This window comes from Lactobacillus hamsteri DSM 5661 = JCM 6256, assembly GCF_000615445.1.
GTDB classification, from domain to species: domain Bacteria; phylum Bacillota; class Bacilli; order Lactobacillales; family Lactobacillaceae; genus Lactobacillus; species Lactobacillus hamsteri.
The window spans coordinates 1-44,551 of the sequence record NZ_BALY01000014.1; the positions used below are offsets into that span (position 1 = coordinate 1).

Genomic DNA, 44,551 nt, shown 5'->3' on the forward strand with positions numbered 1-44,551 from the left:
ATGATCGATATTTCAAGCGAATTCATAAAGGCTTTGGTCAAGTACAAGACACTTTAGAATCCTATTTTGAATAAATAATTAAAAAAATCAATCTACGAGAAAGAGTTATTTACACAAAAGATTTGACAGTTTCAGTTAAGATTTTACGTACACAGATATATAGATATAGATTATACATACATGCACGTATGTATTGTATTCGTAAATTTGAAAGGGAGAAACGGCTTCATGAGTGCCAATTTGGGAGAAGAGATTTCACGTCGTCGGCGTGGTCAAAGATTAACACAGGAAGACTTAGCCGAGCTAAGTGATCTCTCAGTAAACTTCATTTCGCGTTTAGAGAGAACTAAAAATCAAAATATAAGTATTCAAAAGTTGGATTCAATTGCACAAGCTTTGAATACTACAACTCCGGATATAATTAATAATGCATACCGAATCAAAAAAGTTGATAATATTGTTACTCAAAACAATACACCTGTTTTTATTCAAAAAGTTAACAATGAACTTAGAAAGTTACCGCCAGTTCAAGCAGAACGAGTTTGCAAAGCATTTATTACTATTTTAAAAGAAATTAATTAAAAAAGAGTTATGGCAATACTGTCATAACTCTTTTTTAGCATAGCTTTCTAATCAGTAAACTTAGAGCCTTCAACTGTAATTGTTTCAATAATCACATCTTCTAAAGGCTTATCAAGCTTATCTTTCTTAACTTTAGCAATTTCATCTACAACACTCATACCATCAACCACTTGTCCAAATACAGTGTGACGACCGTCAAGCCATGGTGTCCCTCCCTGTTTATATGCTTTGATAATTTCTTTAGGATAGCCAGCTGGTTCCATTTGCTTAATATAGCGCTTAGGCATATTTTTATTTTGAACAATAAAAAATTGACTACCATTAGTGTTAGGACCTGAATTTGCCATTGAAAGTGCTCCACGAAGATTAAATAATTCACGTGAAAATTCATCTTCAAATGGGTGATTCCAAATACTTTCACCACCAGTTCCATCGCCCTTAGGATCGCCACCCTGAATCATAAAGTCACTAATTACACGATGAAATGTTGTATTGTCGTAATAATTTTTTTGAGCTAAACGAACAAAATTTTCTACTGTCATTGGTGCTTGATCTTCAAATAATTGAATTATAATATCACCATGATTTGTTTTAATTGTTGCCTTAGGTCCCTTTACTTCATCTAATTTCAATTGTGGATATGCTACCATAAGCTAATCTCCTTTTTTAATGTTTCCTATTTGCAATTTTTGATGAAACCTTTATTAAACGATTTCGATTATATCTTTGAACTACTATTAAAGCTAAATCTATTAAACTTACGATAAATGAAGTTAATAAAAAAATAATGAAGTCATCAAAAAATATTGAAAATACGAGCGGAACATAACTTAATATAAACATTATTTCATGATCAATCTCTGCTCGATACATATTAGTAATAATCTGAGTAAGTGAATAGTGCTTTATATCAAATTCATTTGGATTATATGATGGAATGTATTTCTTCCATTTTTTAACTTTTAATTTAGTATCTAATTTCTTTTCAAATTTAGTTTGTCGAAACCAAATATTTTTTTGATTAATTTTTAGTCTAGGTCCAACATAATTACCTATAAAATTTCTCATTTCTAAATGATACCAAGTAGTCAAAGAGATAATAAATAGTACATAGATTAAATGATTATCTTTTTTTAAACAAATTATTGCTAGGATTATAGTTACTATTCGAATTAACCATAATAACTTAGTAAATATATTTTTCATAATAAAAATAAAAAGCGGTCAAGTTCAAGTACTCAACCACTTTTATGTTTAGCTAAATATTAGCCTTCAAAAGCATCAGTTAATGGAGGTACAACTTGCTTCTTTCTTGAAACAACACCTGGTAACTTAACTTCTGAGTCTGATAACTTCTTACCAAATGCCTTTTCAAAAGTAGCCTTAGTTTCATCGCTACCAACAACTAAAGCTTCAGAATCTGAATCTAAAATGTTAGTAATAAGCAACATAAACATGTCGTAACCATTACTCTTTGATGATTCATCCATTGCCTTTAAGAAAGCATCCTTACGTTCCATAGCTTCTGGAAGATCTACAACATTAATTTGAGCAACACGTACATTATTACCGTTTAAGCTAAAACTCTTGGCATCTAAATCAATAAGATCTTCTTCTGATTTATCAGCAATGTTAGTACCAGCCTTAAGCATTGCAAGACCATATTCCTTGTAATCAACATCAGCAATCTTAGCTAATGCTTCAACTGCCTTATGATCATCATCAGTAGTAGTTGGTGACTTCAAAAGTAAAGTATCTGAGATAATTGCTGAAAGCATAATACCGGCAATATTTTGTGGAATTTCAACACCATTTTCATTGAATAATTTCCACATAATTGTACTAGTACAGCCAACAGGTTCTGCACGGTAGAATAATGGATCTGCTGTGTTAAAGTTCATAATTCTGTGGTGATCAACTACGTGAGTAACTTTAACCTTATCAATATCTGATACACTTTGTTGAGGTTCGTTGTGATCAACAAGCATTACTGCATTAACTTCATTTGCTGCAGTTTCAATAACACGTGGTGCTTCAAAACCAAACTTTTTCAATGCATATGCAGTTTCATCGTTTGGTTCGCCTAAAGCAACTGCTTCAGTATTGTAACCTAATTTATTTTGTAAGTATGAATATGCAATAGCTGTACCGATAGCATCAGTATCTGGATTTTGGTGACCGAAAATTAATTCTTTATCCATTTATCTTCCTCTTTTTCTTTAATTAATATCCTCTTCTAGTCTACTAGAATAATCTTCTTTATCCAAGAAAATATTCCAATGTTTTAAGAAGTTTTTTATTCTAGGAATCTCTAATTTTCCTTTTCTGTATACTAATGATATTGTGAAATTTTTGTCTTGTTTAAGATAGATTGGTTTTAGGTTGATTTTTTGTTTGTATTTTTTATAAAAAGATTTAGTAACACAGGTATCGTATTTAGAAACTTCTGCAATTTTTATTAATTGCTCTGCTGAAGCAAACTTTATAGCAATTTTAGGATTATTTTTTGTACCAAAACTTTCCTTCAAAAGTTCTGTTAAATAGTAGTTATCTGGATATGTTACCCACTCAGTTTTAACAAAACGAGAAACTGGGTATTCTCCTCCTGCCTTAACTGTATCCTTATGAGTTAGAATTACCATTCTATCTTTATAAACATCCATATTCTCATATTGACGTTGCAAGCTTGTACTTTGTCTTTTTGTATTATCAGGCAAGTACATAATAGCTAAATCTATCAGATTGTTATCGAGCTGATGCCACAATTCTTTTCTACTAAAAGTTTTCACGTCAATTGTTACATTAGGATATTTTTTATTAAACGCAAGTAAAAACTCACGCACAATATCCATTTCAATTGTTTTTAAACAACCAATTGAAATATTTCCTTTATCTTCTTGAGTAAATTCTTGAATACTATTTACAACTGAATTAGTAGTATTAAGTAAAACAACTGCTGCTGACTGCATTTGTTTACCTGCCTCAGTCAAATAAAGTTTCTTACCCATTTGTCCAAATAGTGGCGCACCAATGGCACGTTCAAGCTTTTTAATCTGCTGAGTTAAAGCTGGCTGAGTAATTCCCAGAATTTGTGCAGCCTGCGTATAATTCATCGTATCAATTAATTGTAAAAAATAACGTAATGATTTTGCTGAAAGTATTGTATCTGTTTTAGGCATAATGATTAACTTCTTTCTACTTAATATAAGTCAGTCCTCATGACATCATTATTGTGTACCTAAAAATAAAGAGTGTCAAAATATACGCATGTATATAATAACACTCTGATTTTTTACTTATTTAATTTAAAACAATTCAGAAACGTCTTCGTTACCATCACTGGTTGGACGACCTAATTCTAATGATTTAGGAGTTCCATCAACAGTTGGATCAATGACGAATGAACCATTAGAGTAACGATCTCCTAATGGAAATTCATTTGTCTTCAAATCCATATGACGATCACTACTTGTTGTCATATGTAAAATATGATTTTGACCATATGAAGTAAACGCAGCAATTCTATGTGGCTTAGTCTTAAGTTCACGAAGTACTAAAACTCCCCGTTTAGCTCTTGAGACCTTATTAACTAATTTCAATTCAAATTGTTTAAACGCACCACGTTGCGTAATAATCCCTACTTTAATTAGGTCAATAAATTCAGGATCTACAAGTACATAACCAACGACAAAATCGTCATCTTTTAAGTTAGCTGACTTAACTCCAACTGCTTTAGCGCCTGACTCAGGAATTTCAGAAATATCATAACGAATTGCATATGCACGATTAGTGAACAAAGTTATTTCTTTCTTAGAACTTGGACTCACTAAATCTACTTGCAATAATCTACTATCAGCTGTTTTCATTTTCATAGCTGTTATTGCACGAGATTTGTATGTTCTAGTTGGCTGCAAGTTTTCTAATTTCAAACGTTTAATATAGCCGTCATTAGTTGCTAAAATAAAGTCTACATCTTGATCTAACTTATCAAAAGCAAATACACGAATAATTTGTTCATCGCCTTGAAGACCAATTTCTTGTGATAAATGCTGTCCTGTTTCTTTCCACTTAGTTTCAGTCAATTCATGAACAGGTCTATAAATTACATTACCCTTATTGGTAAAGATATAAAGGTTAGCCAAAGTAGACATTGTTTTTTCATAAATAACTTTGTCACCATCTGGCAAACCATTATCGCCACTTTCAGTTGATTGATATGAACGTAAAGATGAGCGCTTCAAATAACCATCACGACTAACTAATACACGAACTTGTTCATCAGCAACTAATGCCTTTTCATCAATCTTGACTTTAGCACTTTGACTAGAAATTTCAGTACGACGTGGATTACCGAATTCTTTCTTAACTGCTCGTAATTCCTTGATAATTTGCTTTTCTAAAGTAGCTCGATCTGATAACAACTTTTTATAAACAGCTACCTTATCATTTAAATCTTTTTGTTCAGCAATCAACGCATCAACGTCAGTATTAGTTAAACGATATAATTGTAAAGAAACAATAGCTTCAGCTTGGCGGTCAGTAAATTTATATTCACTGATCAAATTCTTCTTTGCATCAGATTTATTCTTAGAAGCACGAATTGTCTTAATAACTTGATCCAAGATATCCATTGCATGAATTAAACCTTGAATAATTTCAAGTCTAGCTTCTGCCTTATCTAAATCATACTTGGTACGTTTCTTAACAACTTCTTCATCATGTTCAAGATATGATGAAAGAATTCTCTTTAATCCGACTTGAACTGGCGTCATATGGTCAATTGCTACCATGTTAAAGTTGTATGAGACTTGTAAATCTGTATTTTTAAACAGGTAATTTAAGATGTTTTGAGCATCAGCATCTTTCTTTAATTCAATTACAATAGAAAGACCATGTCTGTCAGTTTCGTCACGTACTTCTGCAATACCATCAATTTCACGATTTAAACGAATTTCATCAATCTTTTTAACAAGTAATGCTTTATTAACATCAAAAGGAATTTCTGTAGCAATGATTTCTTGACGATGTCCTCTAATTTCTTGAATAGAAGTCTTAGCACGAACTTGAATTCTACCTCTTCCAGTTTCATAGGCTTCTTTGATACCTTTAGTTCCCATGATGATTGCACCAGTTGGGAAATCTGGGCCTTTAACAAATTTCATTAAATCATCAAGCGTTGCATCAGGATGCTTCAATAAATAAATTGTAGCATCAATAACTTCACCTAAATTATGTGGTGGAATTTCAGTTGCATACCCTGCTGAAATTCCTGTGGAGCCATTTACTAATAAATTAGGAAACTTAGCTGGTAATACTGTTGGTTCATATTCGGTATCATCGAAATTCAATACCATATTAACAGTATCTTTATCAATATCTTGCAAAAGCATATTAGAAATCTTATTTAAGCGAGATTCCGTATAACGCATCGCAGCCGGACCATCACCGTCCATTGAACCATTATTTCCGTGCATTTCAACTAATGGTTCACGCATCTTCCAATCTTGTGACAAGTGCACTAAAGCACCATAAATAGAACTATCACCATGGGGGTGGAAGTTACCCATAATATTACCGACAGCCTTAGCTGCCTTTTTAAATGGTTTATCGTAAGTATTGCCATCTTGATACATAGCATACAAAATACGTCTTTGTACTGGCTTTAAACCATCTCTAATATCTGGCAAAGCACGTTCTTGAATAATATACTTGGAATAACGTCCAAATCGTTCTCCCATAACTTGTTCAAGCGGCATTTCACGAATTCGTTGATCTGTAGCCATTAAATTAAAAACCTTCTTTAATCATTATCAGCATCTAAGAGTGAACCATCTTCACCCATTCTGAATTTAACGTTTTCTTCAATCCACTTTCTTCTTGCAGCTACTTTATCACCCATCAGAGTTGTAACTCTTCTTTCAGCTAAAGCTGCATCATCAATTCTTACGCGAATTAACATTCTTGATTCTGGATTCATAGTTGTTTGCCATAACTGTTCCGCATTCATTTCACCTAAACCTTTGAATCGTTGAAGTGAATATCCACGGCCCATCTTCTTTTCATCTTCAGCAAGTTCTTCATCAGTCCATGCATATTGAATCTGTGACTTCTTACCACGGCCTTTTTGTAAACGATACAAAGGTGGTAATGCAATATAGATCTTGCCCTTTTCGATCATTGGACGCATGTATCTATAGAAGAAAGTTAAAAGCAAAATTTGAATGTGGGCACCATCATCATCCGCGTCCGTCATGATAATAACTTTATCGTAATTAGAATCATCAACGTTAAATTCTGCACCAACACCAGCACCGATTGTATAAATCATGGTATTGATTTCTTCATTCTTAAAGATGTCTTGAAGTTTAGCCTTTTGCGTATTCAATACTTTACCACGAAGAGGCAAAATTGCTTGGAAGCGTCTATCACGTCCTTGCTTAGCAGAACCACCGGCAGAATCACCTTCGACTAAGAATAATTCATTCTTCTTTGGATTACGTGACTGAGCTGGGGTCAACTTACCAGACAAGACTTCTTTCTTTCGACGTTTCTTACCATTTCTGCTTTCATCACGAGCCTTTTTAGCAGCTTCTCGTGCATCCCTTGCTCGTTGAGCCTTCTTAACAAGTTCTTGTGCTAACTCCCCGTTTTCCATCAAATAATATGACATCTTTTCATACACGAGTGAGTCAACTGCAGAACGAGCTTGAGGGGTACCTAACTTCCCTTTAGTCTGTCCCTCAAATTCAAGAAGCTCTTCCGGAATCTTAACAGATAAAACTGCACTTAGGCCTTCACGATAATCTGAACCATCAATATTCTTATCTTTCTTTGATAATAGTCCTTGCTTTTTAGCATAATCATTAAAGGCTCTTGTAAAACCACTACGAGCTCCTGCTTCATGAGTACCACCGTCAGCAGTTCTAACATTGTTAACAAATGAAACTAAATTTTCTGAATAGCCATCACTATATTGACCACTAAATTCAATTTCCATTCCATCTTGCTTACCCTCAAAGTAAAATACGTCACTAATAGTGCCTTTACCTTCGTTTAAGTAAGATACAAATGATTTAATTCCATCATCATATTTAAATGTATCATGGTGTTCTGGTTCACGTTCATCAGTTAAGTTAAATTCAACACCCTTTAATAAAAAGGCTGATTCACGAATACGTTCTTGAATAGTTTCATATTTATACTTAACCGTTGAAAAGATAGTTGGATCTGGCTTAAAAGTAATAGTTGTTCCTGTCTTATCTGTAGTACTTCCAACACACTTCAAAGTACCTACTGGATGACCACCATTTTCAAATTCTTCTTCATAAGCTTTGCCATCACGAACAACACGTACTTTCATGTAACTGGATAACGCATTTACTACTGAAGAACCTACCCCATGTAAACCACCGGAAGTTTTGTAATTTTGTTCAGTAAATTTACCACCAGCGTGAAGTACTGTTAAAATAACCTCAATAGTTGGCTTACCGGATTTATGCATCCCTGTTGGCATACCACGACCAAAGTCTCTAACAGTTATACTATTATCTTTATGAATAGTTACATCTATTTCTTTACCATATCCTGCCATAGCCTCATCAACTGAGTTATCGACAATTTCATAAACCAATTGATTTAAGCCGTGAATATCAGTTGATCCAATATACATACCTGGACGCTTACGAACAGCTTCTAGTCCATGTAAAATTTGAATCGAAGAATCATCATAAGTATTAGCTTTTGCCACTAAAATTCCTCCACTTACTCTTTATTTTGACAACTCCATATATTTATAAGTTAAATTTTGCTAAAATAGCCATAGATTAAATGGAGTGGTTTAAATATGTCTGCATTAAAAATTGCATCGTTAATTATTTTAGCATACTTGATCGGATCATTTCCGACAGGTGTCATTGTAGGAAAATTGTTTTTCCATAAAGATATTAGAAAATATGGATCAGGTAATATTGGAACAACAAATACATTTAGAGTATTAGGTCCTATAGCAGGAATAGTTGTTTTCCTAATTGATTTCTTTAAAGGAACTCTTGCTACTTTATTACCTGTAATTTTCCATCTAGGTCCTCACTACCTTTGCCTATTCTTCGGATTAGCCGCAATACTAGGTCATGCCTTTTCTATTTTCCTTAAATTCAAGGGCGGAAAAGCGGTAGCAACCTCAGCTGGTTTTCTATTGGGATACAATGTACATTTCTTTTTGATTTGTGCGATTATCTTTATTCCAACATTATTCATAACTAGCATGGTATCTTTATCAAGTTTGATTTCTATTGTTTTAATCTTCATTGCTTCTTTCTTTTTCCACGATATTGCTTTAAGTATAATTAGTGGATTACTCGTAATATTAATTTATTGGAGTCATAGAAGCAATATAAAACGTTTAGAACATCATCAAGAAAATATGGTGCCATTTGGAATTTTATACTGGTATAAAAAGTCGCATCAAAAGTAAACTAAAATAAATAAAGCCAACAATATATGCTGGTTTTATAGTTATATTATAATAATCCAAACAATAGTTCGCAAGAATATATTTTTTAAGATTTGATTTCTTTTTTATTGGAGATCAAATCTTTTTTATTATCAATTAAGAGTTGTTTTTAATTGATCAATAAAATCCATTATTTCTTTATCTACACGCTTCTTAGTTACTGCAATATATTCTTGTCTTAACTGCTTACCGTTCTTTAGTACAAACATTTTTTGCAATTGATCGTTACCTAATAAATCAGCTGTATTTTCATTCATGAGAAAATATCCCGAGCCTGACGTGGCCATTAATGCAGCTTCGTTAAAACTATCTACAGCGATAAACGGACTCTTTATACCTAAAATGTCTTTATGATAATGAAGCTCGCCCGCTTCTTCATCAGTTTTAGCAATCAGCATATTAGGAATTGCTTTTAACTCATCTAGTTCTATCGTTTGCTGCCCCAACATAAAATTGCCTGCTTGAAGAAGTACTACAATTCCTATTTCGGCTAGAGGAATTACTTGATAGCTCTCAAAATCATTATCTCGTTTATCAGTAAATGCTAAATCTATCTTTCCCTCATCCAAGGCATCTTCCATTTGATCTTGATACAAAGGAATTAAATTTACTTTTATATCAGGATGTTCATTTAAGAAAGCATCCCTTGCTTGATTAATTTCCTTTACGCCAAAGCTTTTAAAATAGCCGACATTAATTTCTTTCATTAACATTGCTCCTAATAAAAGAACTCTGCAAAAAAGCAGAGTCTCTTTTGTTTAAATCTATTAATTTTCTTCATCACCATGGTAGGTAATACTAAAGCCAGCATTAAATTCTTCGCCTGGCTTTATATGATTCATACCATACTTATCTTCTAACTTACCATTAGCATCATCTCTATCAGCAATACCCCACCAAGGTTCAATACATACATAATCAGCTGTCTTAGGATATTGTGACCAAATGCCTACAAATGGCGCATCTCTAGTCCATACATTGACATGGAATTTACTTTCTTCAGTACGAAGAGAAATCTTATTATCATGTCCACGCAATTCAAAAATCAATGCGTCGTTCTTAAACAAATCATTGCTCAATTCAATCAAGCTATCTGTCGAAGCAAGTGAACGTTCATTCCAATTCAAAAAGCCCGTAGCCTTGCTAAGCGGAATTTGAACTCTTGGCTTAGATGGATGGAAACTAAAGTAATAGTCATTTTTAGAAATACCGTTGCCTACTGGTACATTAAAGCCAGGGTGACCACCTACGCCGAAAATCATTTCATCATCAGATTTATTAACTACACTGAAATTTTCTTCCAACAAGTTATTCATCAAATTGTAGTTAACTCTAAACTCAAACTTGAAAGGATACATCTTATGACTTTCTTCATTATCCTTTAGCAAAAAAGTGATACTTTCATCAGTTTGACTTTCAACTTCAAATTCTTGATCACGAGCAAAACCGTGTTGACCCATATGATAAGTTTTACCCTTATAAGTGTATTCATCGTTCTTTAAACGGCCAACTATTGGAAAAAGAATTGGAGCATGCCGACCCCAAATTTCTGGATCAGCTTGCCACATATATTCATGGTTGGTATGAACGCCTTTTACGCTTTGAACTTCTGCACCTTTGCTAGAAATGGTAACTGTTAACATATTATTCTTAATTATATAGTCCATATCAATTATCCTTTTAACAAAATTTCAATAAATATCTTATTAAATAATATTATATCACTAAGAGTCACGCCAATATATACGCTTACAAAGTTAAAATAAAGGGATTCTTGCAAAATAAAAAGCATCTCAAAGAGATGCCTTTTATTATTAATATTCAGTTTTACAAGATAAACTTAGTTAAATCTTTATTAGTAATAATATCTTTTAATTTATCTTCAACGTAAGCTTCAGTAATGGTAATTTCACCCATTTCCATGTCTGGACCCTCATATAGAACATCCTCTAGAAGCTTTTCAAGAATAGTTGAGAGACGACGAGCACCGATATTATCTGTACCTTGGTTAACGTCGTAAGCAATTTGAGCAATCTTATCTACTGCTTCTTGAGTAAAGATAAGTTTGATGCCATCAGCATGCATTAAAGCAATGTATTGCTTTAAAAGTGAATTTTCTGGATCTTTTAAGATCTTTACAAAGTCATCCTTAGTAAGAGCATTAAGTTCTACCCTGATTGGGAAACGGCCTTGAAGTTCTGGAATTAAATCACTTGGCTTACTTTCAGCAAACGCACCCGCAGCAATGAATAAAATATGATCTGTTGAAACAGGGCCGTACTTAGTTTGAACTGTTGAACCTTCAACGATTGGTAAAATATCACGTTGAACACCTTCACGAGAAACTTCACCAGATGTTTTCTTATTACCAGCAGTAATCTTATCAATTTCATCGATAAAGATAATACCGTTGTTAGTAGTTCGTTCAATAGCCTTTTGGTATAAAGAATCGTAATCAACAAGCTTGCGTGATTCTTCTTGAATAAGCACTTCACGAGCTTCTCTTACTGGAAGGGTACGCTTAACCTTTTTCTTTGGTACAAGGTTATTAAGCATTGAACTCATGTCCATGCCCATTTGTCCCATCATGTCGCCCATTGGGTTTACCTTAGGTGCTTGTTCAACTTCAACAGTTACTTCACGATCTTCAAGAAGTCCTTGGTTAAGTTGTTCGGATACGCTTAAACGTTTATTACGAATTTCGTCAGTAACTTCTTCATTATCGTTATTGTTTTGCTGATTCATGTTGCCCATAAGCATGCCCATCATTTCTTGCATTTGGTTTTCACGATTATCACGCTTAATACCAGGAACAAGCAAACGAACAAGCTTCTTGTTGGCTTCTCTTTCAGCTTGCGGACGAACATCTTCAAATTCGTCCTTTTCTTCCATACGTACAGCTTCACCAACTAAGTCACGAACCATTGATTCAACATCGCGTCCAACGTAACCAACTTCTGTAAATTTAGTTGCTTCTACTTTAACAAATGGAGCATCAACAATATCTGCCAAACGACGAGCAATTTCAGTCTTACCAACACCTGTTGGTCCTGCCATCAAAAGATTTTTAGGAGTAATATCTTTTTGCATATCCTTTGATAATTGCATACGACGATAACGATTGTATAAAGCAATCGCTACTGACTTTTTAGCTTCATCTTGGCCAATAATATATTGATCCAATATTTCAACTATCTTTTTAGGGGTCTTAATAGCCATCTCTGCCTCCTAAAGCACATCTGTATTAATCTTATCGTCAGTAAAGACATCGATGCCTGAAGCGATTTTTACGGCTTCATGAGCAATATCTTCGGCTGACATATCACTAGCATGACGAGTCATTGCAATAGCGGCAGCTTGAGCAAAGTTGCCTCCTGAACCAATTGCAACAACATTTTCATCAGGTTCAAGAACTTCACCATTACCTGAAATCAAAAGTAAATCTTTTTCATCAAAAGCAATAAGCATTGCATTTAACTTTTGCAAAGTTGGATCTTTTCTCCAAGCTTGTGCCATTTCAACAGCTGCACGGCGCAAGTCACCAGAGTAGCTTTCAAGTTTGCCTTCAAGCATATCTTGCAAACTAACTGCATCAGCAACACCACCGGCAAAGCCGATTACAACACGGTCGTGATAGATGCGACGAATTTTCTTAGCTGTTGCTTTGGCAATTACTTTTTCACCTAAAGTAACTTGGCCATCACCTGCAATAGCTGTTTTTCCATTAAATTTTACTGAACAAATAGTTGTCATTATTTATCCTCATCCTTTTCTTTATTACGCGGAAAGAATTTTTGATATTCCGATTGTAAATGTTTCATTGTCACATGAGTATAAATCTGCGTCGTAGACAAATTGCTATGACCTAATAACTCTTGAACAGTTCTTAAGTCTGCTCCATTATTAAGCATTGCTGTCGCAAAAGTATGACGCAACTCATGGGGATGTACTTTACCACTAACCCCAGCTTTATTAAAAACCTTTTGCATAATATATTCAATTCCGCGATCTGTTAAAGCACGTCCTTGATTATTCAAAAAGATATTGCCAGGATCTTCTTTCATCCCTAACAATTTAGGTCTACTTTCATCAAGATATTTTTTCAATGCATTAGCAGTTTTATCATCAAAAACTACATAGCGATCTTTATTTCCTTTACCATGAACCAAAATAGTTTTTAATTCAAAATCAATCTGTTTAAAGGTTAATGCACTAACTTCACTAACACGCATCCCCGTTGTATAAAACAATTCGAATAATGCTAAGTTTCTAGTTGAAAGCACACTGCCATCTTGAAGCGAATCAATTACTCTTTGAATCTCTGGCTCATAGAAAAATTGCGGAAGACGACGATGTTTTTTGCGTAAGCTTATTGTTTGCGTAGGATCAATTTTAACAATTTTTCGTTTGGTTAAAAATCTAAAAAATGACCGTAAACTAGACATTTTACGCATTTGCGTACTACGAGCTAGATTTTGCGAAGCAAGTTGCTGAAGATATACTTCAACATCACGAGTTTCAATATTTTTCCAACTCTTAAAGCCACCATTTCCCTGCCAAAAGGATTTTGCCTCTAGTAAATCCGTTTGATACGAAGTGATCGTTTTTTCACTGTATCGTCTTTCATAACGTAAATAAGAAATAAATTGTTCTAATTCATCTTGAACTGTAGTCATTATTTTAATTCGTTATCTTTAAAGTTTTGAAGACTTTCTAAACTGCGCTCACTAACTTTCATGTGACGTTCACGCTTATTGCGAATCTTTTTTCCTTCTAATTGTGGTAAAAGTGCAAAGCTAGCATTCATTGGTTGGAAATGCTTAGCATTCGTTGTGGTAACGTAATTTGCCATTGAGCCTAAAGCCGTATCTTTAGGAAAGGCAACCGTTTCTTCACCCATTGCTTCTCTTGCAGCATTAATACCTGCAACTAAACCTGAGCCAGCACTTTCAACATATCCTTCAACACCTGTCATTTGACCAGCAAAGAATAAACCTTTTTGCTTTCTTGCTTCATAGCTTGCAGTCAAAAGTTCTGGAGAAGCCATGTAAGTATTACGGTGCATTTTACCATAACGAACAAATTTAGCATTTTCAAGACCAGGGATCATTGAAAATACTCTCTTTTGTTCACCATACTTCAAGTGAGTTTGGAAACCAACAATGTTGTACATTGAAGCTGCCGCATTATCTTGACGAAGTTGAATAACAGCATATGGCGTTTTACCAGTATGAGGATCTTCCAAACCTACTGGCTTAAGGGGACCAAATAACATAGTTTTTGCTCCACGGCTAGCCATTACTTCGATTGGCATGCATCCCTCAAAAACATCATTCTTTTCAAAGCCATGCATTTCAGCAGTTTCAGCACGAACTAATTCACGAGCAAATTTTTCATATTGTTCTTTATCCATTGGACAATTCAAATATGCTGCTTCACCACGATCATAGCGTGATTTCTTGTAAACAACATTCATATCGATTGAATCGGCCGCAACAATTGGAGCTGCTGCATCAAAGAAATGAAGACTATCTGTTCCAGAAAACTTTTGAATTTGTTCTGCTAAAGCTTCACTTGTCAATGGACCTGTCGCAATAATTGTAATTCCATCCTTAGGAATTTCAGTTATTTCTTCTTCATGAATAGTTACGTTATCTAAACTATGAATTTGATCAGTTACATACTTACTAAAACTATCACGATCTACAGCCAAAGCCCCACCTGCTGGAACTTGCGTCTTATCAGCAGCACGCATAATCAATGAATCCATTCGGCGCATTTCTTCCTTAAGAAGACCTACAGCATTGGTTAATTGATTAGAACGCATTGAATTAGTACATACAAGTTCTGCCAATTCATTAGTTTCATGAGCTGGCGTCATTTTTTTAGGACGCATTTCATATAAATCAACATGAATACCACGTTTAGCTAGTTGCCATGTTGCTTCACTACCTGCGAGTCCCCCGCCAATTACAGTTACATTTTCAGGCATTTATTTCATCCTTTACTAAAAAATATTATCATATATAAATATATCATCAAACCCGCAAAAAGGCTTGATGATACATTTATTTTTAAATTTAATTTTTACTTTTCAGATTCTTCTGGTTGAGGATCTTCACGATAATCACCATTAGGGCAAAGAACGGTTAAACCTTTCTTGCTCTTCTTTTGTACTAAGAAGTGACCATCATTAGGGCAATTTCTACCAATTGGTTGATCCCAAGAAACAAAATCACATTCTGGATAACGTGAACAACCATAGAATTTACGATTGCGCTTAGATTTCTTTTCAACCACATCGCCCTTGCCACATTTAGGACAAGTTACGCCAACTTTTTTAACAATTGGCTTAGTGTTGCGACAGTCTGGGAAACGTGAACAAGCATAGAACTTACCATACCGCCCCATTTTAATAACCATTGGCGCACCACAAATATCACAGTTAAAGCCAGCAGGTTCATCTTTAATTTGAACCTTTTCAATCTGACTATCAGCCTTATCTAATTCTTTCTTAAATGGTTCATAGTATTCATTAACTACTTTAACCCAATTCTTTTTACCGTCTTCAACACCATCAAGTTCACTTTCAAGACGAGCAGTATAGTCAACATCAGTAATATCTGGGAAGAACTCTTCGATTAAACCGTCAACGATTTCACCTAATTCAGTTGGAACAATTGATCTACCTTCAAGTTTTACATAATAGCGACGTTGAATAGTATCAATAGTTGGAGCATAAGTTGATGGACGACCTACGCCATTTTCTTCCAAAGCACGAACTAAGCTAGCTTCAGTATATCTTGCTGGTGGCAAAGTAAAGTGCTGCTTATTATCCGACTTAGTCATCTTAACATTGTCGCCTTCATTAAGATCAGGTAAATCAACATTCTTTTCCTGTTGATTGTCATAAACCTTAGTAAAACCAGCAAATTTAAGTTTTGAACCTGTCGTTCTAAAAATTACACCATTTTGAACAATATCTGCACGAACAGTATCATAAACAGCAGGTGTCATTTCACTAGCTAAAAATCTAGACCAAATCAATTTATATAAACGATATTGCTCTGTTGTAAGCACCTTTTTAAGTGATTCAGGAGTACGGTAAATGCTTGTTGGACGAATTGCTTCGTGGGCATCTTGAGCATCTTCTTGGTTCTTAAAATGACGTTGACTCTTCGCAGCAAATTTTGCTCCATACTTTTCATGCAAAAACTTAGAAGCTTCAGCTTGTGCAACAGGAGAAGTACGTTTAGAGTCAGTTCTCATGTAAGTAATTAAACCAACGGTTCCTTCTTTACCCAAACTAATTCCTTCGTAAAGCTGCTGAGCAATGCTCATTGTTCTTCTTGTACGATACCCCAAACGTTTGTTAGCTTCTTGTTGCATAGTAGAAGTAGTAAACGGTGCAGCCGGTTGACGACGACGTTCACGCGTAACTACTTTTTCAACCGTAAAGTTCTTTCTCTTATCAATTTTGGCAAGAACTTCTTGTACAGCATCATTATTTGGCAACTCTTTCTTTTTACCATCAACGCCGTAGAATGTAGATTTAAAACTGTCTTTATCTTTAGTAAATTCTGCGTCAATTGTCCAATATTCTTTAGGCTTAAAGTTTTTGATTTCCTTTTCGCGATCAATTACAAGCTTTAAAGCAACAGATTGAACACGGCCAGCTGAAAGTCCCTTCTTAACCTTTGCCCAAAGAATTGGAGAAAGGGAATATCCTACAATACGGTCAAGAACACGGCGAGCCTGCTGAGCGTCCACAGTATCCATATCAATTGTGCGGGGATGCTTAAAGCTTTCCTTAACAGCATCCTTAGTAACTTCGTTAAAAGTTACACGATTTTTAGCTTTTTCGTCCAAATTTAAAGCATGGGCTACGTGCCAAGCAATAGCTTCTCCTTCACGATCGGGGTCGGATGCAAGATAAACTTCTTTAGCCTTTTTAGCCTCACTCTTAAGTTCCTTAATAGTATCGCCCTTACCTCGAATAGAAATATATTTTGGCTTAAAATCATTGTCAAAATCAATTCCCATTTGTGACTTAGGCAAATCTCTAATATGACCTTTAGATGCAATTACGTGATAATTGCGTCCTAAATATTTTTCAATAGTTTTTGCTTTAGCAGGTGATTCCACGATTACTAAAGTTTTTTTAGTTTTTCTCTTTTTTGGTTTTGTCTTTGCTTTAGTAGGCATTGACTGCCTCCTCTTAAAATATTTATTTAAAAACTCTAATCTGAGAATAAGATATTAGTCTCTGAGTTGTCAAATCTTTCTTTTTTAATTTTAAAATCAACGATCGGAGTTGCACCAACTTCGATTAATTTATTTGGTCCTTCAGAAAGATCGCTAGTAATTGGCCCAGGTACAGCATAAACATCTCTATTTTCCTGTAAAGCCAAATTTGCTGTAATTAATGAACCCGACTTTTCTTTTGCTTCTGTTACTACTACGCTTTCGCTTAATCCTGCCAGTATGCGATTCCGCTGAGGAAAACGGAAGGGCCTAGGTGGGGTATCCGGTAAATATTCGCTAATCAATAAGCCTTTATCAATAATCTGATCCTGTAAAGTATGATTTTGCATTGGATAATAATGATTTAAACCATTTCCAACTACAGCAATAGTTTTGCCATTATTTTCTAAAGTAGCCTTATGCGCAAAAGAGTCTACACCTTTTGCTAATCCACTTGCAACTACTATGCCTTCTTCAACTAAACTAGGCACCATTTTTTGAATGACCTGTTGACTATATCCCGTTGCCATTCTTGCCCCAACTATTGTTATAATTCTTCTTTTTAGTAAAGAAACATCCCCACGAGCAAATAAAATAATTGGTGGTTGATAAATTTGGCGTAATTTTTCCGGATATTCATCATCAAAAAAGCTAATTACCTGGCATTGTCTTTTTATACGATCAACGGTTTTCTCTGCGCGATCATCACGATATGCTTTTAAACATGCTTCTCTCAGTTTCAATGGTAAATCTAAAGCATTTAATTGTATTGGATCTATTTCTTCTGTATCTAATTGACTAGCAATCTGCAACAATTTAACGTAGCCAACACCCTTTTGCAATTTCAGTTTAAGTAAAAAATCTGTCTTATTCATTTAAAAATCCCTCCATTATTAAATACGAAAAAAAGAGGAACTTTTTTCTGACAAATTTTAAATTTAACTAATTCTTACAAAAGTATACTTAAAAATACCGGTAAAAGTTTACATATCGTTGTTCCCTTTACTGGTATTTTTAATTAAATCATACTTTTAATTGGTTCAAATGTACGCCTATGAATTGGAGTTGGACCGTACTTTTTCAATGCTTCTAAATGATCTTTCGTGCCATACCCGGCATTTTTAGGAAATTTGTATTGCGGATAAATTTTAGCATAATCATCCATTAATTTATCACGGAATACTTTCGCTACTATCGAAGCAGCCGCAATTGAATTAGACTTGGCATCCCCTTTAATCAATTTAACTTGTGGAATGTCAACAGGAACGTTCATTGCATCAACAAGCAAGGCATCCGGCTTACGATCTAAATCATTTACCGCTTCCGCCATAGCTAATCTATCTGCTTCATAGATATTAATCTTATCGATTACTTGAGCATCTTTAATGCCTACGGCAACACTAACTGCCTCTTCTAAAATTTTAGGATAAAGCTCTAATCGACGTTGTGGACTCAATTTTTTAGAGTCATTAACATCAAGCAAATCGAAATTTTCATCAATAATAACCGCAGCTGTCACAACAGGTCCAGCTAATGGGCCACGTCCAACTTCATCAACGCCGGCAACAATTTTTCCTGTAGCCCAAAACTTTTTCTCATAAGAAAAGCGCTCTAAAAAAGCTACTTTCTTTTCAGCCAATTTTTCCTGTTTACGATTGTATGAAGCTAATAGCTTTTTTACACCACTACGACTATCTTGACTTAGTTCATCTAATTGTTCTTTACTTGCCTTGCCTGAATCAAGTAAAGCTTTCACTTCTTTTATTGTCATATTTATAGTCTATCTAAAGTAATTCTGCCAACCTTGCCCTTACGTAAACGTTGAAGCATATAAAGTGAAAAACGATCATAATCGTCTCTCATTCCATATTGTTCAGTCATTGCTAAAAGAAGGTCTGTATCATTAATATTAGAAATTTCTTCCTTAGTTGAATGAGCAAATTTAGCAAGATCAGCAAGATAATATTTGCGCAAATGCTTAATAACATACAATGCTACATCATCTGCATGGAAAATGCTGTCTTTAATAGCGCCAAAAGCAGCCAATTTGAAACCGACTTCTTGGTCCTCAAATTTTGGCCATAAAATTCCAGGTGTATCTAAAATTTGAATATTTGTTTTAGTTTTAAGCCATGTTTGACCTTTAGTTACGCCAGGCTTATTACCAACTTCTGCCACATTTCGACCAACTAAACGATTGATAATTGTTGATTTTCCACAGTTAGGGATGCCGGCCAATGCAATTCTAATTGTGGGATTTGATGCACCTTTGGCCTCTAACTTCTTTGTTTTATTAATTGCAGCCTTTTTAACTAAACCAATCAAAGCTTGCATGTTGGTATTATGGAGAGAATCCATCGCCATTACGAATTTACCAGGTTGCTGCAACTTCTTTTGCCACAATTTAGTTAAAACTGGATCTGCTAAATCAGCCTTATTCAAAATAATCAAGTGTGGTTTATCTCCTACAAGTTCTTCAATCATTGGATTTCTTGAAGATTGCGGAATTCTTGCATCCAGCACTTCTACAATTACATCAATCAGATTCATTTTATCTTCCAACTGATTGCGTGCTTTATTCATATGACCTGGATACCATTGGATATTTGCCATTTTTTCTCCTCCTTAAAATCCTTTTTACTATTCATTATCAGAATTCAAAAATAAAACTTCAGCAAGTAAAATTTCCCGATATAAAGATAAGAATCCTTCACGATATTCTTGCTTTTGCTGAGCGACTTGTCCTAAGTAATTTCTTTCCAATCTAAAAGCATATCGATAAATTTCATCCCGAAATTCCAATTCATCACTGGTCGCTTCTGGTTGCTTGATGGACTTTTTCAACTCATGCAAAAAATCTTTCATTGAAGTTTCATCTATTTGCGCTTTTAAGTCAAATTCTAATTGTTTGCGTATTTTTTTAGGTAAATATATTTTGTTTAACTCTGTTAACGCATATTTAACCATATCTTCCTTAACTTTATCAATTGCCATTTCCTGCTCTTCATCAGATCTCTTTTTAGGCAAAATAAAGTTAAAAATAATTGTGGGAATAATCATACTCAATATGATTAATGTTGCTTCACTAAACAAAATCAAATGAAACCTACTGCTGCTAATTAATGTTGCATCTAGAGTATATGCTAGTGCAAAAGTAACAGCACCATGAATTCCGCCTAAAGCAAAAATCCATGAATCATAACTTCCCATTTTTAATACTACATAACTATATAAAAAGCGTACAAAAACATTAGCAACATATAAAACTACCCCAATAATAATTGCTAGATCGATTCTACTTGGTAAAAATTTACCTTGCATTACTAATACAAGACTAGCACCTAAGCCAACAAAAACTATGCAGTTTAATAAATCACTTAATGTTCTGATTGTTTGAAAACCATTATATATGAAATTGAGGTTAGTCAATCTACTTCTTTCAGTTTCTGCATTATGAATTAAGCCAGAAACTACTACAGCGATAATTCCTGAAACATGAATTTCTTCTGCAGCATAGTAAAGCAAAATTGGCGTCAAAATATATAATAACAAAATTGCTGTTGTTGGATCATAATTATTCGCAACAAATTTCAAATTTCTTCTAAGTAGTTGCTGACGAATAAGAACTAACACAACCGAAGCAAGTAAACCAAATAAAATTCCTCCAATTGCAGAATATAAAAATCTGATAAAAGTAAATCCTATTTGCAAATGCTTGGACAAGTACCAACTTACAGCCATATTTAAAAGAATAATTCCTGATGCGTCATTAAAAAGTGATTCATTCTTTAAATATTTTTCAACAACATGCGGAATTTTTAAGCCATGAGTTACCGATTCTGTCGCGGTTGCATCTGTAGGCGTGGAAATTGCTGCCAAAATAAAACTCAAAGATAATGATAAACCCAGCATTAATTTCAAACTAAATGCAGCAAACACCGTTGCTATTAAAATCATAATAACAGTTATGCTAACAATCGATTTCCAACTACGAGCAATATTATACAATCGATTTTGCTGTCCTTCGAAGAACAATAAAGGTGCTATTATCAATCCCATAAATAACTCTGGCTGAAAGCTAATTATTTTTGCGCCTAAAACTAAGGCAAGAAGGATCCCAATAAGCAATGCTATATAGTTAACAGAAATTTTCCGTAAAAACCAATTTTGAATGATCATTGCAATACTTGCTGCTAAGCACATACCGATAACTAACATAAAGGCGTGCATACTAATCATCCCCTTTAAATATAAAAAAGTCCCGTATGCAGGGACTTTTTTAATAACTCATTTTTTCTTTATACATTTCATATGCTCGATCAAAAACGGTCATACTACTTAAGTAGCTACCATTTAATTCAAGATAATCAGATAACTTTTCATAATCTTGCTCTTGTTTAGGAAAAGTTGAATCATTTTGAGCATTATTTGCAAATTGAGCAACTTCATCCGTTGAATCCGGATCTTGTTGTGTCATTAAATAGCGATAAAAACTTTCTCTGTATGCCATTAATTACTCCGTATAAAACATTACAGCATAAGCCCCATGACCTGAGTGTGTGATAATAATAGGACTTGTTTCTTGTATTAAAATATCCAAGTTAGGATTTACTTCTTTAAAACGAGCAGCCAATTCTTCCATTTCATCTCTAGTATCAACGTATGAAATACCTACTTGCTTTACTTTATCTCCTAATTCACGCAATTGATCAACAAGCATGTCATTAAATTTACTTGTAAATTTTTTACCTCTGCCTTTTTTAGGGACCAAAATTTTGCCACTTTTCATCTGTAAGAAAATACGAATATTTAACATGCTGACTACTCGACCAGCAAGCGCACCTAAACGACCACCCTTAACAATATTCTTCAAGTCAGGGATCATCATTTCAAGATACATATTCTTCTCCATTCTCTTTAAATGATCCATGATTTCGTCTGTGCTCTTTCCTTCTTGAGCATCTTTAGCAGCTGCTAAAACTTCATATCCTTCAGCACGATCTGTATAGCCTGAATCATAGCACGTTACTTTTGCTTCAGGAACTAATTCTGCGGCCTGTTTTGCAGCATCAATCGTACCACTCAATGATTTTGCCAAAAATATTCCGATTACTTCACTACCATCTTCAGTCAATTTTTTAATAGTATCAACGAAACGACCAATAGGTGGCTGACTAGTTTTAGGCAATTCCTTACCATCATCCATCTTTTCAATAAAATCTCGTCTGGTAATATCAATGCCATCAATATAAGTTTTTCCATCGATCGTTACCGACAATGGTACTACTGTAATATTGTATTTTTCAATTTCTTCCTGTGTTAACTGTACGGAAGAATCTGTCATGATCTTGATTTTTGACAAAGTATTCACCCTCAATTCTAAAATGCCCAATTATTTTATCTATGTTAAAATATGGGCAAGTAACATATAGTTAGTATATCAAAAAAATTGCTTAATAAAAAAGAATGATTGGATTGTTGCATATTGAAACTTTCAGAATTATGGCAAGAACCTAAACAAAGATCTAAAAAATACTATCTCTTAGATAATATTTTTAGTGCAATTACTCATGGTATTGGCTTTGGATTAGCGGTTGCTGGATTAGTGATTTTAATCGTAAAGGCAGCTTCTACTGGCAGTCCAATGAGAATTGTTACATTTACAATTTATGGTTCTTGCTTAGTTTTATTATATTTATTTTCTACGCTTTACCATAGCTTAATTTTTACTAGAGCACGGAATATTTTTCAAATATTTGATCACTCGTCAATTTTTTTATTGATCGCTGGATCTTATACTCCTTATTCATTAGTCGCTATCGGCGGTGCTTGGGGATGGACTTTATTTGGTCTGATTTGGGGATTGACAATCTTTGGAATTATTTATTATATTTTCAATCGTGGCAAGCACGTGATTTTAGATACCATTCTCTATGTAGCCATGGGCTGGCTAGTTATCCTATCAGGCAGTTATTTATATGTTAGATTGAGTCCGGTAGGCTTTTGGCTACTTGTTGGCGGAGGAATTGCCTACACTGTTGGAGCAATATTATTTAGTATGCGTAGCATACCGTTTATCCATGTGATTTGGCATTTATTTGTAATGCTAGGTTCAATATTAATGTATTTTTCCGTTTTACTTTACGTTTAAATTTATATACAAAAAATCTCAGCTCATAATGAACTGAGATTTTTTATTACGCTTGAATATATTCACCAATTGCATCTTCAGTATTTTCAAGTTCGCCTGAAATAACTTTTTGCTTTATTTCATTCAAAAGTTTACCCAACTTTGGTCCAGGACGAACGCCATTTTCGATCAAGAAACGTCCATCAACAGCTAATTCATTTGAATTCTTAATTGGTAAAGCCAAATAACGATCAACCAAAGCTTCTGAATCTACAGGTTGACCTAAAATGTGTGCAACATCAATTGTATTAAGAAGCGTCTTCTTACCCGTTATAAATAATTCATAGTCACTCGGAACATGATCAGAAAGTAAATCAAAAAATGCAACTATTTGTTCTACATCATTAGTCATCGCATTTGAATTTTTCCAATCACGCATAAATTTGCCAATTTTATCATTTTGAATTTTTAGCAAAATAATGATTATTGACCATAAACTTGTTTCTAATGTGGGACTAAATTGTAATTTTGGATATACAGATAATAATTCGCTCTTACCTTCAAAATCAGGTACATCTTCACTCAATTTGGTATCTAAAAATACTTGGAATGCTTCACGAGAATTAGGACCAATACCCATTTTTACAAATTCATCACGAATTCTTTCAACGGATATTTTCTTTAAAAGTTCATGATTATCAGCAATAGCTTGTTCAGTTTTTTCACCAAGGCTAAACTTCAATTGACTCATAAATCTGACAGCGCGCATCATTCTTAAAGCATCTTCATGAAAACGTGTCTCAGGATTGCCAACTGCGCGAATAAGCTGATGATGCAAATCGTCTAAACCATCAAACAAATCAACTATTTCACCATCAGTGTTCATTGCTAAAGCATTAATTGTGAAATCTCTTCTCTTTAAATCTTCATCCAAGTTTTGAACAAAGGTTACATGATCAGGACGACGAAAATCTTGATAGCCCGATTCCGTTCTAAAAGTAGTTATTTCATAACTCTCGCCGTTATATAAAACAGTTACTGTACCATGCTTGATTCCTGTATCAATTGATTTATCGAAAAGTTCTTTTACTTCCTCTGGATAAGCGCTTGTTGCAATATCAACATCGTGAATGTGACGGCCAAGCAAAATATCTCTCACTGAGCCACCTACAAAGTAAGCTTCAAAGCTACCATCTTCTAATGTTTTCAAAACAGGCATTGCAGCCATAAATACATCTGGTAAATTATCTATTTTCATATTTTTCAACTCGTTTTTATTTTGTTAATTTTTTAAAAGTATATAATTTAAGTTAAAGGAGGGATTTATAATGAAAAAATTAAATTTAAAAAATACTATTTTGAATTATTTATGATTGCACTCGGATGTGCAATTTACGGATTAAGTCTAGATATGATTTCCGTTCCAAATAAATTAGCCGACGGTGGTCTTAGTGGTATTTCACTGTTATTACGCCACTTTTGGGGCATCAACATGGGACTTTCCACTCTAGTCTTAAACATCCCTCTAATTATTCTAGGTTACCGCTTTATGGGAAAACGACTTTTAGCATACACCATATGGGGTACAGCAAGTTTATCATTCTTCCTCTGGTTTTGGCGGCTAATACCAATTATAACGCAACTCAACCTTGAGCACGACCTCTTCCTTTCTGCTGCATTAGCTGGCACTCTATCCGGTTTTGGATTGGGGCTAGTATTTCGCTTTAATGGTACTTCAGGCGGAACTGATATAATTGCTCGTATTTGCCAGCTTAAGTTTGGAATTTCTTCTGGGAAAATTTTATTGCTATGTGACGCAATCGTCTTATTCATATCCCTTTCCTACCTGGATATAAAGCATATGATGTACACATTACTTGCCTCTTTTATTTTATCGAAAGTTATGGATACTGTGCAACAAGGTGCTTACACGGCAAGAGGATTAATTATTATTTCCGATAAATATAAAGAAATTGGTAAAATGATTGATCTAAAACTTGATCGTGGTTTTACATATCTAAAAGCTTTAGGCGGATACCAACAAGATGAAAAAAGAATTATCTACGTAGTTGTATCCCCTCGTGAAATCCCATTAGTTAAACAATTAGTTGAGCAAGAAGATCCTCATGCCTTTGTTAATATAATTGAAGTTAACGAAGCTTTGGGAGAAGGATTTACATATAAACAAAAGCACAGACATTTATTTATTAGAAAATAAAAAGCCTTGGAAATTCCAAGGCTTTTTTTAAATAATTTGATTATACATGTCTTGCATGTCCTGGTCTTCAGGTTCTAATTTCAAATACTTATCCAAAATTTGTTTCACTACATCTTGACTATTGGCTTGTGTATTAAAAAAAATAGCCATTTGTTTTAAGAAATCAGGATTATTTTGAAATTCTGGATATGCTAACAAAAATTCACTTTTTGCTTTTTCTGATTTATCCAAATATTGATAAGACAATGCCAAATTCCAGTGAACTTGTGGTTCCATGTTTTCATCATCAAGTTCTGCAAATAAATCGATATTATCCTGATACTTACGTTCATGTAAATAAAGGTTTGATAATTGTAAACGTAAATCACTATTATCAGATGCAACTTCCAAACCTTTCTTTAACAATTCTTCAGCTGTATCTAATTCATTTAAATTTGCTGCAGCTCTAGCACCCATTGAATATAAAGTTTCATCCAATTCATTATAAGCTAAACCTGCTTGAGCTGAACGTAATACTTGTTCATTATCATTTTTATGCTCATATGCTTGAGCCAATAACGGATATGCATTCACGTAATCAGGACTTTGATCAATAACTTGATCTAAATACTTAATAGCCTGATCATCATCACCTACAGCAAGCATTACAAGTCCAGCTTGATATTTACTATCAATATCTATAATGCTCCCGCTATTCTTTTTAATAACTTCGCTAGCATCTTCATATCGGCCTAATTTAGCTTCTGTTTGGAATAAACGTTGAATAAGGTTAACTTCCCCAAAAGTTTTTTGTCGTTCAATTAAGTCTTCATACAAAGCAAGAGCATCTTCATATTGACCGCTCATATAATCTAACTCAGCTAATCCAAACTTAATTGCATCTTCTTCAGGTGCAATGCCTAATGCTTCCATTAATTTATCTTTAGCAGTTTCTAACAAACCATTAGTTTGATAATAATCAGCTTGTACAAGTAAACTATCCAAGTATGAAGATGATGTCTTAGAAACGTTGTAAAGCAAAGACAAGCCATCATCGTCATTTCCATCGTTTAATAAAATTTCTGCTAAATAGACCTTAAATAAGTCTTCTTGAGGGAATTTTGCAATTAAAGCACGATAAACTTCCTTGGCCATATCACTAAAGCCATAATCCGATAAATTTTCAGCTAACGATGCTAAAACTTCTGGATCATCATTATCAAGTGCTTGTTTTAATAAGATTTTACCTTGAGAAAAGTCATGCTTTTCAATTGCGTCTAATAATTGTTCTGAATATGTCATGAGGTCCTCCATTTCAAATCTCATTCTACACAAAAAAAGACGTTGGTCCAAGACCAACGTCTTTTTATCAGCCATTAAATTACTTAACAGCATCCTTAAGAGCCTTACCTGGCTTAAATGCAGGAACTTCACTAGCTGGGATTTCAATTTCAGCACCAGTTTGTGGGTTACGACCCTTACGAGCAGCACGGTGACGTACTTCAAAAGTACCGAAACCGATTAATTGTACCTTGTTACCCTTTGAAAGATCTTCTTGGATTGAACCAAAAAGTGCATCAACAGCAGCAGTAACATCTTTCTTGGTTAAGTTAGTCTTTGAAGCTACTTCAGAAACTAATTCAGCTTTATTTGCCATTTACATTCACCTCCTGAACTTGAACCCTAAGTTCATGATTATTCTTTAAATTAAAAAGAACAAGAATAATAATTTATAATAATCATTAATTCCTAAAATCTAAAATATCACAAAAAGCCCTATACAACAAGCTTTCAATGAATTTATTTTCTCTTTCTTGCAATAACTTTGATTGGCGTGCCTGTAAAGTCAAAATTATCTCTTAATTGGTTAATCAAGAAACGTTCATATGAGAAGTGCATTAACTCTGGATCGTTCACAAAGACTACAAATGTAGGCGGATTTGTAGCAACTTGTGTCATATAATATACTCTCAAGCGTTTACCCTTAATCATTGGTGTTGGAACTAATTTACTTGCTTCAAACAAAAGATCATTCAACACACTAGATTGAATTCTTTGAGTCTGGTTCTTATTAACTCTCTTAACCATCTTAGGAATTTGATCAAGACGCTGTCCAGTTTTAGCAGAAACAAAGAGAATAGGTGCATAATCAAGATATTGAAATTCTTGACGAATAACTTGTTCAAAATCTTTTGCACTACCACTATTCTTTTTAGGCATATCCCATTTGTTTACTACAATGATAATGCCACGACCAGCCTCATGAGCATATCCTGCAACACGTTTATCTTGTTCTCTAATACCTGTACTTGCATCGAGAACTAAGCAAACCACGTCTGAGCGTTCAATTGCACTCAATGCACGCATTACTGAATACTTTTCAGTTTTCTCATAAACTTTACCACGACGTCTGATTCCGGCAGTATCAATTAATCTAAACTTATCGCCTTCATCATCTGTAAATGGCGTATCAATAGCATCACGAGTCGTACCTTCTTCATTAGCAACGATTACGCGATTTTCGCCTAAAAGCTTATTAACGATAGAAGATTTACCTACATTTGGACGCCCGATAACACTAAATGAAATTGTATCATCTGATTTATTATCTTTTTCTTCTGGAAACTTAGCAATAATTTCGTCAAGTAAATCACCAATTCCTGTACCGTGACTTCCAGAAACCGGAATTGGATCACCCAGGCCTAAACTATAAAAGTCATAAATATTAGCACGTTGTTCAGGATTATCTGCCTTATTAACAGCTAAAATAACCGGCTTTTTAGTTTTATATAATAATTGCGCTACTCTTTCATCAAGATCTGTTACGCCATTTACTACACTTGTCAGCATTACAATGACATCAGCTTCTTCGATGGCAATTTCAGCTTGCGCTCTGATTTCTTCTTCAATTCGACCATCTTCCCAGGTAATACCACCTGTATCAATTAAATCGAATTTATGACCCATCCATTCAGCAGGTGCATAATTACGATCACGCGTTACACCTGGTTCATCTTCTACAATGCTAAACGCTCATTGATTATACGGTTGAAAAGAGTTGATTTACCCACATTGGGGCGACCAACAATCGCTACCACTGGTAAAACCATATTTTTCAGCCTCCTTTATCAACAAAAAAAGCCGACCAACGTCGGCTTTTAATTCTTACGATTATTTACGGTCCTTTAATTGGTCACCAATAATGTCACCCAAGGCAAAACCATTGTCATCGTTACTCATGTACTTCTTGTTTACTGAGTTATCGTTACGTGGACGACGTGGACGAGAACTTTCTTCTGAAGAAGCGTTTGAGTCTGCAGCCTTGATTGAAAGTGAAATTCTTCTTTCACTTGGGTCAATGTTCAAAACCTTAACCTTAACAGCTTGGCCAACCTTCAAAACATCACTTGGCTTGTCAACGTGCTTGCTTGAAATTTCTGAAACGTGTACCAAACCTTGGATGCCGTCAGCAACTTCAACAAATGCACCGAAGTTAGTTAAAGACTTAACTTCGCCTTCAAAAATGTCACCTTCATTTAAGTTAGAAGTAGCTTGTTCGAATGGTGAAGGTTCAGTTTGCTTGATTGACAAGGAGATACGGTGTCTGTCATTGTCAATACCAATGACTTTAACCTTAACATCTTGACCAACCTTCAAAACATCACTTGGCTTGTCAACATGCTTGTAAGAAATTTCTGAAATGTGAACTAAGCCGTCCACACCACCAACATCAATAAATGCACCGAAGTTAGTCAAACGTGAAACCTTACCTTCGATAACGTCACCAACAACTAATTGTGATGCAACGCTATCAAATGCTTCTTCACGTTCTTCTTCAATTAAATCCTTGTGTGAAAGAATCAAACGGTTCTTGTTAGGATCAATTTCGGTGATCTTAAGTTTCATAGTCTTACCAATGTAAGGCTTAAGGTCTGAAACGTAACGGTTAGAAATTAATGAAGCTGGCAAGAAACCTCTAGTACCAACATCAACAAGTAAACCACCACGTACTGATGAAGTTACAGTACCTTCAATAGTGTTACCTTCTTCGAAGTCCTTTTGTAACTTGTCGTAAGCTTCTCTTTCCTTCAAGCGGGTAACTGAGAAGAAGAATTCACCATTTTCCTTATCGCCACCGGCTCTTCTTAATACTAAGGCCTTAAACTTGTCGCCAGCCTTAACTAAATCACGTAAGTCTGCGTTACGGTCTGAAGTAAATTCACGGTGAGTAATGACACCTTCAACACCGGCGTTTACAACACCGACATCGATTTGGCCATCTTCAACGTCTAATACTTCGACGTCGACAATATCTCCGACCTCAACTCCTTGCATTTGCTTTAATGCGTCTAAAAATTGATTACTGTTTTCTGACATATGTACCTCCCAATATCATGTCCCATTTTAAAGGAAAATGACATTTTTTTCTACTATTTTCTGCTCTTTTTTAAAACTTTTTTTGTTTTTCTTGAATTTTCTCTAAAATACAATCAACAACTTGATCAATAGACATCTCTGTAGTATCGACTTCTGTAGCATCGACGGCCTTTTTTAGAGGTGAAACCTTACGGTGAGAATCTTTATAATCACGTGCTGCAATATCTGCTTCAATTTGATCTACAGTTTGATCTGATTTAATTCCTCTTTGTTTTAAATCAAGCAAACGTCTTTCTGCACGTGAACGAGCTGATGCAACCAAGAAAATCTTAACATCTGCATCAGGTAAAACTGTTGTTCCGATATCTCTACCATCCATAATTACATTAGTCTTACCTGCCATTTGTCTTTGCAAACTAGTCATTTTTTCACGAACTTTCGGCAAAGCAGATACTTGCGAAACATTCGCAGAAATTTCTGGCGTACGGATTTCTAATGAAATATCTTCGCCAGCGGAATAGACTTTTTGCTCACCATTTTCAGACTTCAATTCAATTCCATCTTTATCAATTGCTTTTAAGATATTTTCTTCATCCCCATAATCCAATTTATGGTTACGCGCAATAACTGTACAAGCACGGTACATCGCACCTGTATCGATATATACAAAAGACAATTTCTTTGCAATAATTTTTGCTACTGTACTTTTTCCTGCTGAAGCAGGACCATCAATTGCAACTTGCATTTTATTTTTAGAAAGAAACTTTTCAGCTTCTTTTTCCTTTCTTAAAATTTTTATCTCAATTTGAGAGTTTGACCAGCATCTACAGAGGATGTCGTTGTAAGGCCATTAAGCTCAGCTAATCTAGCAACGGTCATTCCATTCTTTTCAGCAATACCTGATAACGTATCCCCTGATTCTACTACATAAGTTTTTGGAGACTTAGAACTTGAACTAGAAGATACAGATGAGCTTGAAACAGATTGACTAGATTGTTTCTTAGACTTTTTCTCAGACTTCTTTTTTGCTACTGGCTTTTTACTTGAAGAAGACTTCTTAGCTTTCTTAACGGTTTGAACTTCTTGAGCTTCCTCAGTATGATTATGTCCAGAAGCAAAACGATGTGCTACTGGAACAAGAACTATTAAAATAAGCAGCAATACGCAAATGAGTACGCCCCATCCCTTTCCAGACGATGGACGCTCCCCAGCACTTCTAGGCTTATTGGGACGTTCATAATGCTTATAAGGTCCCTTTGGATTATTATCCATTTGGATTCCTCCTATTTATTGACTAAAATAAATTTTAGCATATATCAAAGATCAGTATACATAAAAAAAGCAATGTTTTTACGCATTGCTTTATATTTTTCTTATTTTAAATTAAATCTTTTTTCTACAAATGGTTTAACACTCTTTAAAACCGATTCAAATAATATATAAACAACAACCGCATTAATTACACCTTTCAATAAGTTAAAGGGAATTATTATTCCAAAAATATATGCAGTCATAGAAGGTAAATGCAACAATTGTCCCAAATATGCTTTAACAGTAAAATTATACAAATCTGCATAACTACTAATATTAGGAACGTTAGCAATTGATGTTATCGCATAAACTGGCGTTAACACAAACGCATTAGCCAATGACATCACGGCCGTCATTGCAACAATGCCAATTATAAGTCCAACAATTGGCATTAATAATCCCTTAGTAGTTTTTCTGTTTTTTACGGTAATTCCTCTAGAAATATAATAAAAAGGCAAAGCAAAAGATAGCGTTGCTAAAAATGCAGCAAGCTGTCCTACTAAACTTGGCAAAGAAAAGCCACTGAAAATCAAACTAATCAACGTTCTAATAAAAGTAATAAAAATGCCTGGTCCTGCACCAAACAAGAATGTCCCCACGGTAATAACTACATCAGAAAAATCAAATTTGAGAAATCCTACACCTGGTATAATAGGAAACTCAATCTTCATTACTACAAATGCAATAGCACCAATTAATGCATAGGCGATAATATTAGCTAAATTACTAGATTCTCTCCTAGTATTCGACATACTTACCATCCTTTCGGTATACAAAAAGAGTCCGTTGCTTCAGCAACAGACTTTTTTGAAAGTAAGTATTCTAATAATCATATTTTCTAAAATAAGTCTGTCTTCTCTCATCTAGACTTTAACTATCGGTATTCTTTCGAAATTCGGCCACTTGCGTGGTTCGCGGACTTTACCGCCGGTCGGGAATTACGCCCTGCCCTGAAGACAACAAACTTGTATTAAATTTTCAATTTTAGTTTAGTCTACATGCTTAAGTCTGTCAATTTCTTCGTGTTTTAACTCTCGATATTGACCAGAAACCAAACCTTCAAGATCCAAAAATGCATATCTTTCACGAGATAATTTTTCTACCAAGTGTCCAACTGCCTTAAACATCCTCTTAACTTGGTGATAATGTCCTTCATGAATAGTAAGTTGTACAATTTGAGTATCTTTTTTAGTATTAGTCTTCAAAACTCTTACTTTAGCTGGTGCACTTTTATGACCGTCAAAACTTACACCTTTTTTTAGAGCTGCAATTTCTTCAGGAGTAAGTCTGCCTTTAATTTTCGCAACATAAACTTTTGATACTTCATTTCTTGGGTGCATTAATAAATTGGCCAAAGCACCATCATTGGTCATCAAAAGCAAACCTGAAGTATCATAATCCAAACGTCCAATAGGATACAGACGGTATGGCAAATCTTCAAAATAATCTACAACAGTTTTTCGTCCCTTTTCATCATGGGCTGTTGAAACAACACCACGTGGTTTATAAAAAAGATAAGTATGCAAACTTTCTCTTTCAATAGGTTCACCATCAACTGTTATATTGCTAAAAGTATCAACCTTGGTTCCAAGTTTAGTAACTACTTTACCATCTACACGAACACGGCCTGCAGTAATCATCTTTTCTGCTTTACGTCGTGAAGCAATCCCAGCTTCTGCAATTACCTTTTGTAGTCTTTCTAAAGCCATTAATTTTCTCCTTCTGAATTTTATTCAGTATCTTGCTCATTAAAACCATTATCTTCAAAATCTTCAATTAAGGGTAAATCAGCCAAACTTTCAAAATTGAAATATTGCAAGAAATAATCTGTTGTTACATATAAATTAGGATGACCTGGAGCATCTTTTTTTCCATTAGCTTTAACTAATCCGCGCCATACCAAAGTTTGAAGTGCGCCCGAAGAATTAACGCCACGAATATCATCAATTTCTACTCTAGTAATAGGTTGGCGATACGCAACAATAGATAAAATCTCTAAAGCAGATTGACTTAAATTTTTAGTTAAGTCTTTTGAAAAATATTTTTCAATAACCTTACTACTTCGTGGATTAGTTGTCATTTTATAAACATCATTAATATGCAACAACTGTAATCCTGAATCTTTATCATTCTTATATTTATTCTGCAATTCTTTAATTAAAGTCTCTAATTCTATTTTACTAACTGTTAAAAGATGAACTAAATTATCTTCATTTAATCCATTATCACCTGCAACATATAATAAAGATTCAAGTTCTGCTATTTTTGATGCCATACTTTAAATTCCTTCTAAATTCAAGTCTCCAAAATCTCTAGCCTGTTTAACAATGATTTGATGTTTCTTACACAATTCAAGCATTGCTAAAAACAACCCTATTACATCTGATAGATTTTCCATATCATTTACGCAATCAAAGAAACTGACTTTTTTATTGCTGTGAACTTTATTGGCTAGATAATTAATCATTTCCTTAACAGGTATTTCTTTAACCTGAATTGATACAATATCCGGCTTTTTCAGTTTTGTTCTTTTTAAAATCATCGCAAATGTCTTAGCTAATTCATCAGAAGTTATTTGTCCCATCGGAAGTGGCTGTATCTTTTCAGTAGTTGAAACACTAGTTTCCTTAGATACAGTAATAGGAACTTCTTCATTTCGATCTTTAAAATATCCTGAGATTTTTTTAAATAACGAATATTGAACAAGTTGTTGCACTAATTCCTCACGTGGATCTTCTTCAGGCATTTCTACAAAATCATTTTGTGGCAATAAATATTGTGACTTTATCCTTAACAAAGTTGAAGACATTACAAAATACTCGCCTACAATTTGCAAATTTAAATTTTGCATTTTTTTCAAATAAGCTAAATATTGACTTGTAATCTGTGCGATCGGAATGTCATAAATATCAATCTTTTGCGATTGAATTAAATGAAGCAGCAAATCTAATGGACCTTCAAAATTAGGCAATTCTAATGTTAAATTATCTTTATTTGTCATTATTTTTCTTCAATAATTTAATCAAATACGTATACTCAGGAACAGCAGCAATTTTCTTATTAGGATAATCTTCAGATAAGTTTTTCAAAATATCGAGTAAATATTTCTCTTCTCGAAAACCCGGAGCAAGTGACAAATATCTAATAATAATAAAATTATCATCATTCTGGGTTCCAAGAACGCCAACAATGTTAGAACTATCATTTCGATATAAATAAAGTTGAAAATCATTATCTTCTTGATTCAACTTCATTTCATCCCTTAAATTATCTAAATTTTTAAAATCAGGCAAAAATGATAATAATCCCATTGCCGTTTTTTCATAGTCTTTTTTATATTGAACTAACATATCGTCACCTATGCTCTTGGATGAGCCTTTTGATAAACTTGCAAAATATGAGTTTGTGTCAGATTAGTATAAATCTGCGTTGTACTAATATCCGAATGACCCAAAATTTCTTGAACTACTCGTAAATCTGCACCATTTTCAAGCAAATGTGTAGCAAAAGTATGGCGTAAAGTGTGAGGCGTTACATCTTTATCGATTCCTGCCATCTTACAGTAACGCTTTATTATTTGCCAAACAGCTTGACGAGTCAACGGAGTTCCTCGATTATTCAAGAAAAGGAATTCACTATTGGACCCCTTCTTCAATAAAAGCGGATCTCTAACTTCCTCTTCATATTTTTTAATCCATGATAAAGCCATATCACTAATTGGAATCAAGCGTTCCTTAGAGCCTTTTCCTAAAACTTTAATTAATTGTAAATCTTCATGTATATTTTCCAACTTTAAATTAATCAACTCACTAACTCTAATTCCCGTGGCATATAAAGTCTCAAGCAAAGCTCGATCACGTAAACCTAATTTTTTGCTAGTATCAGGTTGATCTAAAAGCACACTAACTTCTTTTTCAGTCAATGCAACAGGAAGCTTATATTCCTTTTTAGGTGGATCAATTTCAATCATTGGATTAAGTTTTTGGATATTTTGACGTGCAAGCCATTGATAAAACTTTCGCAAACTAGAAATAATTCTACTAATTGAACTAGTCGCTTTATTCATATCACGTTGTCGTGCCAAAAAAGCATCAATATCTGTAGCCTCTGTTGGCCAACTAGAAAAGCCTTCTTGCTTCAAGAAATTGATGAACTCTGTTAAATCTTGTCTATAAGCCGTAACTGTATTATTGCTTAAGCCTCTTTCAAGTTGAACAAAACGTAAGTAGTCTTCAACTTGTTCTTCTAATTTACTCATTGCTTTGTTCTTCAGGATCATTAATTAAAGTAATCGTACCAGCATCTTTATCTTCTACAATTATTTTAGCTTTCAAAAGGTGCCCCAAAGCACGCTTAAATGCAGATTTAGAAATACCAAAATAATTTTTAATTTCTTGTGCATCAGACTTATCGTAGAATGGCAAAGTTTTGCTTTCTTTACGACGTAAACTCATCAAAATCATTTGCGCATCATCATCAATTTCTTCAAAAGCGCGTGGCAAACTACTCAAATTCAATCTACCATATTGACTAATGCCAATAACTCTTCCTTTAAATTGTTCACCTAAACGAAGCGGACGACCCATTTGTGATTCATGAACAAAACCAAGGTAGTATTCATTAGTCAATACGAATGCCCCTATTGAACGACTAGAATATACTGTTGCAAATACATTCTTATTCTTCATACTATTAGGGAATTTACTTGAAACTTGTTCAAAAATATTTTCATCCGCCATTTTAGCCCAAATTCGATCTTTATCATCAGTTTCAATTCTAACTAATAAACGATCATCTTTTCTTGGCCAACGATTTTTATCAAGTGGTAAATCATCCATTGAAAGAACAACATCTTTATCCGGTAATCCAATATCAATGAATACGCCCAAACCATATCTAACTTCTGTTACCTTACCCCAACCATATTGATCAGGCTGAGAAAATGGTAAAAATTGTGTCATTTCACGATCATGATGTTGATTATCATAAATAAAACCCGAAATTTCATCACCTAAACGAGGTGGTTCTTCTTGAGTGATTTCTTGACGCTTTAATTCATAAGTTACGCCATCAATTTGCACATAAAATGCATCTTCATTTTGATCAATAATTTTTCCAGTTGCAATTGTTCCAAGCATATTTGTCTCCTACTTTACATATCTCTGATTATAAGTATACGCAAAAATTGAGTAAAATAAAATAGCCAGCCTTACAGTTGACTATTTATAAAAATATTTATATTTACTAATCTTTTACTTGCTTAATTGCATCAATAATTGTTCCGTCACGATATTCAACTAAAGCAACAGTTCTATCAGTATATTCAAGTGGCTTAGGTGTACCAACTTGATTTTCCGCTAACTTTTGCAAATCATTAATATCAACAATCTTTAATCCTGGAACATTTGATAAAATTTCAATTAAGTCTTTGCGTTTAGGATTAATGGCAATTCCACGTTCAGTTACTAAAACATCAATTGAATCACCTGGAGTCACTACAGTTTCAACGCTTGGAACAACTGTAGCATTTCTTCCACGAACAAGTGGAGCTGTAATAATCGTCATTTTAGCTCCGGCTGCAGCATCTTGGTGTCCACCAACCGCACCACGAATGACACCATCTGAACCTGTCATAACGTTAACGTTAAAGTCAGTATCAATTTGAAGAGCTGATAAAATTGATACGTCCAAATTATTAACAACTGCGCCCTTGTTATGAGGATCAGCATACCATGAAGCATCAATTTCTTGTTGATCTTTATTCTTAGCCATAGATGCGGCCGCACCCTTATCGAAGTCCTGTACATCCATAACCTTTCTTACTAATCCTTCTTCAAGAAGATCGGTTGTTGGTTTTGTAATTCCACCCAAAGCAAATGATGCTGTAATACCATCTTTAAGCATAGATTGGCGAAGATATCTTGTTACGGCTAAAGCAGCACCACCTGAACCAGTTTGGAATGAAAAGCCTTGCTTATAATATGGTGAATTAACAATAACTTGGTTAACCATCTGTGCAATTTTCAATTCTTTTGGATCTTTAGTAAAACGAGTTGCACCAGAACCAATTTTATCGGGATCACCAATCTTATCAACTTTTACTACATAGTCGACTTGATCTTGTTTGATTGAAGCTGGAGTATTTGGATAATCAACAATATTATCAGTTAAAAGGACAACTTTATTAGCATATTGAGCATCCATTAAAGCATAACCAAGTGAACCAAAAACAGCATCCCCTTCTTGACCATTGGCATTACCTGCGGGATCAGAGATAGGAACACCTAAAAAGGCAACATCAATCTTGATCTCTCCTTCTTCAATTGAACGAGCACGGTTACCGTGTGAACGGAAAATTACCGGGTTCTTAAGACCACCATGAGAAACAAAATCACCAAGTGAACCACGCATACCGGAAGAAGTAATATTTGTAATTACTCCCTTTTTAATAGCTTCGATAATTTTATCGTTCATTACGCCAGTTAACGAAGATGGAGCTAAGGTTAAATCCTTATAACCCATTTTAATGATTAAATCCATAACTTTATTAAAAGCATAATCACCATTTCTAAAGTGGTGATGGAAGGAAATAGTCATGCCATCTTTCAAATTATCTTTAATAACTTGTTCAAGAGAATCAACAACTTTATTTTGACCAGTAGTAACACGAACTTTTGGTGCGACACGCGTTACTTCAGGATGACCAATTTCTGTAGTTTCATATGGTTTTAAATTCATTTTTGACATTAAGTCATCTGGTAATTCACGATTTACTTTATTCTCCAATGTAGTTACCCTCCTCATCAATTAAGTTAGATGCTTTAGCAGTTTCCAAAACACGATTTGCTTTTTCAACAACTGGTTTATCAACCATCTTACCGTTCATTGAGATAACACCAGAGCCCTTAGCTTTAGCTTCGCGTATAGCATTTTGAACAGCTTGTGCATTTTCAATTTCTTCTTTTGTTGGATTAAATACTTTATTAACCATTGCAATTTGACGTGGGTTAACAAGAGATTTACCATCGTAACCTAATTCATGAATATAGTTAGTTTCACGATAAAATCCTTCAGTATCTTTCATATTTGAAAAGACAGTATCAAATGCATATACATCAGCAGCACGAGCAGCTTGAAGAACCATATTACGGGCAAATTCGAGTTCACGGCCATCTGGATAACGATGAGTATGCATATCGGCAGTATAGTCTTCACCAGAAACAGCTAATCCCATCATTAATGGTGTTGCTTCCGCAATTTCTGGAGCATGCAAAACGCCTTTTGCACTTTCAATAGCAGCCATGACGCCAATTGATCCCTTTTCAATACCAAATTCATCTTCCCAATGTTCAATATCTTTAACTAATTTTTGAATCATTGTTGCAGATTCGGTTTTAGGTAAACGAATGACATCGACACCTGCTTTAACCATAGCCTTAACATCTTCGTCATAAAATGGAGTATCTTGACCATTGACTCTAACGACAATTTCTGCGCCACCAAAATCAACTGTTTTAATTGCTTCGTAAACAAGCATTCTAGCAGCATCTTTTTCAGTCAAAGAAACTGAATCTTCAAGGTCAAGCATAATTGAATCAGCACCATAAATTCCAGCATCTTTAATCATTGCTGGATTGTTGCCTGGAACGAACATCATCGTTCTGCGCAAACGATTTTTAACGTAAGTCATTCTCTACAATACCTCCAATTCTGGTTTATCTGAAGTTTCAGTAGCTCTTTGAGCCGCAGCTAAAGTACGTGCTTTAATAACACAATCCAAAGCACCCTTATCAGTTGCTTTAACTTTTACATTATCAAGACCATATTTTTTCAAAGTATCAGTGATAACTTTTTCAATTTGATCACCATAAGCCTTTTTCACTTCTGAATCTAAATCAATTTCAATACCATTTGAACCTTTTGAAATCATGATTTGAATATCTGAAGACTCTAAAGTCCCAGCTACACCAGTAGTTTTAATTTCCATCAATTTTCATTCCTTTCTTAATTCTATCTTGTAATTTCAACAAATTATCATTTATATAATCGTATGTTGTCTTAGGAACGAATTTGGCGATTTCCGTCAAATTTCCTTCTTTAATATCTTTTCTAACTTGAGTTGCAGTAACAAGCTGACCTTCCACTTGATATCGAGGCGTAATAATTACTTCAATATCTGGTCCCAATTCATGTGCCAAACTAACATTGTAATAATGAGTTGTAATTGAAATTGGCTCTTTTCCCAGATATCTTCTCGTAATATTGAGTTTAGGAGCAATTATATTTTTGAATACTCGTGCATCAATTTCCGTTTGCGTATCAATTAAGTCTTTCGGGGATTGTAAGAAATAAGCTGGAAAAGTAGCGCTAGAAACCATATAGTCTCCACCACTTACTACTTTTACATTTTTTAAATCAGACAAACCTTCTTGAACTAACATCATTCTTTCTTTTGTCTTAAACAAAGAAAGATCTGTTGCTACGACAAAAACATAAATCAAATCATTTTCTTGACTGGCCATTTCTACTAAGTGGCGATGTCCTAATGTAAACGGATTTGCATTCATTACAATTGCCGCAATTTTTTTATTATCTTGGTTCGGAATTTGTGGCAAGCTATTTAAATAATCGTCAACATTTGGATTTCCGCTTTCTAAAAAAGCAGCCTGCTCTGTATGAGCTAGTTCTGAAAAACTCAAATGTTGAAAACTAGAAGAATATTTTTCCTTTGTAAAAACAAACGAATGAAATTTTCCTTCATTAAATAGGTACTGTTGCAATGCCGTCACGATCTTATTAAAACGTGCCCCCGATGTTGCATCTTCGTTGCAAACACCAATATACTTAAGAACATTACCAGCAATACTTCCTGTACCTACCAACTTACCATCTTCATCAATCAAACCTAAAGTATGGTCAATTACATCAATTTCACGATCAGAAAAATCATGTAAACCGAGTTTTTCTAAAAATTCTTTCCACTTCTTACGAGTTGTAGGCTGACTTAAATAAAGGTCAACTACCTTATCCATATTTTCCTCTAATCTATAGTTTGTGCAGTTTATTACTTTCTTCTCATCAGCTCTAGTTTACTCTTGTATTTTAATTATTTCAATTTACAGTTATATTTTTGAAATATTTAAAAAAATATTTTTTTGCTTTAAAAAATTAATGATTTCGTCATGCATTTTTATTGGTTGTTCTGCTTGAATCAAGTGACCACAGTTTTTTACAGATTCAGTAACAACCTGATCATTTATAAAAGAAACAGCATCAATAAAATGATAATCAAAATATGGAGAATTTTCTCCAGCTAATACTAACATTGGTACAGGCGTATCCAATATAATATCACGCCAATCTTGCTCCGCATGATCAACTAAGCATTTATAATTTTCATCTGGATTATACGGATATTTAACATATTCCATTTTAGCTTTATTAAACATTTCATCATCAATGTGTGCATAAGTCGATTTCCCAAAATCAAGTTTTAAATAAGTTGGGTAGTTATCCCAAGTTAAGTCTTTAAAACCATACTTCCAAGTTTCATCAGCAATCATTTTAGGTGATTGATCTAGATCGACCATTGCAGCTAACCGTCCTTTACCATACTGTGCTAAATATGCCCATAAATTTGCGGCTCCCATAGAATTTCCAATACCGATTACATCATGCAAATCTAATTTTTCTAATAATTCTTCTACATCTGCCGCATGACGACTCATTCTTTGACCTTTATAGGTACGCTCTGATTGTCCTTGATTTCGTGGATCAAGCATAATAAAATGAAAATCATTTTTGAATAAAGCAATTGTATTAAGCCACATCTGGCTAGAGCCACCAATTCCAGGTATTCCTAAAATTGTAGGATTATCTTGATCCCCTATTTCGGTATAATGCAAACGAACATGATCTGTAGTAGTAAAATCCATTTATTTTTCCTTCTTAATAAATTTAGTAATAAAAAAGACAAGATGTTTTCATCTTGTCTATATTTTATCGTAATTATCTTTTTACCAAACACCAATAACTTTCATCCAAAGCGTACCAACTGTACCGAAGATAATTAAGTAAAGCAAACCTAAAACAAAATTCATCTTCCACCATTCGCTTTGTTTGACGTAGCCTGTCGTTGCTAAAATTGATGCTGGACCGTTAGCATAGTGAGTTGTTGAAGCGTTGAATGCCCCAGTAAATGCCAAAAGCATTGCAGACAAACCAAGAGGAGCTCCTGTTGCAACAGCCACTGATAAGAATGGTAAGTAAAGTGCAGTCATATGAGCAGTTCCACTTGCAAAGAAATAGTGAGTATAGAACATAAGAAGTACTAAAACTACCAATACTAATTGCCAACTAATACCATGCAATCCGGTTTGAACAAGTTTTGAGAACCATGAAATAAATCCGTATGAAATAAGCTTTCCTGCCATAAACATTAAAATTGAAAGCCAAATCAAAATATTCCAAGCTCCTGTTTCAGCTAAAGCATCTTTCATGGTTAAAACGCCAGTAATCAAAAGTAATGAAACAGCCAAAAATGCTACAAAAGTTGCATCTAATTGTGGAATTTTAAAGAAACCTGATAGTACCCAAAGAATAATAGATAGGCAGAATACTGCTGACATAATTTTTTCTGGAGTAGACATTGGTCCCATTTCGTTTAATTTTCCTTCTGCCCACTTTTTAGCACCAGGAGTTTCTTTGATTTCTGGTGGGTACATCTTGTAAATTACGAATGGAATAATAATTGTTGCCACTGCGACGGGAACAATGGCTGTCAAGAACCAGCCAGCCCAACTCATTTGATAGCCCTTTTGAGCAGCTAACTGTTGAGCAACCATATTTGGTGCAGCACCTGTAATAAATAATGCTGTTGATAAAATATTGGCATGAAAAGCAGTAAAGTCAACATATGCACCAATTTTCTTTCTAGATGAATCGTTTGGTTTAGAATTATAACCATCTTGAGAAACTGATTTAACAACTGGCCAAACTACGCCACCTGTACGCGCACTGTTTGACGGAATTAAGGCACCCAAAATCAATTCCAAACCAGTAATTGCATATCCAATACCAAGTGATTTTTTACCAAATTTTTCAATCATGATATAAGCTATTCTGTTGCCCAATCCAGTTTTACTAATACCATGAGCCATAATAAATGCCATTGCAATTAACCAAGCGGCTGAATTTCCAAATGAACTTAAAACGCCTTGATTAACAACTACACCTTTAGAATCAATAACATCTTTCATTGGTGCTAAACCAAGCAATACAGTGAAAACTAATCCTACAAGCGTAGTACCTCCAATTGGCAAAGGCTTAGTAATACAACCAACAATTGTAGCTACGAAAATAGCGAACATTTCCCAAGCTTGAACGGAAAGTCCGGCTGGGCGCCAAGGAGTAATACACCAAAGAACAATACCGACAATTAACGGCCAAATAAAGCTTTATAATTAACTTTCTCTAGTTTTTTCATTATATTTTTACTCTCTAATGTTTATTAAGGGCGATAAACATCGTCGATAATATCGAATCCTTTATTTTTAAGCGATTTATCTACCCAACTTAAGTCAACTTCACCTTTGCTAAAAGCGATTGCTTTTTCATCATCTTTTTTATGAAAAGCTTGAGCCTTTGGCAAAATTTCAGCTGCATCTTTACGTGGAATACAAATCACTCCATCAGAATCACCTAATATGATATCTCCAGGATTTACGCTTACGTTTCCACAAGCAACAGGAACATTTAGTTCGCCAGGGCCTTCCTTGTATGGACCACCAGGTGTTGTGCTTCGTGCATAAATTGGCAATTTCCAATTTTGCAAATTATCAATATCACGAATTGGGCCATCAATAACAATTCCTGCAATTTTCTTTTGATCACGAAGATAAGACATCATCACTTCACCGATAAGAGATCGCGTATTGTCTCCTTCATCATCAATGACAATGATATCCCCTGCTTGACAATAGCGAAGAGCTGCATAAATCGCCAAATTATCACCTGCTCTGGTATGAACAGTAAACGCTGGACCGACCATTTCATGATCAGGATTTGACATTAATTTGATGCGTGGATGCATTGCACAATTTCTTTCCATGCAATCTGCAGTATTTGAAGCAGGAATATCCATAAATCCCTTTACGATATCAGGATCAGGCATGTTGCGTTTTAAATAAATTCTCTTTCCTACAGGCATAAGAGCTCCTACTTAATTTAATTCAACACCATTCAAAACTTCTTGCATTTTATCAGCTGAGTTAAGCATCTTTTTCTTTTCAGTATCTGACAATTTAGTCTCAATAACATGACTAATGCCATTTCCATCAATGACTGCTGGAGTACCTAAGTATAGATCATGTTTAATACCGTATTCTCCATTAATTGGAGCAGACAATGGCAACTCAATAGAACAGTTATTAAGAATTGCAGAAACAATTTGCGTAAGCATCATTGCTACACCGTAGAAAGTCGCACCTTTATTGCTAATGATTTTGCCACCCTTTTTGCGGACATCAGTTTCAATTTCGTTTAAAACATCATCATTAATTTCTAAATAATCGCGAAGCGGCTTATTGGCAACAATTGATTCATCAAAGTTTTCAAATGAAGTATCACCATGTTCACCAAGAACCATTGAATTAACTTCGGTAACGGGAACATTAAGTCTCTTTGCAAGTTCCACACGAAGACGCATTGAATCAAGAGACGTACCCGTTCCGATTACTTTGTTTTTTGGAAAACCAGATAACTTTTGAGTTAAAGTAGTTAAAATATCAACTGGATTTGCAGATACAACAAATATTCCATTAAAGCCTGAATCAACTACAGGTTTAACAATACTCTTTAAAATCTTGATATTTTTAGCTACTAAATCAAGTCTAGTTTCACCCGGCTTGCGAGGAATACCTGCAGTAATAACTACAACGTCAGCATCTTTGGCATCTGAATATTCACCAGGATGAATATTAGTTTCACCCATAAATGGTGTAATATCTTCTAAGTCCATCGCATCGCCAACAGGACGTTCTTTAACAACATCACAAATTACCAACTCATCAATAGTAGTATTTTGTAATAAATCATTTGCAAAAGTAGAACCAACAGCACCATCACCAACAAGCAATACTTTTCTACTCATCTTTATTTTCCTTTCAACTTTAATTTGTTATTCTTTGCACAAGTACAT

The 44,551-nt window shown here is 34.3% G+C and carries 43 protein-coding genes, 2 pseudogenes and 1 riboswitch; of the genes and pseudogenes, 4 read left to right on the forward strand and 41 right to left on the reverse strand.

What is annotated here, in order from left to right; translation table 11 throughout:
* The first annotated feature begins 228 nt into the window (after positions 1-228).
* A complete protein-coding gene (locus JCM6256_RS04860; RefSeq protein WP_025080651.1) occupies positions 229-582 on the forward strand; it encodes a helix-turn-helix domain-containing protein in 354 nt (117 codons plus the stop codon).
* A gap of 47 nt (positions 583-629) precedes the next feature.
* Here the strand turns inward: JCM6256_RS04860 and JCM6256_RS04865 are convergent, their stop codons facing one another.
* The 6 genes from JCM6256_RS04865 to parE form a co-directional block, all read right to left on the reverse strand.
* Complete coding sequence (locus JCM6256_RS04865; protein WP_025080652.1) at positions 630-1,232, reverse strand: peptidylprolyl isomerase; 603 nt, start codon at positions 1,230-1,232, stop codon at positions 630-632.
* A gap of 16 nt (positions 1,233-1,248) precedes the next feature.
* Positions 1,249-1,788 (reverse strand): glycosyl-4,4'-diaponeurosporenoate acyltransferase CrtO family protein, encoded by a 540-nt coding sequence (locus tag JCM6256_RS10815; protein WP_025080653.1) that lies wholly within the window; start codon positions 1,786-1,788, stop codon positions 1,249-1,251.
* A gap of 59 nt (positions 1,789-1,847) precedes the next feature.
* Positions 1,848-2,783, reverse strand: coding sequence for a manganese-dependent inorganic pyrophosphatase (locus JCM6256_RS04875; protein WP_025080654.1), 936 nt, complete (start codon positions 2,781-2,783; stop codon positions 1,848-1,850).
* Positions 2,784-2,801: 18 nt separating this feature from the next.
* Positions 2,802-3,761 (reverse strand): LysR family transcriptional regulator, encoded by a 960-nt coding sequence (locus JCM6256_RS04880; protein ID WP_025080655.1) that lies wholly within the window; start codon positions 3,759-3,761, stop codon positions 2,802-2,804.
* 126 nt (positions 3,762-3,887) lie between these two features.
* Positions 3,888-6,365, reverse strand: coding sequence for a DNA topoisomerase IV subunit A (parC, locus tag JCM6256_RS04885; RefSeq protein WP_025080656.1), 2,478 nt, complete (start codon positions 6,363-6,365; stop codon positions 3,888-3,890).
* Positions 6,366-6,382: 17 nt separating this feature from the next.
* A complete protein-coding gene (gene parE, locus JCM6256_RS04890; protein ID WP_025080657.1) occupies positions 6,383-8,329 on the reverse strand; it encodes a DNA topoisomerase IV subunit B in 1,947 nt (648 codons plus the stop codon).
* A gap of 96 nt (positions 8,330-8,425) precedes the next feature.
* Between parE and plsY the strand changes: the two genes are divergently transcribed.
* Complete coding sequence (gene plsY, locus JCM6256_RS04895; protein WP_025080658.1) at positions 8,426-9,055, forward strand: glycerol-3-phosphate 1-O-acyltransferase PlsY; 630 nt, start codon at positions 8,426-8,428, stop codon at positions 9,053-9,055.
* A 131-nt stretch (positions 9,056-9,186) separates the two neighbouring features.
* On the opposite strand, the gene JCM6256_RS04900 is transcribed toward plsY, so the two are convergent.
* The 13 genes from JCM6256_RS04900 to JCM6256_RS04960 all read right to left on the reverse strand — a co-directional run bounded on the left by JCM6256_RS04900 (position 9,187) and on the right by JCM6256_RS04960 (position 22,700).
* Entirely contained in the window at positions 9,187-9,801 is a 615-nt protein-coding gene (locus JCM6256_RS04900) for a LysR family transcriptional regulator substrate-binding protein (protein WP_025080659.1), read from the reverse strand.
* Between the two features lie 60 nt (positions 9,802-9,861).
* Positions 9,862-10,761 carry an aldose 1-epimerase family protein gene (locus JCM6256_RS04905; protein WP_025080660.1) on the reverse strand — a complete coding sequence of 300 codons (900 nt, stop codon included), beginning with the start codon at positions 10,759-10,761 and terminating at the stop codon, positions 9,862-9,864.
* A 160-nt stretch (positions 10,762-10,921) separates the two neighbouring features.
* On the reverse strand, positions 10,922-12,313 hold the full coding sequence (gene hslU / locus JCM6256_RS04910) for an ATP-dependent protease ATPase subunit HslU (RefSeq protein ID WP_025080661.1): 1,392 nt from the start codon (positions 12,311-12,313) through the stop codon (positions 10,922-10,924).
* Between the two features lie 9 nt (positions 12,314-12,322).
* Positions 12,323-12,847 carry an HslVU peptidase proteolytic subunit gene (gene hslV / locus JCM6256_RS04915; RefSeq protein WP_025080662.1) on the reverse strand — a complete coding sequence of 175 codons (525 nt, stop codon included), beginning with the start codon at positions 12,845-12,847 and terminating at the stop codon, positions 12,323-12,325.
* Positions 12,847-13,770, reverse strand: coding sequence for a tyrosine recombinase XerC (xerC, locus tag JCM6256_RS04920; protein WP_025080663.1), 924 nt, complete (start codon positions 13,768-13,770; stop codon positions 12,847-12,849). The genes hslV and xerC overlap by 1 nt, the downstream gene beginning before the upstream one ends.
* A complete protein-coding gene (trmFO, locus tag JCM6256_RS04925; RefSeq protein ID WP_025080664.1) occupies positions 13,770-15,086 on the reverse strand; it encodes a methylenetetrahydrofolate--tRNA-(uracil(54)-C(5))-methyltransferase (FADH(2)-oxidizing) TrmFO in 1,317 nt (438 codons plus the stop codon). Before trmFO ends, xerC begins: the two co-directional genes overlap by 1 nt.
* Before the next feature lie 95 nt (positions 15,087-15,181).
* A complete protein-coding gene (topA, locus tag JCM6256_RS04930; RefSeq protein ID WP_025080665.1) occupies positions 15,182-17,299 on the reverse strand; it encodes a type I DNA topoisomerase in 2,118 nt (705 codons plus the stop codon).
* 35 nt (positions 17,300-17,334) lie between these two features.
* Positions 17,335-18,213: a DNA-processing protein DprA gene (dprA, locus tag JCM6256_RS04935; protein ID WP_025080666.1), complete on the reverse strand. Its 879-nt coding sequence runs from the start codon at positions 18,211-18,213 to the stop codon at positions 17,335-17,337.
* Positions 18,214-18,356: 143 nt separating this feature from the next.
* Positions 18,357-19,109, reverse strand: coding sequence for a ribonuclease HII (gene rnhB / locus JCM6256_RS04940; protein ID WP_025080667.1), 753 nt, complete (start codon positions 19,107-19,109; stop codon positions 18,357-18,359).
* A gap of 2 nt (positions 19,110-19,111) precedes the next feature.
* Positions 19,112-19,951 (reverse strand): ribosome biogenesis GTPase YlqF, encoded by an 840-nt coding sequence (gene ylqF, locus JCM6256_RS04945; protein WP_025080668.1) that lies wholly within the window; start codon positions 19,949-19,951, stop codon positions 19,112-19,114.
* Positions 19,952-19,978: 27 nt separating this feature from the next.
* On the reverse strand, positions 19,979-21,568 hold the full coding sequence (locus JCM6256_RS04950; RefSeq protein WP_025080669.1) for a cation:proton antiporter: 1,590 nt from the start codon (positions 21,566-21,568) through the stop codon (positions 19,979-19,981).
* Between the two features lie 49 nt (positions 21,569-21,617).
* Positions 21,618-21,848, reverse strand: a complete 231-nt coding sequence (locus JCM6256_RS04955; protein ID WP_025080670.1) for a YozE family protein — start codon at positions 21,846-21,848, stop codon at positions 21,618-21,620.
* Between the two features lie 3 nt (positions 21,849-21,851).
* Positions 21,852-22,700, reverse strand: a complete 849-nt coding sequence (locus JCM6256_RS04960) for a DegV family protein (RefSeq protein WP_025080671.1) — start codon at positions 22,698-22,700, stop codon at positions 21,852-21,854.
* Between the two features lie 123 nt (positions 22,701-22,823).
* On the opposite strand from JCM6256_RS04960, the gene trhA reads away from it, so the two are divergent.
* Entirely contained in the window at positions 22,824-23,489 is a 666-nt protein-coding gene (gene trhA, locus JCM6256_RS04965; RefSeq protein WP_025080672.1) for a PAQR family membrane homeostasis protein TrhA, read from the forward strand.
* A gap of 46 nt (positions 23,490-23,535) precedes the next feature.
* Here trhA and JCM6256_RS04970 read toward each other — a convergent pair whose 3' ends face one another.
* Positions 23,536-24,726 (reverse strand): CCA tRNA nucleotidyltransferase, encoded by a 1,191-nt coding sequence (locus JCM6256_RS04970; protein WP_025080673.1) that lies wholly within the window; start codon positions 24,724-24,726, stop codon positions 23,536-23,538.
* 111 nt (positions 24,727-24,837) lie between these two features.
* Here JCM6256_RS04970 and JCM6256_RS04975 point away from each other — a divergent pair, with 111 nt between their 5' ends.
* On the forward strand, positions 24,838-25,686 hold the full coding sequence (locus JCM6256_RS04975) for a YitT family protein (protein WP_025080674.1): 849 nt from the start codon (positions 24,838-24,840) through the stop codon (positions 25,684-25,686).
* Between the two features lie 27 nt (positions 25,687-25,713).
* Here the strand turns inward: JCM6256_RS04975 and JCM6256_RS04980 are convergent, their stop codons facing one another.
* The 21 genes and pseudogenes from JCM6256_RS04980 to JCM6256_RS05080 form a co-directional block, all read right to left on the reverse strand.
* A complete protein-coding gene (locus JCM6256_RS04980; RefSeq protein ID WP_025080675.1) occupies positions 25,714-26,967 on the reverse strand; it encodes a tetratricopeptide repeat protein in 1,254 nt (417 codons plus the stop codon).
* Positions 26,968-27,046: 79 nt separating this feature from the next.
* Positions 27,047-27,322 (reverse strand): non-specific DNA-binding protein Hbs, encoded by a 276-nt coding sequence (hbs, locus tag JCM6256_RS04985; RefSeq protein ID WP_025080676.1) that lies wholly within the window; start codon positions 27,320-27,322, stop codon positions 27,047-27,049.
* Positions 27,323-27,465: 143 nt separating this feature from the next.
* A pseudogene (gene der, locus JCM6256_RS09820) lies at positions 27,466-28,775 on the reverse strand (ribosome biogenesis GTPase Der).
* Between the two features lie 61 nt (positions 28,776-28,836).
* Positions 28,837-30,042 (reverse strand): 30S ribosomal protein S1, encoded by a 1,206-nt coding sequence (rpsA, locus tag JCM6256_RS04995; protein WP_025080677.1) that lies wholly within the window; start codon positions 30,040-30,042, stop codon positions 28,837-28,839.
* A 70-nt stretch (positions 30,043-30,112) separates the two neighbouring features.
* A complete protein-coding gene (cmk, locus tag JCM6256_RS05000; RefSeq protein ID WP_025080678.1) occupies positions 30,113-30,787 on the reverse strand; it encodes a (d)CMP kinase in 675 nt (224 codons plus the stop codon).
* Positions 30,788-30,837: 50 nt separating this feature from the next.
* Positions 30,838-31,314 (reverse strand): SAG1386/EF1546 family surface-associated protein, encoded by a 477-nt coding sequence (locus JCM6256_RS05005; RefSeq protein WP_025080679.1) that lies wholly within the window; start codon positions 31,312-31,314, stop codon positions 30,838-30,840.
* 101 nt (positions 31,315-31,415) lie between these two features.
* Positions 31,416-32,105 (reverse strand): ECF transporter S component, encoded by a 690-nt coding sequence (locus tag JCM6256_RS05010; RefSeq protein ID WP_025080680.1) that lies wholly within the window; start codon positions 32,103-32,105, stop codon positions 31,416-31,418.
* 95 nt (positions 32,106-32,200) lie between these two features.
* Positions 32,201-32,315: riboswitch (FMN riboswitch) on the reverse strand.
* Positions 32,316-32,342: 27 nt separating this feature from the next.
* Positions 32,343-33,062, reverse strand: coding sequence for a pseudouridine synthase (locus tag JCM6256_RS05015; protein WP_025080681.1), 720 nt, complete (start codon positions 33,060-33,062; stop codon positions 32,343-32,345).
* A 20-nt stretch (positions 33,063-33,082) separates the two neighbouring features.
* Positions 33,083-33,628 carry an SMC-Scp complex subunit ScpB gene (gene scpB, locus JCM6256_RS09825; RefSeq protein ID WP_035438319.1) on the reverse strand — a complete coding sequence of 182 codons (546 nt, stop codon included), beginning with the start codon at positions 33,626-33,628 and terminating at the stop codon, positions 33,083-33,085.
* 3 nt (positions 33,629-33,631) lie between these two features.
* Entirely contained in the window at positions 33,632-34,354 is a 723-nt protein-coding gene (locus JCM6256_RS09830; protein ID WP_035438321.1) for a segregation and condensation protein A, read from the reverse strand.
* Positions 34,344-34,703, reverse strand: coding sequence for a hypothetical protein (locus JCM6256_RS05030; protein WP_025080682.1), 360 nt, complete (start codon positions 34,701-34,703; stop codon positions 34,344-34,346). The genes JCM6256_RS09830 and JCM6256_RS05030 overlap by 11 nt, the downstream gene beginning before the upstream one ends.
* A gap of 8 nt (positions 34,704-34,711) precedes the next feature.
* Positions 34,712-35,611 carry a site-specific tyrosine recombinase XerD gene (xerD, locus tag JCM6256_RS05035; protein ID WP_025080683.1) on the reverse strand — a complete coding sequence of 300 codons (900 nt, stop codon included), beginning with the start codon at positions 35,609-35,611 and terminating at the stop codon, positions 34,712-34,714.
* On the reverse strand, positions 35,604-36,491 hold the full coding sequence (locus JCM6256_RS05040; RefSeq protein ID WP_025080684.1) for a CvfB family protein: 888 nt from the start codon (positions 36,489-36,491) through the stop codon (positions 35,604-35,606). Before JCM6256_RS05040 ends, xerD begins: the two co-directional genes overlap by 8 nt.
* A gap of 106 nt (positions 36,492-36,597) precedes the next feature.
* Positions 36,598-38,139 carry a citrate lyase subunit alpha gene (gene citF / locus JCM6256_RS05045; protein ID WP_025080685.1) on the reverse strand — a complete coding sequence of 514 codons (1,542 nt, stop codon included), beginning with the start codon at positions 38,137-38,139 and terminating at the stop codon, positions 36,598-36,600.
* The gene (locus JCM6256_RS05050) at positions 38,129-39,043 is read right to left on the reverse strand and encodes an aldolase/citrate lyase family protein (RefSeq protein ID WP_025080686.1); all 915 of its coding nucleotides are present in this window, start codon (positions 39,041-39,043) and stop codon (positions 38,129-38,131) included. Before JCM6256_RS05050 ends, citF begins: the two co-directional genes overlap by 11 nt.
* A 3-nt stretch (positions 39,044-39,046) precedes the next feature.
* Positions 39,047-39,340 (reverse strand): citrate lyase acyl carrier protein, encoded by a 294-nt coding sequence (citD, locus tag JCM6256_RS05055; RefSeq protein ID WP_025080687.1) that lies wholly within the window; start codon positions 39,338-39,340, stop codon positions 39,047-39,049.
* Positions 39,330-40,385, reverse strand: coding sequence for a [citrate (pro-3S)-lyase] ligase (gene citC / locus JCM6256_RS05060; RefSeq protein WP_025080688.1), 1,056 nt, complete (start codon positions 40,383-40,385; stop codon positions 39,330-39,332). The genes citD and citC overlap by 11 nt, the downstream gene beginning before the upstream one ends.
* 90 nt (positions 40,386-40,475) lie before the next feature.
* Positions 40,476-41,288 (reverse strand): alpha/beta fold hydrolase, encoded by an 813-nt coding sequence (locus tag JCM6256_RS05065; protein WP_025080689.1) that lies wholly within the window; start codon positions 41,286-41,288, stop codon positions 40,476-40,478.
* A gap of 81 nt (positions 41,289-41,369) precedes the next feature.
* Positions 41,370-42,838, reverse strand: a pseudogene (locus tag JCM6256_RS09835) (DASS family sodium-coupled anion symporter).
* 24 nt (positions 42,839-42,862) lie between these two features.
* Entirely contained in the window at positions 42,863-43,561 is a 699-nt protein-coding gene (locus JCM6256_RS05075; RefSeq protein ID WP_025080690.1) for an RraA family protein, read from the reverse strand.
* A 12-nt stretch (positions 43,562-43,573) separates the two neighbouring features.
* Positions 43,574-44,503 (reverse strand): L-lactate dehydrogenase, encoded by a 930-nt coding sequence (locus tag JCM6256_RS05080; RefSeq protein ID WP_025080691.1) that lies wholly within the window; start codon positions 44,501-44,503, stop codon positions 43,574-43,576.
* Positions 44,504-44,551 lie beyond the last annotated feature (48 nt).

Excerpts from the sequence above, each read along its gene's own strand:
- rnhB (WP_025080667.1), bottom strand. The coding sequence starts at position 19,109 with ATGACAATAAAAGAAGTGAAAGCTTTACTTGATTCAGGCAAGGCAAGT.
- JCM6256_RS05040 (WP_025080684.1), bottom strand. The coding sequence starts at position 36,491 with ATGCTTGGAACAATTGCAACTGGAAAAATTATTGATCAAAATGAAGAT.
- citC (WP_025080688.1), bottom strand. The coding sequence starts at position 40,385 with ATGGATAAGGTAGTTGACCTTTATTTAAGTCAGCCTACAACTCGTAAG.
- ylqF (WP_025080668.1), bottom strand. The coding sequence starts at position 19,951 with ATGGCAAATATCCAATGGTATCCAGGTCATATGAATAAAGCACGCAAT.
- JCM6256_RS05005 (WP_025080679.1), bottom strand. The coding sequence starts at position 31,314 with ATGGATAATAATCCAAAGGGACCTTATAAGCATTATGAACGTCCCAAT.
- JCM6256_RS10815 (WP_025080653.1), bottom strand. The coding sequence starts at position 1,788 with ATGAAAAATATATTTACTAAGTTATTATGGTTAATTCGAATAGTAACT.
- scpB (WP_035438319.1), bottom strand. The coding sequence starts at position 33,628 with ATGGCATCAAAAATAGCAGAACTTGAATCTTTATTATATGTTGCAGGT.
- JCM6256_RS04875 (WP_025080654.1), bottom strand. The coding sequence starts at position 2,783 with ATGGATAAAGAATTAATTTTCGGTCACCAAAATCCAGATACTGATGCT.
- xerC (WP_025080663.1), bottom strand. The coding sequence starts at position 13,770 with ATGACTACAGTTCAAGATGAATTAGAACAATTTATTTCTTATTTACGT.
- topA (WP_025080665.1), bottom strand. The coding sequence starts at position 17,299 with ATGCCTACTAAAGCAAAGACAAAACCAAAAAAGAGAAAAACTAAAAAA.
- JCM6256_RS05080 (WP_025080691.1), bottom strand. The coding sequence starts at position 44,503 with ATGAGTAGAAAAGTATTGCTTGTTGGTGATGGTGCTGTTGGTTCTACT.
- JCM6256_RS04860 (WP_025080651.1), top strand. The coding sequence starts at position 229 with ATGAGTGCCAATTTGGGAGAAGAGATTTCACGTCGTCGGCGTGGTCAA.
- rpsA (WP_025080677.1), bottom strand. The coding sequence starts at position 30,042 with ATGTCAGAAAACAGTAATCAATTTTTAGACGCATTAAAGCAAATGCAA.
- dprA (WP_025080666.1), bottom strand. The coding sequence starts at position 18,213 with ATGAATAAGACAGATTTTTTACTTAAACTGAAATTGCAAAAGGGTGTT.
- cmk (WP_025080678.1), bottom strand. The coding sequence starts at position 30,787 with ATGCAAGTTGCAATTGATGGTCCTGCTTCAGCAGGAAAAAGTACAGTA.
- JCM6256_RS04905 (WP_025080660.1), bottom strand. The coding sequence starts at position 10,761 with ATGGACTATATAATTAAGAATAATATGTTAACAGTTACCATTTCTAGC.
- JCM6256_RS05030 (WP_025080682.1), bottom strand. The coding sequence starts at position 34,703 with ATGTTAGTTCAATATAAAAAAGACTATGAAAAAACGGCAATGGGATTA.
- citD (WP_025080687.1), bottom strand. The coding sequence starts at position 39,340 with ATGGAAATTAAAACTACTGGTGTAGCTGGGACTTTAGAGTCTTCAGAT.
- trmFO (WP_025080664.1), bottom strand. The coding sequence starts at position 15,086 with ATGCCTGAAAATGTAACTGTAATTGGCGGGGGACTCGCAGGTAGTGAA.
- JCM6256_RS09830 (WP_035438321.1), bottom strand. The coding sequence starts at position 34,354 with ATGACAAATAAAGATAATTTAACATTAGAATTGCCTAATTTTGAAGGT.
- JCM6256_RS04880 (WP_025080655.1), bottom strand. The coding sequence starts at position 3,761 with ATGCCTAAAACAGATACAATACTTTCAGCAAAATCATTACGTTATTTT.
- JCM6256_RS05010 (WP_025080680.1), bottom strand. The coding sequence starts at position 32,105 with ATGTCGAATACTAGGAGAGAATCTAGTAATTTAGCTAATATTATCGCC.
- JCM6256_RS04975 (WP_025080674.1), top strand. The coding sequence starts at position 24,838 with ATGATTGCACTCGGATGTGCAATTTACGGATTAAGTCTAGATATGATT.
- xerD (WP_025080683.1), bottom strand. The coding sequence starts at position 35,611 with ATGAGTAAATTAGAAGAACAAGTTGAAGACTACTTACGTTTTGTTCAA.
- JCM6256_RS05075 (WP_025080690.1), bottom strand. The coding sequence starts at position 43,561 with ATGCCTGTAGGAAAGAGAATTTATTTAAAACGCAACATGCCTGATCCT.
- plsY (WP_025080658.1), top strand. The coding sequence starts at position 8,426 with ATGTCTGCATTAAAAATTGCATCGTTAATTATTTTAGCATACTTGATC.
- JCM6256_RS05065 (WP_025080689.1), bottom strand. The coding sequence starts at position 41,288 with ATGGATTTTACTACTACAGATCATGTTCGTTTGCATTATACCGAAATA.
- hbs (WP_025080676.1), bottom strand. The coding sequence starts at position 27,322 with ATGGCAAATAAAGCTGAATTAGTTTCTGAAGTAGCTTCAAAGACTAAC.
- JCM6256_RS05015 (WP_025080681.1), bottom strand. The coding sequence starts at position 33,062 with ATGGCTTTAGAAAGACTACAAAAGGTAATTGCAGAAGCTGGGATTGCT.
- JCM6256_RS04950 (WP_025080669.1), bottom strand. The coding sequence starts at position 21,568 with ATGCACGCCTTTATGTTAGTTATCGGTATGTGCTTAGCAGCAAGTATT.
- JCM6256_RS04865 (WP_025080652.1), bottom strand. The coding sequence starts at position 1,232 with ATGGTAGCATATCCACAATTGAAATTAGATGAAGTAAAGGGACCTAAG.
- JCM6256_RS04900 (WP_025080659.1), bottom strand. The coding sequence starts at position 9,801 with ATGAAAGAAATTAATGTCGGCTATTTTAAAAGCTTTGGCGTAAAGGAA.
- parC (WP_025080656.1), bottom strand. The coding sequence starts at position 6,365 with ATGGCTACAGATCAACGAATTCGTGAAATGCCGCTTGAACAAGTTATG.
- JCM6256_RS04980 (WP_025080675.1), bottom strand. The coding sequence starts at position 26,967 with ATGACATATTCAGAACAATTATTAGACGCAATTGAAAAGCATGACTTT.
- JCM6256_RS04970 (WP_025080673.1), bottom strand. The coding sequence starts at position 24,726 with ATGAAAATAGATAATTTACCAGATGTATTTATGGCTGCAATGCCTGTT.
- hslV (WP_025080662.1), bottom strand. The coding sequence starts at position 12,847 with ATGACAACTATTTGTTCAGTAAAATTTAATGGAAAAACAGCTATTGCA.
- hslU (WP_025080661.1), bottom strand. The coding sequence starts at position 12,313 with ATGGCTATTAAGACCCCTAAAAAGATAGTTGAAATATTGGATCAATAT.
- JCM6256_RS04955 (WP_025080670.1), bottom strand. The coding sequence starts at position 21,848 with ATGGCATACAGAGAAAGTTTTTATCGCTATTTAATGACACAACAAGAT.
- JCM6256_RS05050 (WP_025080686.1), bottom strand. The coding sequence starts at position 39,043 with ATGACTTACGTTAAAAATCGTTTGCGCAGAACGATGATGTTCGTTCCA.